Raw genomic sequence first — 57,095 nt, 5'->3', positions numbered from 1 at the left:
GAAGAAGGTCATCGGCTGGCCTTTTCAGCTGTAGGCCAACGACATAGACGAGACCCGGGCGGCTCCCTGAGGCGCCCGGGTCTCGTCGTGCATCAGAGCATGATCTGTCGGTTCACGTCCTTGTACAGCAGGTATCGGAAGTTGGACGGCCCGCCGGCGTAGCACGCCTGCGGGCAGAAGGCGCGCAGCGACAGGAAGTCGCCTTCCTGAACTTCCACCCAGTCTCCGTTGAGGTGATAGACCGCCTTGCCTTCCAGCATCAGCAGGCCGTGCTCCATGACGTGGGTCTCGGCGAACGGAATGGTCGCACCGGGTTCGAAGGTGACGACGTTGACGTGCATGTCGTACCCGAGGTCCTGCGGGTCGAGCATGCGTGTCGTGCGCCATTTGCCGTCGGTCCCCGGCATGGCTGAGGGTGCGATGTCCTGCTCGTTGCCGAACTTGACCGATACCGGGTGGCCCTCGATGGCCTCATAGCGTTTGCGGATCCAGACGAACGTCGCGTCGGCGTCGCCGTTGTTGTGGGCCGACCAGTCGGTACCTGCCGGAAGGTAGGCGAAGCCTCCCTCGGTGAGTGTCTGCGACTGACCTGCCGCGTCGACCGTGAGCGCACCGGAGGTGACGAACAGGAAGCTCTGCACCTCGGGCTGCGGCTCGGGTCGCTGCGCCCCGCCGCCCGGCTTGACCTCGACGATCGCCTCGTAATACGTCGTCGCACCACCGGCAACCGGTCGGTTGACGATCCATGCGCGTGTATCGGTCCACTCCGGGAACACCGAGGTGACGATGTCCGAGAGGACGCCGCGCGGGATCACCGTGTAGGCCTCGGTGACGATGGCGCGGTCGGTCAGCAGATCGGTCTGCGGTGGCAGGCCGCCGCGGGGCGTGTAGTACGACGCAGTGGTCACTGGTGGCTCCTGGTTGGGCGGCCGAGCGCGATGTCGCGCACGGTGGACATGGAGAGATCGGTGGCGGTCTCGATCTCATCGACGGTGAGGGCGCCGCACACGCGGCCACGATGGATCACGTTGGCGAGCGCGCGGGCGGTGGCCGGCTCGTCCATGACGGCCGAGTCGAGCCGATGGACATAGTTGCGCAGGCGTGTCGCGGCCGCCGCGAAGGCGCCACGGTAGAACGCGTAGGTCGCCAGGTAGCGGGTGACAAGTTGGGCGGGGTGCATGTCCCAGCCCTGGTAGATGCCGCGTTCCAGGTGGCGCCGGACGAGGCGCGCGTGCAGCTTCCAGGCCATGGCGACGTTGTCGGGGTCGCCGACCGGCAGGATGTTGGTCGAGCCATCGGACAGGTGAACACCGGTGCCTGCCACGGCTAGCTGCATGACGTTCTTGGCGTGGTCTGCCGCCGGATGCTCCATCGACTGATATGCGGCGGCGATACCGAGGGACGCCGAGTAGTCGTAGGTCCCATAGTGCAGCGAGCTGACGCGGCCCTGGCCGGCGTGGATGAACTGGGCAACGGGTGCCCGGCCATCGGCGCCGAGGATCGCCTGCGGTGTTTCGACCTGCACTTCGAAGCGGATGCGGCCGGCCGGCAGTCCGTTCGCACGCTCGAGCGCGCTCGCGACGACGACCATCGCCTCAACCTGGTCGACGGACGTCACCTTGGGGAGGGTGAGGGTGAGGCCGTCGGGCAGGCCGCCGGAGTCGGCGAGTCCACTGACGAACATGTCGAGCGTGCGCAGTCCGCGCGCACGGGTGCCTGCTTCGAAGCACTTGAAGCGGGTGCCGACGAACGGCGTCGAGGTGCCCGCGTCGAGCGCGATCCGCAGTGCGGCGATCGCCTGTGCGACATCGGCATCCTCGGTCGCGTCGTCGAAGGTGCCGTAGCCGTCCTCGAAGTCGATGCGGAGGTCTTCGATCGGCTCGGTGGTCAGCTTGTCCTCGACGAGGGCTGCCAGAGTCTCCGGCGCACAGTCGGTTCCGCTGCTCGCACCGACGAGTACGGCCACCGCGTCGAGCCCGCCCACGTGCTTCGCGGCTGCTAGGGCGGTCGATCCCCAGTCAGCGGGCATCGTCGCCGAGTACCGGTTACCCGGAATGTAGACGGTGTGGACCGGCTGCCGACGGCCGTCGTCGCCGGGGTATCGGTTGACCAATTGTGCGTCGGCGGCCGAGAGGCGGCGGTCGACGTCGGCCAGCACCCCATCGTCGAGGCGTCGTGTCACAGATGTGCCTCCCCTGTCTGGAAGTTCCCGTAAGAACAGAATTCCACATTGTGGAGTTTAACGCGAGTGTAATCGGTGCACGATGTGCGTTTCTTTTTCGAAACACTTATTCCATATTGCGGAAATGATCGTGCGCATGTTGGATGGAACGACAATCGTCGGCCGGGAGTGGACTGAATGGCGGAGAAGACAGGCGGCGTGCAGTCGGTGGAGCGCGCGTTCGAGTTGATGGAGTTGATCGGGCGTGCTGGAGGAGAGTGCTCGCTGACCGAGTTGTCGGCGGAGTCGCCCTTGCCGCCGCCGACCATTCACCGTTTCCTGCGCACACTGGTCGGAATCGGCTACGTGCGCCAACTGCCCAATCGCCGCTACGCACTGGGGCCGAGATTGATTCGGCTCGGTGAAGTGGCGAACCGCCAGCTGGGCGCGGTCGCCGCCCCGGTGCTGCAGTCGTTGGTCGACGAACTGTCGGAGACGGCAAGTCTCGCAGTGCTCGACGGTGACATGGTGATCTACACCGGACAGGTTCTGCCTCCGAAGCTGATGCGGACGGACAGTGAGGTCGGCAAGCGCGTCGGTCTGCACACAACCGGTGTGGGCAAGGCGGTCTTGGGCGAGTTGGATGATGCACGCATTCTGAAACTGGTCACGCAGTCTGGATTTCCGGCACCGACCGAGAACAGTGCGTCGACCCTTTCTGCGGTGTTCGCGAACGTCGAACGCGTGCGCGTCGACGGCTATGCGATCGACAACGAGGAGTTCGAGATCGGTGTTCGCTCCGTCGCGATGGCGGTGGCCGGCGCTCCGACGCCGATGGCAATCGGCATCTCCGGGCCCTCGGCTCATGTCAGTGAGCAATTCATCGCTCGAGCTGTTCCCGCACTGAAGAAGGCGACCGGCGTGATCTCGGAAGCCCTGATCGGGGCGAAGGAGCGGTAACCTTCAGCCTGAGCAGATCCATGCTTTGAACCGGAAAGCCCTGCGTAAGAAACTCATTCGCCGTATCTCCGGAATCTGCACTCGACCAATACTAGAACGTGTTCTAATTCGGTGTATGTCCAGTTCAGCGGCGGGGCATGCTGACCCCGCGTTTGCGGAAGTGAAAGCCGTCTTTGAAGCAGGTTTAGCCAACGGTGACGACCTCGGCGCCGCGGTGGCGGTATTCGTCAACGGTCGTGCGGTGGTGGATCTGTGGGGAGGCATCGCCGACAGACGGACCGGACGTCCATGGACGCGCGACACCGCTTGCCCGACCTTTTCCTGCACCAAGGGTGTGACGGCGACCGCAGCCCTCATGGTCGCCCAGCAAGGCGGCCGCAGTGTCGACGAACCGGTGAGCGCCTGGTGGCCGGAGTTCGCGCAACACGACAAGCACGAGACCACACTGAGCGACCTGATGGCTCACCGGGCCGGGTTGCCCGTCTTGGAGCGCCCGGTTTCGGTGGCCCAAGCGGCGGATCCCGCGGCGATGGCCGACCTGTTGGCGCGCCAATGCCCGCTCTGGCAGCCCGGGACCGAACATGGTTATCACGCTTTGACTTTCGGATGGCTGGTCGGCGAATTCGTGCGCCGCCACAGCGGCATGACAGTCGGCGAGTTCACCCGGCGTCACTTGGGTGATCGGCTGCTCATCGGCGCTTCCGGTGCGGCGGTGCGCGAGGCTGCCCGGATCAGTTCGCCACCGCCCGAGCAGCGTGTCTGGAGCGCCGAGAACGCGCCGCCGATACCGGACGACACAGTCGCCGAGATGGTGGCCGCGATCGCCGATCCAGAATCGCTGTTCATCCGGTCATCGTCGAATCCCATTGCATCCTATAATGATCCAGAAGTATTAGCAGCCGGCTGGCCCGGGGCTGGTCTAGTCACCACCGCTCGTGATCTGGCCAAATTCTATGGCGACCTGATCGGCGGAACCCTGGTCGCCCCGGGTCCTCTGCGGGAAGCGATCACAGAACGCGTACGCGGCCGCGACCGGGTGCTGCGGTTGGAAAGCGCATTCGGCCTCGGCTACATGCTGCCGTCGCAGAACTTCGTGGTGCCCGAACCTGCGCAACGGACTGTTTTCGGTCACCCGGGGGCCGGTGGCTCGGTGGGACTGGCAGATCTCGAACACAAGGTCGCTTTCGCCTTCGTGCCCAATCTGCGCCGCGACTGGCTGGCCGGCGATCGCCGTGCCTATCGGCTCATCGCCGCGGTGTACGACGCGCTGTGACACCGCGACGATCCACCGACCTACCCCGGCAACGAGAAACGGCGGAACCGAATGTGGCGGGTTGTCAGTACTACGCGGCGCGTCCCTTTATTAGGCGAGGTACTCGGATTCGAGCACCAGATCGGGGATGACCGTTCCGTACTCCCCGTGCGTCTTGTGCTCGACGGTCTGCCAGTCGCGGCCCTGATGCTGACGCATGTAGGCACGGTACTCCGGTGACCCGGGAATACGGACATTGTCCGCGACGACGATGGACCCGCCGTGCAGCCACCCGCGTGCCCGGATAGTCTGCAGATCGCTCAGATAGGCGTTCTTGTCGTGGTCGAGGAACAGGAAGTCGACGCAACCGGCGCCGAAGCCGTGCTCGGCGGCCAGGGCGTCGACCGTCTTCCCGCCGTCACCGATGGTGCCCACCACGCAGGTGATCTGGTCCGCCGCGCCCGCGTGCTCCCAGATCCGAAGGGCGTTGACCGCGTTCGCCTCGGCCATTTCGACCGAGTACACGTGGGCGGTCGGCGCGGCCGCGGCGATGCGCAAAGCGCCGTAACCGCAGTAGGTTCCCAACTCCAGCGCCAGTTTCGGATTCGCGCGCCGCACCGCGGCGTCGAGCAGCCTGCCCTTCTCGTCACCGACGTTGATCAGGAACGACTCGGTGTAGGCGAACCGGTCGATGGTGTCGAGCACGCTGTGGATGTCGCCCTCCCGGGCGTTGTCCAGGACGTACTGAACCACGGCGGCTTCTCGACCATCACCCACCTGCCCGACGGTCGCGATGTTGCCCTGGGACAAGGCCATCCGCCAGAACGACATTCGGAGCAGTGGAACGCGCTGCTTGAACTTCATGAGTTACCTCCTTGGAGCTTACGGACGACTTCGAGCCTGATCGGTCGGCTGGGGACGGCGGCCACGCCCCGCGGGATCGACCTGGGCAGCCTGGCCCGCCGTCGGCCCGTGGGAATCCGCAGCTCGACGTGGGTCAGGATGGTGCCGAGCGCGGTCGCCAACTCTTGGGCCGCGAACGACGCCCCGGGGCAGCGCCGGTGCCCGTATCCGAACGGTGAGTACTCTGTCGGCGATGGTCTGCGGTCCAGGAAGCGCTCGGGGTCGAACGCGCTCGGGTCCGGCCAGACCTGCGGATCGGCGTGCAGGGCGGGCAATGCCACACCGATCACGTCTCCCGGAGCCCGTTCGGTCTGCCACGTGGTCACCGGACACGTGAGCTGCCGCACGACGATCGACACCGTCGGATGCAGCCGCAGGGTCTCGGCAATCACCGCGGCCAGGTACGGCAGCTTTGGCAGCTGCTCCGGCGTCGGGTCGTCGGCAAGTTCGGCGAACAGCTTCTGCCGGACCTTCTCGTCGGCGTGGACGTGGTACAGCGCCCACGCCAGGGTGGTGGCCGACGTCTCATGACCGGAGACCAGTAGGGTCCGCAGTTGTTGGCGCACGTCGTCGTCGCTGCGCCCGGCCCCGTCGTCGTCGGACATGAGGACGCTCAGTACGTCGTCGCGGCCGTCGGCTCCGGTCCGTATGCGCTGCGAAACCTGTTCCGACAGCATGGCATCCAGCTCCACGCGACGGGCCGAGAACCGTTGCCACGGCCCGAGGCCGAACGGCGCCCGACGCAACGCGGGGAAAAACATGAACGGGGCGACGTAGTCGCGCATCATCGCTTTGACGACGGTGACGTAACGATCGCGGAGATTCCGGTCGTCGATGCCGAAGACCGCCTGAACGATGATCTGCAGCGTGATCGACTGCGCCGCGTCGCGGGTGTCGATGGTCATGCCGGGTTGCCACTTCGCGATCTCGTCCAACGCCGCCTCGACCATCACCCCGGTGTAGCGCCGAACCCGCTCATGGTGCAGCACGAGCAGGAAGCGCGCCCGCTCGTGCTTGTGCCGGACTCCGTCGAGCAGAATGATCGAGCCGTCGCCGACGACCGGCTCGACCGGGTTCGGCGTGGGGGGTGTGAACGCGGACACCGGAATCTTCAGGAATTCGCGAATGTGGGCGGGTTTCGCCGCGAAAAGCACATCGCCGAAACCCGGGATGGGCATCTCAAACGCCCTGCCGCTCTTGGCCCGTCGCCGGAAGTAGGCCTCGGCGTCATACCACGCGCCGATCTTGTGGATGAACCGGAACCGTGGACTCGACGGCCTGTCCAGCGTAGATGTCATGCTGCATCCGACGGCCGCTTCGCGGCGATCGTCGTCAGCACCGCTTGGGTGGACTGCCGATTTCCGACGGTGATTCGCGCGCTGCCGCCTGAATAGGTGCGCACTCTCGGGCCGGTGCCGTCGAACACCTCGGGCCAAAATTGCCCTTTCGCAGGCAGGTAGACGAAGTTGGCGTGGCTGTCGGTGCTGCAGACACCCATCTCCCGGAGTCGGGAGCGCAGATGGTCGCGTTCTGCGGTGATCCGTTCGATCCGGCGACGCAGCTGCCCCTCGGCCTCGAACGATGCCGTGACCGCGGCCAGGCTGGGGACAGTGGCGCCGAACGGCATCTGCATCGACCACAGTGCGCGGCCCATGTCCGGTGGGCAGATGCCGTACCCGGTCCTGATGCCGGCTAGCCCGTAGGCCTTCGAGAAAGTGCGAACCACAACGACATTTGGGAAGCGTCGCAGCAGGAACTCAGGGTGGATGCGGTGTCGTGGCGACACGAACTCGATGTAGGCCTCGTCGAGCAGCACCGTGGTGCTGGCACCGATGCGCTGCAGGAAGCGGACAAGGTCCTCGGCTCGCGCCACCGTGCCGGTGGGGTTGTGCGGTCGGCACACCACCACCACTTGTGCGTCGGCGGCGGCGTCGGCCATGGTGTCGAGGTCGTGATGTCCCTGTTCGTCCAACGGCACGGTGACGGACTGCAGTCGGGCTATCTGCGCGAAGATCGGATAGCCGTCAAACGTGGGTGCCGCCATGACGATCCGGTCGCCGGGACGGGTGAGCACCTGGAGCACGTGCATGATGACGCCGGTGGCGCCGGCACCGACGATGATCTGTTCGTCCTCGAAACCGAGGTGCCCGGCGATGAGCCGACGCAACCGTTCCGGCAGGAATTCCGGATACCGGTTGACCGAGTCCACGGCCCGGACCATGGCGGCGCGAACCGTCGGCAGCGGAGCGAACGGGCTCTCGTTCAACGACAACGCCAGCGGATCTTCGGCGTCTGGAGGCCGCAGCGGGAGACCGCAGGGTGAGTGCCCGGAGGACAAGGCGCCGGTCATCGGCCGCCCCACCTCAGCGCGGCGGCACCGGCGAAGTCACCGGCGTGGGCGAAGGCCGCCATCATCACCACGTCGCCCTTCTTTACCTGTCCATCGGTGATCGCGCGGTCCAGGTTGACCGGAATACCGGCGGCGAACAGGTTGCCGCATTCGTCGAAGGTGTCGCGATGCCTCTCCTGGGGCAGTTCCAGGGCGTCGCGCCAGTTGCGCAGGAACGCCCGGTTGGGCTGGTTGGTGACCAGCAGGTCGATGTCCTTGGGCTTCAATCCGATTCGGTCACATACCGCGTAGGCGACTTCGGGTACCTGACGGTTGCCGCGGGCCAGCACCTTGGTGATCTTGCTCTCGGTGAAGCCGATGTAGCCCTCACCCGTGCCGGGCTGCCACCACTTGCGCGGCGGGTCCACGGCGATGGTCATCTCGCCCGCGTACTCGCCGTAGGTGCGGCACTCCACGTCCAGAATCGGCGACTCGTCCGAGAGGGTCACCAGGCCGACCGCGGCGCCGTCGCCGGGCACCGCGGCCTGGGCCTTGCGGCGCACAGTGGGTTGGTCGAAGATCTGTCCCGCGGCGTTCTGCGCCACCGCGATCAACGCGGTACGGCCCTGCCCGCTCTCAATCAGAGTGGCCGCCATCTTCAGGCCCAGCACGAATGCCGCGCAGCCACCGTTGTGCAGGTCAATCACCCAGCTGGGGTTCATGCCCAGCCGGTGGGCCATCGCACCGCCGCCGCCGTAGAACGGGATGTCGGGCATCTGGGTGTGGGTGATCAGCACGTCCACGTCGGCCAGGACGTCGGGACCGTGGCGGTCCAGCAGCCCGGCGGCGGCGCGCTCGACCATGTCGACGGAGGTCTCGTCCGGGGCGACGTGATGGCGGAATCTCGGGGCGCGGAACATCAGATTGTCGCGCAGCTCATCGGATTCGGCGTACTGCGCGTAATGCTCGGCAGGCACCGGCTCCCCGGGCAGATAGGTGGAGATGTCGATCAGGCTGACAGTCATAGCGGTGCTCATTTCATCCAGTCGGGCTTGACGGGCAGCCCGTTGTGGTGGCGGTATTCGGCAATTGCCTTCAGGTTCAGCAGCTCGAGGCGGTGGCCGGCGCCGAACATGTCCCAGAAGTCACCCACCCACACCGGCCGCTCTGACGGCGCGGCTTCGGGGTACGGGTTGTGGTCATAGAACGGGTGGTGACAGTTGGTCCACAGCACCACCGAGCCGGGCTTGTCGAGGACCACCTGCGCGTCGACCACGCGCATCAGGTAGATCATCCAAAGGTGCTTGCCCTGGTCCCAGGCGCAGTGATAGTCGACGGTGCGCGCCTCGGGCTGAGCCACTGTGCGGGTGTAGATTTCGGTCTCCGAGCCCAGCCGATCGTAGGCCAACCACAGCCCGTCCTCCTCAGTGTGGGTGAACCCGCGCAGGCTGTAGGTCCACTCCTCCAGGCTGCGGGTGTCGGCGAGATACTCGTAGAGCTCGTCGGGAGGGCAGTCGACATACTCGTTGACGGTGCAGTACGGGCCGAACACCTCGTCGTGCGGATACACCGACCGCATCATCTCCATGATGGTCGGCGTCGCCTTTTCCCGTGGGGAGGTTTCGATGCGGACCACGCCCTCGATCGGGCCGGTCGTGTCGTCTCGGTCGAGCCGGTGGGCGACGATGTCCTCAAGTGCGGGCAACGACATCTTCAGTCCTCCTGGTAGTGGGGTGAAACAGCATCGTGATCGAGAAACGGTGCGAAAGGCGGGATTTCGTCGGCTGAGCACTCGATGCTGACGGCCGACGGGCCGTCGGCATCCAGCGCCCTGCGCAGCGCCGGTGCCAGCGTGTCGGGGTCTGTGACGTCGACGGCAGGCAGACCGGGGAACATCGCGGCCAGCCCCGCGCCGAGATTGCTGGGCGCAAACCGGTTGTAGCTGTATATATCGTTGTAGTACAGCTTTTCGCGCGTCACACACATGGCGTGGGCGTTGTTGTTGAAGAGCACCAGCGTGACCGGCAGCCGGTGTTGGATGGCGGTGTGCAGCTCGAGGCCGTGCATGAAGAAGGATCCGTCGCCGGCCACCACGACGGTGCGACGACGCCGCGCGAACGCGATACCGATGGCGGCGCCGAAACTGTAGCCCATGCCACCCATCCCGAGCGCCACGACGAACCGGCCCGTGCGCCGGGCGGGCAGATGGTGGATCGCCGCCGCACCGGAGTTGCCTGCGTCGACCACTATGTCTGCGTCGTCGGGTAGCAGCGCGTCGAGCACGGTGATCGCCTCGCGGTACCGGATGCCCGGTCCACGATGGGCGGGCGGACTCAACTCTGCGGGGAACGTCGCATCGACGGCGGGCAGCGCCTGTCGCGGGCGGCTCATGATCCTGCGGGTCAGCTCGGCCAGCGACGCGTGAAGATCGTTGGTGTGCACGTGAATAGACGGCACGTACGGCGGGGCGGACCCGAGCGAAAGCGTGCAGGTCTGGCGCAGCGCCTCGTCCAGACCGGCGCGGGCGGTGACCGACAAGCGGGTGCCCACCAGCAGGCACACCGCTGCACTGCGGACTTCGTCGGCCACCCCGGGATGGCCCATCACCCCGGTGACGCCCAGCGACGCTGACGCCCCCGGTGCGCGGCTGACATCCTTGGCGTCGGGCGCCGTCGCGACCCGGGCGTGCAGCGCCGAGCGAAGTCGCTCAAGCTCGTCAAGGGCGTCGTCACGGGCCACCTGCTCACCGGCGATGATCGTCACCGGCCCCGAAGCCTCATGCAGCGTCCGCAGGATCGGCTGGGGATCTTCGGCGCAGCGCTGGCGTCCGTTCACGGTCAACACGAAGTTGGTCTGGACCGTGGCCTGCTGAACATCCTTGGGCAGCAACAACACCGCCGGACCGCCGGCACGGGCCGCCGCCACCGCCTCGGGCAACGCCGTCAGAATGTCATCGGGCTCGACGATTCGCCGGCAGTACACCGACACGGCTGAGAACAGGACCTCCGCGTTGAGCGAGCCATTGCGGCCGCTGGTGTCCTGAAAGGCGCCGCGCCCATCCAGTGTGGTCGGCGACTGACCGACCAGGGCGAGCACTGGGACTCGACTGGCGTACGACTCCCCCAGCCCGGCGACCAGGTTCAGTGCGCCGCCACCCGAAGTCGCGGCGACCACGCCCAGCTCCGCAGTGGCACGACTGTATCCGTCGGCCATAGTCGCCGCCGAGAACTCATGCTTGGCCAGCACCGCCGTGATGTCGCGGCAGAAGTAGGCCGCATCGTAGAGGTCTTCGATGTTCGCGCCGTCCACACCGAAGACATGGCTCACCCCAGCGGCCGCCAAGTGGTTGACGATGTGGTCGACCACCCGGCGGCCCGCCGTGCGCGAGGGTGCCGGTACCGAGCGCGTAGCGTCGGCGGCCGTCATCAACCTGGCCCTGGTGAAGCGCTCTTCATGCTTGCTCCTCTTCCGCGTCGGCGCGGGGACGACCCAGCGCGTCACTACGGAAGGCATTCGGAAGCGCGCCCGGGTTGGATGGGTCGCAGTTGAAAGGAGTTCCGAAAACGGGACGTCGGCACAGGTCAGGGGCGGTACTCGAGTGTCAGAACTCGTTCAGGGACCGTTGTCTGTCCGGGCGGCCGGGTTGGTGCGGATGCGGGCTTGGTCACCGAAGCCGGTCCCGCCGGCACACACGGAATGCGCTTGTACCGGTCCGCTATCGCGCACACTAGGACACGCATCCGACAGAGAAGGAGGAACGGTGCCGGAACCCAGCCCTGTGGCCGAGTTCGACTTCGTCATCGTGGGTGCAGGCAGTGCGGGCTGCCTGCTCGCCAACCGGCTCAGCGCCAACCCCGATCACCGTGTGCTCTTGATTGAGGCCGGCGGCAAGGACAACTGGTTCTGGATCAAGGTGCCGGTGGGCTACCTGTACACAATCGCCAACCCCCGCACCGACTGGTGCTTCACGACCGAGGCCGACCCAGGTCTGGCCGGCCGCAGCATCCACTACGCGCGCGGCCGCGTGATCGGCGGCAGCTCGTCGATCAACGCCATGATCCATATGCGAGGACAGGCCAGCGATTACGACCTATGGGCGCAGGCCACCGGTGACGAGCGCTGGTGTTGGGGTGGCCCGAACAGCTCCGGCGAGACGCTGGCGATTTACAAGGAGTTGGAAGACTACTTCGGCGGAGCCGACGACTGGCACGGCGCCGGCGGCGAGATCCCCGTCGAGCGGCCGCGGGTGCGCTGGAAGATCTTGGACGCCTGGCAGGCCGCCGCTGCCCAGGTGGGCATTGCCCCGATCGCCGAGTTCAACCGAGGTGACAACGCCGGCAGTGCATACTTCCATGTCAACCAACGGCGCGGCCGTCGCTGGTCGATGGCCGATGCTTTCCTGCATCCCGTCGCCCACCGACCAAATCTCACCATCTACACCCAGACCCAGGCCTTACAGCTGCTGATGGACGACCAGGTCCACGAAGATCAGCGCCGCGGTGCCTGGACGACAGCCCAGCGCCGCGCCACCGGTGTGCGGCTGCTCAAGGACGGCCAGATCATCGACGTCCAGGCCCGCCGCGAGGTGATCCTGAGCGCCGGCGCGATCGGGTCCCCGCATCTCATGCAGGCATCGGGCCTCGGCCCGGCCGGGCTGCTCACCCAGCATCAGGTGCCGGTGGCCGTCGATCTGCCGGGAGTGGGTGAAAACCTCCAGGACCACCTGCAGCTCCGGACGGTCTACCGGGTGCGGGGCGCCCGAACCGTCAACACGCTGTACCGGAATTGGATCACCCGTGGCGGCATGGGACTTCAGTACCTGTTGCTGCGCTCAGGACCCATGACCATGCCGCCCTCCACGCTGGGCGCTTTCGCCAAGAGCGATCCCGCGCTGGCCAGTCCCGATTTGGAGTGGCATGTGCAGCCATTGTCTTTGGCCAAGTTCGGCGAACCGCTCCATCCTTTCGGAGCGATCACTCCCTCAGTCTGCAATCTGCGACCCAGCTCGCGGGGTCATGTGCGGATAACCAGTGCCGATCCGCTGACCTACCCGAAGATCTCCTGTAACTACCTGTCCACGGACGCCGATCGCCAAGCCGCCGTGCGGGGCCTGCGGATGACCCGGCAGATCATGGCGGCGCCGTCCCTGGCCCGCTACCGCCCAGAAGAACTGCTTCCCGGCCCGCAACTGGTGAGCGACGACGACCTGCAGCAGGCGGCCCGGGAACTCGGTACAACCATCTTTCATCCGGTGGGCACCTGCGCGATGGGAGCCTTTGACGCGCGCGGTCTGCCGCGGTCGGCCGCTACGGTGCTCGACACCGATTGTCGCGTGTACCGCGTCGCCGGCCTTCGAGTGGCTGATGCTTCGGCGATGCCCACCATTACGTCCGGGAACACCAACGCGCCGGTCATGCTGATCGCCGAACGCGCAGCGCGGGCAATCCTGGGATGAGGACGTTCAATACCGAGTGGTCCCCCGCCGACCCGGAATAAACTCCGCGCCGGTGAACTTGGCTCAAGAGTCGATCCTTCCCCGACTCAGGAGCATCCATGACCCGTCCCGTCCGCGTCGCCGTGCAGATTCAGCCCGGCGGCACCCCTGATTACCGCACATGGCGCGACACCGTCCTGGCCGCCGACGACCTCGGCGTCGACGTGATCTTCGGCTACGACCACTTCCATCGCCCGGCCATGGAGGCGATCGTCGACGGCAAGCCCGTCATGTTCGACGAGCAGCCCGACGTCGCCAACTTTGAGGGTTGGACCGCGCTCGCGTCGTGGGGCGAGATCACCTCACACGCCGAGATCGGGCTCCTCGTCACCGGCGTCGGCTACCGCAACGCGGACCTGCTCGCTGACATGGCGCGCACCGTGGACCACATCAGTGGCGGTCGGCTCATCCTGGGCCTCGGCGCTGGGTGGTACGAAAAGGACTACACCACATACGGTTACGACTTCGGGACCTTCGGCTCGCGCTTCGATCTGTTCGACGACAGCCTGATCCGCATCGAGAACCGGCTCGCTGCACTGATTCCGCCGCCCGTGCGCAAGCTACCGATCCTCATCGGCGGCACGGGGCCCAAGCGCTCGCTGCCCGCCGTTGCCCGGCACGCCGACATCTGGCACGCGTTCCAGGACCTCGACGCCTTCCGCAGGTCCAGCGACCGCGTCGACGAGCTGGCAGCGACGTTCGGCCGCAACGGCGCCGACATCGAACGCTCGACGCTCTGGGAGAACGCCGACAGCGCCGATGCCTTCCGCGAGGCAGGAGTCACCTTGTTCCAGACCGAACTCACCGCCGACAACGGTTACGACCTCACGTCTCTCAAGCAGGTGCTCATATGGCGGGACAACGGGTGACCACGAGCAAAGCTATGGCGCGCACGAGGCTCTACAGAGTGACACGGTAGGCGACTCTCCGTGTTGTGGCTGCCGAGATCGCTGACGTCAGTCGGCGAATGGATCGCGATCCGGCCGCTCGCTGGCCGGCGCCACACGTGCCGGCGAGATCATGACGGTCCGCCGAACCACGACCTCTCTGCGATCGCTTCGCCGATGCCGCACCTCAACGCGGTGCTCGCCCTCGGCGAGCAATCCCGCCGAATGCCGTGTCCCGGACCCGACCGCCTCACCATCAACCCACCACTGCGTGCGTTCGGGTTCACGGGCCGGCTCCGCCGGATGCTCCGGATCCTGTACGACGCACTCCAGCTCCACCGGCGTGCCGACGGTGAACCTCGCCCCCTCAGCCGGATGCACAACGGTGATGACAGGGCCGATCGGCTCGACCGCGATCGGATCGGTGCGCGCAACCGCCGATCGCACACCGTCGGAGTACGCGACGAAGAACTCGCATCGCCTGCCACCCGGGAGCCGATCGGCTGGAATGGATATCTTCGCGCGGGCCGGGCCTAGATACACGCCGGTGAATCGGTCCTCGGCCCAGCGGTAGATCACCTTCACGTACGCAGTCGAACTGTCCACCGCACGCGTTCGATGCAGCGCCAGCACCGCGGGCCGGCCCCCGGGAAACGTCTCACCCGGTGCCGCGCGTTTTCCACGTGTGGGTCGCGCGACGACCTCCACTTCAACATTGGGGGCTTCACCGATGCGCCGCGTCCACAGCACAACGTCGCCTCGGCGAAGACGAACCTCGGCGGCCTCATCGTCAAGAGGAATGTAAACACGTACCCGCCAGGTGAGCATCGGACTGCACACCGCCTCACTTTTGATGCGCGGCATCTCAGTGCGCAGCACCCGGCCCTCGGCATCGACAGTCTCGGCGAACACGTCGCCATGGTCGGGCTGCACGCCCTCTGGCCACCGGTGGATGCTGGTCGTCGATCCGCAGCGGCGCGGCACGAATGTGTAATCACGCATCAAACGTCCACGCACGAGCAGAAATTCGCGCTGGTCGGAGAGTTCCCGCATCCTCATCACTCAGCCTCCGATCTCGTTCCACAGCCGCTTCCAGCGTGCGGGGATCGGCCATGTGTTGTTCGGGGTGCCGAAATAGGTCATGACGTCGGCGACGCCGGGGCCCGGTGTGACGGCCAGCGCGCGCGGGAGGGAGCCGCCGGTCGGGCTGCCCAACGTCCCTGCCGTGTCGAAGGGCACGTCGGTGTGCATGGCCTTGTCCGGCCATTGGGACGGGGCGTCGCCTCCGGTGGGTGGGTCGTCGCCGGGTTGGGCGAGCCGGACGTGCTCCTGATTGAGGCAGTGCGAAATCTCATGGGCCGCATACGGTCCGTCGTTAAGAGGGGTGTAGCAGACATTGCTCGGGACGTCGTAGGCTTCGCCGCGCCTCCAGTCGCCGGGGATGAGCACCCAGATCGCTCCGTCATCGTCGGGACAGTCCGATCCGAGCCATTCCGTCAACTCCTCCCCGATGCCGCAGTTATGCAGATCGTCGAAGTCGTCGAGCATGCCGCGGCGCGCGCCAGCCACCCATATCTCGTCGTCGGTGAGCGAAAAGCGGTTCTCGATGCCGACTCCCGGCAGCGGCACGATCCCGGCTGTCGGCGTTGGGAAGAGCGGAATGGCACCCCGAATAGTGTTCTCGCACACCGCTGCCGACGGGGCGCCCGCACCGTTCCAGTTCACCCTCACATAGCGGAACTGCAGTGTGCGCCGACGCATGTAGGTGGCGCTCGGCGAGTACTTCGTCGCCGTCTGCGACACCCCGGCATACGCGCCGACCGCGCCGTATCCGCTGACCCACGCCTCGACCTGATACCGAGCGGTCCCGGCGGCCCAGTCCCCCGGGAGCATGAAGTTCAGCGCCTCGTCCGTCACATTGAACGACGGCGAGCTTGTGACCGTGATCGCGGTGCCCGGTGTCGCCTGCATGGGGCTCACTGCCGGTGCGGCGTCGATCCACTTCGACCACGCGCCACCGCGAAGCATGCGGATGCGCCCTTGCACGTTCGGGACGATGTCGCCGCCCCACCCGGCCAGTCCGTGGCGGATGAGCGCACGAACCACGGTGGGCTTGTGCTCGATGAGTGCGATGTCGTTCGCCGCTGTCTGCAGTGACTGCGTCACCTGGATCGTTTCGATTCGCAGTTGCGGATCTTTCGTGGCGTACACCCGCACCGTGCGTGTCACCCGCCCGCCGCACGCTCCCGACGCCCGCAGTGTGTAGCGCCATTCGGCAGGTTTGGAGTGGGAGACGGCGCCGAATGTGTGGCTGCCCAACAGTTGCGGCGTAGTGAGCGTGGTCGATCCCGACAGCAGCGGCGCGCCCGCGGTGTCGCGGGTGATGGTCACGTTCGGGGCGTTGCGTACCGTCCAGCGCAGCGTGAGGTGCTCGCCGTCCCCAAGCACCGTGGTCGTTTGGTTGTTCGCGGTGAACGACACGATCTCCGCGACGCCGGCGGTGATGGTGTTGATCGCCGACGATGGTGGGCACGTCCCGAAGGGCGCGACGATGTCACGTTCGCCGGGATCGCACGGCAGCGCATTGAGCTTGCGGATCAGATCGTTCATCTGTCCGGCCCACGCGTTGTATGCGTCGATGTGGGCCTTGTCGCCGAAGCCGACGGGGCCAGACGCGACGCGGTCCGGGAGGACGGCGGTGATCTTCGTATCGGACCACGACGTCGGTGCGACGACGCGACATCCGTCGAGGGTGGGCAGCAGCAGCACCGTGTTGGTGGGCTGTGTCGCGCCGAATCCCTTGCCGCGGATGGTGATGTCGTTTCCCGCACACGGCCCCGCGATCGAGACGCCGGAGATCCCAGTGCTCCACACCGCCCCTGCCTCCGGGGCGGCCGTCCGCAGTTTGTCCAGGGCACGCAGGAGGCCTCGCACCGTGGCGGTGCATCTCATGAACTTCTCGACATCGGGGTCGATGTAGTTCGGGTGGTCCCACCACCACGGATACCAGGGCCCCCAGCCGTCGGGGTCCCACTTCGGGGGCTTCTTGAACCTGTTGAGGAGGGACGCGAGCCAGTCCTCGATGACCGAGCCGGAGCCCGGGCCTTTCGGCATACCCGGGATGCCCGGCACGCCAGGAAGGCTCGGCACGCCAGGCAGCTCGGGCATCCCCGGCATCTGGCCCCCCATGAACGTCTGCACCGGCGGCGGCGCGATCCACGACCGCACCGCCGAGACCCCGATCCGGCCTAGCAGCTCGGCCGCCGCCGGGCCGCCGCCTGTGCGATGCGCGTCGACGAGCGCCGCCGCGAACGACGCACCCAGCGCGACAGACATGACGGCGTCCATCGCAGTACCGGGATCGAGATCCGATCCCAGAGCGCCGGCCACCGCGAGCCGCGCGACCCGCACCAGCAACGCAGTCGCGGCCGTCTCGTCGATCGCCGCATACGCCGAGGGATCGACATATCCATCCGAGTCCGCGGTCAGCGCATCGGCATCGGTGAGCACTCGGCCGCGCTCCATTTCCACCGATCGCGAGTCGTGACACGGCGCGCAGCACCCGCCCGAGGTTGGATCGAATCGGGAAACCTCTGGGAGGGCAGCCGCGTTCACGACGGTCCGCAGCATGAACGCCAGCCGCTGCTGTGCGTGCACATCTCCGGTATCCGCTGCGGCGGCCGCGACCGCCAGGTCATCGAGCATCACCAGCGGGCTCGTGAGGCCCCCGACGAACCGCGCGAACCGGTTCAGCTCACCGTGATCAATGGCATCGACCTCGGTGCCGGGCTCGGCGATCAGGTCGCGCAGCATGTGTCCGACGGGCGACCATCGGACGATCTTGCTGCTTGGCGGCACGACACTGGTCGTTTCGCGCGGTTGCCTCGTCGCTGCCTTCTTCGCCATGACTCCCCCATCGCGGGCTGAGATTCACGAGCAAGCGCGGGGTGAACCAAACACCCTGTTGCTGACGTGGTCCTTCGGTCCGCTCAAGTCCAGATTAGGGCGCGGTAAGCGTTTGGGGATCCATTTGGCGACCTCAAGTGCATTCCACTCTCAACCGCCACTATCGATCTCTCGGAGTTCCCAGCCCTCCTGCGCCGTGTTGTCGAGGGTTGGGCGCCAACCGGTCGCTGGCGAGAAGACATGCGCGAACTGGGGCTGCGCGTGCACCGTGTCTACCTTGAGCAGCCGCAGGCCGGGGTCCTGGCCGCGAGCCGGGTGACCGGGAGCGCCCACGAGATCCAGGCCATCGAGACGGTTTTGGGAATCCTGCGATCAGCCGGGTTCCATGAGAGGGAAGCCGTCGACGTGTATCACGCGTTCATCGGCCAGATGCTGGGGTTCGCGGCGCTCGATGCCGCCTTCGAAGCTCTGCCCGCTGAACGTCAGCAGCACGACGACGACACGTGGCGCGACACCTATGCACAGTTGCCGGCCGAGATGTACCCGAACATTGCGGCCACCAGCCGTCTGCTCGACGAGTCGATGACGCGAAGCGCGTGTGAATCGGCTCTTGACCTTCTGCTGGACGGCATTGCCGCGAGACCGAACGTCTACCGGCCTGCCGGTTGAACCTCCCTCTGCTCGACCCTGTTGCACGACAGCGCGTTTGGTTGCTCCGCTCTCCATCGCTCGACGTAACAGTTATTGCCCGCGAATAGCCCGACGAGCATGCCCCGCCCTGTCTGGCGCAACGTGCCAGTACACCTCGCCAGAATGATTGCGGCCACGAGGTCAGCGAGGATGAGTGCGATGAGGTAGACCATCAAGTGGATGTGGGTTACCGATATCCAAGTGGCGAGAGACACCGCGAAGATGGTCACTGTTGCCGCCGCGAAGCCGATCGCACCGTAGTACAGAGCTGACCGATGGTCGCCGCTACTGCGGCTGCGATCAGCGTCGCGCCCAAAACCAGATGCGCTCTTCAGTACCGAGAAAATCGGGCCTCTTCGATAACACCATGACGATGACCAGCTCCCACGACGATCTGGACTGTGAATGGTGCGGCCCAGCTAGGCATGTCCCCGGTGCGAAGGTCGATGGCGCGCGGCCAAAGTTGCGATAAGAGGCGTGACCCCATTCTCGGGTAAGGCGGCCGGCGACGATGGCAGAACTGCTGGCGGCAATGAGCATAAGCCCAATTCCGTTGACGGCAGAGGAACCGGCGTGCCCGCCGCCAACCGACCTGGGCGCCGGGTTCGGCGGCAGTCAGGGTCGTCCGGTGCTGGGCCACCCACCGACGCGGATCGCGCCGAACTGAAAGCGATTCCCCACTGCAGTCGAGACCCGAGCCGACACTCAGGGTCCGTGCATCTGCGCGCATCAGACGCTGAGATGACATTTCATATTGCGTGCATAGCTTGGCAAAAGCGGTGCTAGCGTCCCCGTTGACTCAGCCGTCAACGCGTGGGACCGCGAAATCCGCACGGTCCCCGCACAACCGAATAATTCAGTAGAGGAACCAATGACTCGAGGCGAGGGAACCCCGTTCGACACGCAGCCCGAGTGGCCGTCCGAAACTGTTGGTGCGACCGATCCACGCGATCTCACGTTGCCCTTGTACGGAGCGACGTTCGGTCAGGCAGTATCGCGGTTCTTCCGCAGCTACGCTCGCTTCTCCGGGCGCGCTTCGCGCAGTGAGTACTGGTGGGCCGTACTGGCATTCGCATTGGTTTTCCTTCTCTGGGTGGCGTTCGTCGTCGCCGCCGGAGATGAAAGCAGACTCGAGACTGCGTCCCTCGTAATCCTGCTAGTAATCCTCCTGGCGTCCGCGGTTCCAGGCTGGGCACTCTTGGTCCGCAGGCTCCACGACGCCAACCTGTCAGGGTGGATGTCCCTGCTAACCGTGTTGCCCTACGTCGGATCCGTGATCAGTATCGTCTTCGGCGCCCTGTCCTCCAACCCGCTCGGGGAACGTTTCGACCGCCGTTGAGGGTTGCAGCTCCTCCGCTGGTTGGCGCTGTGTCAATGAGGAGATAAGCGGGCGTTGAGGGTTCAGTTCAGTTGCGCTCCCCTGACTAATGCACCTGTGTCTAGCCGCGCAGTGAGCCAAGTGTTGATGTGTCGATGAGCGGCCTCGGCTATCGGGGAGGAGTCTCCTTGTTGGGTTCGGCTAACGGTGGATTCAGGAGTCCGACCGCGCGACGGCACTACCTGGCGGCCTATGACGAGTTACGGGCGTTGAGTCCGCCGCCGGACGTCGTGCACGATGTTCCCACGATGTTCGGCAGCGTTCGGGTGTATCAGCACGGGCCAGACCGTGGTGTGCCCGTCGTGCTGATACACGGATTCTTCCTGACCTCAGCCATGTGGTGGGACCAAGTCAACGGCCTGGCACAAGATTTCACCGTCTACTCGATGGACATGTTGGGTCAGCCTGGAGCAAGTGTTCAGTCGAGACCGATGTTCACCGCAGCGGACTCCGCGCGCTGCATTGATGCGGTTTTGGAGGGACTAGGGCTACGAGGTGTGCATCTGGTGGGGCATTCGTATGGTGGTTGGCTCGCCACCCATACGGCGGCGCGGGCGCCCCACCGGTTGGCGACGGTGACACTGGTTGATCCGGCCAGCACCGTGGCTCGAACCTCTGCCAGGTTCTGGCGAAATCTTGCGCACCTGTTGTGCCGCCCGCGTTCGGCGCGAGCTGGACGCGCCGCGGCGTGGATTGCGGGTCACCCCGCGCCGGGTAGTTCCATCGATATGCTCACCGGACTGTTTGTGGCCGGATTCGCTGCCTTCGCGCCACCCCTGCGAACGCCACCGTTGCGTTTCACCAGCGATCGCCTGCTGCGTTCGGTGCATCTCCCGGTCCAAGTTCTTTTGGCGAGCAACACTGTTCACGACTCAACAAAGGGGCTCCAGCGGATGCAGTCGGTGGTGCCAGACATGGCGGTATCACCTGTGGCCCACCACCTCACATGCGTTGCCGGCTGAGATCCCCGATGAGGTGAACGCTTGTATCCGTCAGTTCGCGATCGAACACCGTAAAGGTGTTTAGCGGGTGCGGCCGTCGATGGTGCCCAGCTTGCGGTGTGTCATATCGGGTCCACGCAGTCGGGACAATCCGGTACAACCAGAACACAAATCGACGCCGTGCTGCGCCGATCTGACGTCGGAACCCATCCCCCACAACCTCGGCGCGCGCCTACCGGTCAGCGGATGACGCAGGCCCGCTAGACCGGAGGTTAGCCACCATTGGTGACGGGGTTCGACGTCAGCGTGAGGAAGCCGCCGTTGACCCAGACGCCCCAGCGGCCGCCCCAGGCGGAGTTCCACACCACGGGCTGTCCGACGAAGAAATCGGCGGGTTTCCGCGGGGCCCAGTCCGGCGGCACCTCGCCCTGCGCTGGCGCTGGTGGTGGCGGAGGCGGCTCAGCCCCGGCCAGAGGAGCGCCTATGCCGAGAACGGCCGCAGTTAGCCCGCCTGCAACCGCGACGGCCGGCAGGATCTTCGTGACCAAGTTCATGAGCATGACTCCTGCGTTGAGGCTGTATCCAGAAACTTAGGAGACTTAATCATATTACAGACCGGCCCGACCTCGGGGGGATACCCGCGGACACGCCGGTTCGTCTGGAACGGGGGCATCCGCACACCCCCGCGTTGCCCGACAGCTGACGTTTCTCCCAGCCGGTCCCGCGGGACAGGCACGGCGTCGAGCCGCGTCTGTCCGTACCGTCAGGATCAGCGGAGCGGATCCCGCCCGTTCCAGGCGACGAGACGGTCGATGGCGGGCGCGTCGTCGGGGATCGGGACGGCCTCGGCGAACGGGACGCCGACCTCGTCGAGGCCCATCGCGGCCGAGATCTCCTCGTAAAGCACTCGGCGGTTCTCGGCCGGCAGGATCTTGTGTGCCGCCTGCAGCGCTGCGGCGATCACCGTGTCGTCCCAGTCGGGCCGCTGATCGGTCGCGACCGCAAGGTCCCACGTGTGGACGGTCAGCTCGGAGAAGTAGGACGCCAGGACCTCGGCGCCGCTGCCTTGGATCCACGGCAGTGCCATGGGTCGTTGGAGCAAGGTGTCATCGCCCCAGGCATCCGCGGCTCGTCTCGCTGCCTCCCGCCACGCATTGGGCCAGCGATCGTCGGGGACCGGAGTCTCGGTGACTGCGAAGGGATCCTCGCCGTTGCCGAGCGCGGCAACGCGGCCAAGCACGCCGATGAGATGAGCGAGCAGCGCTCGCACGTCCATGTCTGTGCATGGCGTCGGGTCGGCGAGTCGCTCTGGCCGGACGCCGGCAATGACGACCCCACCGGTGGCGATGGCACGGTCGAGGATTGGGCGGGGATCCTTGAGGTCGTCGCTGGCGGAACTGGCAGGTGTGATCATGGCGCCATTGTGCCGACCTAAACCGGTCACCTAGTGGCCAGTTTGATGTGAAAGTGTGGTCACATGCGAGCCGACCGGCTGGTGGCCATCCTCCTCCTGCTGCAACGCCGCGAGCAGGTCACCGCATCGGAGGTCGCCCTGGAGTTGGAGGTGTCCGAGCGCACCGCCCGCCGCGACCTCGAAGCGTTGAGCGTCGCCGGGGTGCCCGTGTACTCCATGCAGGGCCGAGGGGGCGGGTGGCGCCTCGTGGGCGGCGCTCGCACCGATCTCTCAGGGCTGACTGCGAGCGAGGCTCGCGCCCTGTTTCTGGTAGCCGGACCCGCCTCGACGGCAACCCCGGGCGTGAAGACCGCTCTGCGCAAGCTCGTACGCGCCCTGCCCGAGCCCTTCCGGGAGCAGGCCGAGGCCGCCGCGACATCAGTCGTCGTAGACCCACGACACTGGGGATCCAGCCAGGTCGAGCCCCGACCACCCCGGCTTCTCGACGAAGTTCAGGAGGCGGTGATCCGCGGCGTCCAGGTACGGCTCGGTTACATCGACCGCAAAGGCTCCGAGACCGAACGGACCGCCCACCCGCTGGGCATCGTCGCCAAGGGCCCGACGTGGTACCTGGTCTCCAATACGGAGGCCGGTCGACGGACCTTCCGGATCGATCGTGTCTTGTCGGTCGAGTTGACCGACGATCCCGTTCAACGACCCGAGGGGTTCGACCTTGCCGAGAGCTGGCGCGAGATCGCCGACGAGGTCGACCGAAAGCGCACCCCCCTCGAGGCCCAGGCCATGTGCGCTCCCGACGGACTCGGCCTGCTCCGGGCGATGTTCGGGGGCCGCCTCGAAGTTGGTGGTTCCACGCCCGACGGCCGGATCGAGATCGTGATCCGCGGCCACAACGAGTACGCCCTCGCAGGCGAACTTGCCGGACTCATCGAATGGCTCGAGGTCATCGGCCCGCAGGGCGTGCGCGACCACCTCGCCTCGATCGGCAGCGCGCTTGTAGCGCAGTACAGCTGAGCCCGGCGCCACTCGCTCGAACAAGTCGCACGGCCTCGGCCTCATGGGGCGGATGGATCGGCTTCTACTTCGGGGACGTACAACAGGGGCTGACCGCTAGGGTCTGCCGCGCTGCACCTGACCACATGCTGTGTCAACGAGAAGATAAGCGGCCGTTTAGGGTTCAGCTCATTTTCGCTCCCCCGCCAGATGCACCTGCGTCGAGGCGAGCAGTGAGCCAAGTGTTGATGTGTCGATGAGCGGCCTGCGCCATCGGAGTCGGGTGGCCCGTGAATCCATGGGGAGCTTCAGGGTAGACGCGCAAATCGATGTCGACCCCGGCTGCCGACAATCGCGTGGCCATGGCCAGGTTGTCTTCCAAGAGGATGTCGTCGGTGCCGACGACGGTGAGTATCGGGGGCAGGCTCGTGAGGTCGGCGTAGATCGGTGAGACGTCGGGGTTCGTCCGGTCTGGCGCGGTGCCCGCATAGGCGTCGAGAAAGTACTCTTCGGCGATCCGACGTCCGGCTGGTGTCTGCGCCGCGAGGTCGTAGGTTCCGAATTGCAGGACAGCGGAACCGAACGCGGTGAGTCCCCGATCGCGTAGACGCAGAAGCGTGACCATCGCCAGCGTCGCACCCGCGGAGAAACCGGTGACCGCGAACGTCGTGGTACCAAAGCGACGTTCGGCGTTGTCGACGAGCCAGAGGGCTGCGGTCTCGCAGTCGTCGGGTGCGGATGGCCATGGATGCTCAGGGGCGAGCCGGTAGTCCACGCTCACGACCGCGATCCCAAGGGAGTCTGCGAGATCCCGGTTCGATGAATCACTGCCTGCGGCTGATCCCATGTAGAACCCGCCACCATGGATCTCGAGAAGGACACCCTTCACGGCCTTGGCTTCCGGCAGGTGAATCCTCACCGGCACGCTTCTCCCATCGGCGTGCGCCAGCTCGGAAACCGTCGACAGGTCCGACTCGGTGGAAGGCACCGCGTTGGCTCGGAATTCGCGAAGCTCCTCCCAGCTGTTCGGACCTCGGCCAGCCGCACGCCTCGCGTAGAAGGCGCGTGACTCATCGGCAAGAGTCCACAAGTGGGGATCGATCAGAGAGGTCAAACCAAAACGCACGACTAGCACCCTAGGAAGTGGAGCGGCATTCCGGCCGAGACGCGCCGCTACCCGCGCTATCCATCGAATCCTTGAAACATGACGATCACCTTCGGCCATGCAGTGACAATGTTGGGCATGACGATTGCGGAGGACGCCCAGGCCGAACGGGGCGCACTCACGGAGTCGTTGATCGACGTGGGTCCGTCGGCCCGTACCGCGTGCGGCGAGTGGACTGCACTGGACCTTGCGGCCCACCTGGCGGGTGAGGAGCGCAACGGTGGTGTCACGACCTTCATCGCTCGATCCCTGGTGGCACATGGTGTTTCGGTGAGGGGCACACCGAAGATGGTCGACACCGCCCTGCGCCTGGAGCGGCGCCACGGCTTTACGGCACTGATCGACCGACTGCGTCGGCCCATGCCGCGACTGTTACTACGGCCGCGGGTGGCGCCACTGACCTTGTTCGAGTACTGGACCCATCACGACGATCTCATCGGCTTCACCAAAGGAGCCCACGCCGTGCCAGCAACACTCGCGGCGGTCGTTCCCCTCCTGCTGCGCTATCAGCTCAAGCAACTGCCCGCGAGTGTCCGGGTGGCGGTCGGTACCAGCGACGGCAACCACCGGTGGTCGGTCGGGCCCAAGTCGGGCTCAGAGGTGATAGTCGGCGGTGCTCCCCCGGACCTGGTCCGATGGCTGTCGGGGCGTCGAACACAGGGCGAAATCACCATCACCGGACCCGACACCGCCGTGCAGGCACTACGTGCATTCGTGGGTCAAGTGTGAGTGACGGGTACCTCTAAACGATGCATCAGAGCACTGCCGCAATCCTGAAGGGGTCAGTGCCACTCCCCTCGTCACACGCTGGGCCCCGCACCACTAGTCAAGCAAGGCGAGATCACCCGCCTCAGCGCCCTGCTAAGGCGGTCGGCGGCAACTTGGGTTTCAGTGAATATGCAGCAATCGAATATGCGGGGCTACGCGTAGTGGCATTCGTCGGATGAATCAGCCATCTCAACGTACATCTCACTTCAACTACCAATACAGTCGAATCGAGTACGGCGGAGTTGCCAATAAGACCTACGCACTGGGCGTGTCGGTCATCCTGGCTGCCGCTGATAGGCATGCATACGTTCGACTCACGGGCGCGACCGGTGTTCCACCCTAATAAGGTGCCCCCACTTTTTCCTGGCGAAGTCGGCGGCATCGGCGTTCTCGAATGCCCAGCGATACTCGTACCCGCAGCGTCGTGCGACTGCCCGCCCCCGCGCGAGCTGTTCTTCCGCTCGCACAATTCGCTCTTGAATGTACGGGCTGAAGATCGCGCCCCCGATGGCTGGCGACGATGCCCATTCATGTCGTGTCTTCACCTCCCACACGATGTTGGCATTCTTCGTGTCCCGGCCGTCGTACGCCATCCTGTGCGGCACTTCGATACCCGTTTGTGGTCTATCGGGATCGAGATCGGCAGGCGCCGTCACCTCGAAGTCCTTGTCCGAGCCGCTGACGAAGGTTGCGTAGGCGTTGTGGTCTGGGTCTCCGCCCCCGCGGTTGATCTCACGCTCGCGGCATGGACCCTTCCGTCGCCGCCAGCGCTCCTCTTCGAACGCCTCTTGCCGAGCCTCAAATTGGTTAAGCCCCTTGATGATCGCTCTGAACGACATGTCGAGTGCAGTATCGGCATCGGTCCGCTTTCGCGCCGCATTCAAGAACACGGCTGTGCGCGCCGATCCGTCGCGGTCGGCAATCTCTGGATGTAGGCCTATCCCGCCGCCGACCCTGGACGGCCATGGCCGGTAGCGCACACCGCTGATCTGCGCCCCGGTCGGCGGCGAAAGTCTGGCGATACTCTCGGGGAAGTAGTGCAGGTAGATTTCCAGCACGTCGTCGCCCGAACCCGCCTTCGCGATGTCGTCCTCAAGCGCATCGAGCATGTGGAATACCGTTGGGGTGTAGTAATAGCGCATCTTGCCGCCAACGCCCGTCGTCGCGATGTCGGCGTGGGTTCTTGGTCGCTTCTCGAGGAACTGGTCGGCCGCCTTCCCGCCACGATCGGTCGTCGCCTGCGGAAGTTCCAGATAGAACTGAACCGTCGCCTGGTTTGCTTCCTCCCCCAGCTGTTGCAGCGTCCGTTCGAGCCACTCCCAAGAACCAGGATCCGGCGCCCCGGCCTGCGGTTCGGTCATTTCCTCTCGAGGCGACTCGGACTGAGGCTCGACTGAAGTTCCGCCGGGAGGCCGAGTCGGAGGTGGCGCAGTCGGTCTCACCTGCGGGCGTACCGGAACCCGAATTGGAGGTCGCACCGGCACGGGCGCGGGTTCGTATCGCAATACAGTCCCTGCCGCAACACGGCCTTCCGAATCTTGTAGCACGTGGGTCAGTTCGTGGGCCAGCAGCCGATCACCTTCGCGGTTGCCTGGATTAAAACGTCCCGTGTCGAAGTAGATGTGGGACCCAATGGTGAACGCGCTGGCGCCCAGAGAGCGCGCCGCTACGGCGCTCGAGGCGTCGGTGTGGATGATGACGTTCTGAAAAATAGGTGCGTCCGGCCGCTTCGTGCCGTGATCTGGGTACGACCCAGTCACGAGCTGCGCGATTTGGTCAGCCTGTCGTTCGCTGGGGTCGTCGCGCTCACTTACAAGATTCTGACCTGCCGCGCTGTTTACTGACGAAACATGCCGCGTCGCCCCAGATGCCTCGAATTTCATCGCCATTGTGGTGCGGACGGCCGACGGCAGGGCGGCGCCGGGTGAGCGTGAAGCATCGGAGACGAGTCCAGCCATATTCTGATGTCCTATGGCTCCGCCGTTGGCGGACCTGCGGACCCGCTCAGGCTGGTCGATGCTGTCAGGACAACATGGGCAGGAACCTCCCGATGCTGCGCATCGTCGGATCACTCCGGTCCACTGCTCGGCCTGATTATCCAACCCACGTGGCAACGCACCAGCAGTTTCGCGACCGGCAACATGCAGAAGCGCCTCCTCGCGTAAGCCGGCGTGTCGCCGTTGTATCGCGGGTTCTGAAACACATTCTGCGCCGGGCATTTCGCTCGCCTTCATAGCAAACACGCTTACACCCCCGACTGGAGCGGCTGTTCCCAGACTTTACTCCGCGGTCTCAAGTCGGAAATGAGTTCCACATTCATTCCTTCGGAATTCATCGAGTGATTCTCGGCTCATCGGGTTCGTGTGGATGACCTGAATTTGAGGACAAGATCGCCCCGCATCGGATGCGAAGATGTCCCGGGTGTCGTAGTACTTGAGATGGCTGCCCCACGCTCAAGAGCCATCCGCTAAGACGAGCCCGCGAGACAACCATCATGGCAACCGCTCCAAACGCTCGATGGCCCGCTTCACCGCGGCACAGACCTCCTCGACCGACGTCGCGTACTCGTCTCGTCCGGAGACGAGCCGATTGCCGTTGATGTGGTCGCTGCCGACGATGATGCGCGCCCGTAACGCATCTCTCTCGTACCAAGCGCGAATCACCACGACGAGCGTTTCCGACGTCGAATCTTTGCTGGGCACGGATCGAGAATGGCCACGACAGATCAATCAGCTGTCACACGACAGTCAGCGGACCGTGATCACGTGCATCGTTCCTGATACCCGGCGTTGACGATGTGTTGACGAACCGCTCATCACACTGGAGATTAGGTACCACGTGGGGGCGCACGAGGGGGCGATAGTGGCGACGCGATCGAAGCATGCAACTGCGACTGTTATGGCAATGCAAGTATGTGTTCTCGGGGGGTTCGAGGTGCGACGCGAGCGCGAATTGGTCGCGCTCCCATTAAACGCACAGCGTTTGGTCGGCTTCCTCGTCGTACGCGAGCGACCACAATTGCGGCTGACGGTCGCCGCGTCGCTGTGGCAGGACACGACCCAGGCGCGGGCGGCGGCTAACCTGCGCACCGCGCTGTGGAAGATTCGGCAGGAGTGCGGCAACCTGGTCCGCGCCGACCGCAACTACCTCTCGTTGGACGAGACGACAACGGTCGACCTGGCACAACTCTTGGCACAAGCCCGCCGTCTGATCGATCCCGATGAAGTGCTCACACCTGCCGATGTCAGCACCCGCGGTTTGATCGGCGACCTACTCCCCGATTTCGACGAGGAGTGGATCCGGTTCGAACAGGAACGTCTGCGGCAGTTGCGTATTCACGCACTTGAGTCACTGTGCCGGCGCCTCTCCGCGTGGGGGCGGCACGCCGAAGCCATCGACGCGGGGCAGGCCGCCGTCGCGGCCGAGCCGCTTCGCGAGAGTGCCCAGCACGCCTTGATCGCCGCCCATCTCGCCGAGGGCAACGTCTGTGAAGCCAAGCGCCAGTTCGGTTTGTACCGCGATCTGTTGTGGGAGAGCCTTCGTCTCATCCCCTCTATCGCGCTCAACGAACTCGTCACACGCACACGTGACGCGCAAAGCAACGATGCGTTGACGCACCGCTGACTGCTGGTCGGCAAGATTCCCGACACGCACTTCTCTACCCCGGCCAGAACGCGGGCGCGGGAGGTGTTGTGTCGATCTCGTTGCGACACCCCGTCTCTCCCGAGGAGGGCATATGCCCATAGCTCCTACCTACCCCGGTGTCTACATCCAGGAACTGCCGAGCCAGTTCCGCGCGATCACCGGCGTCGCCACCTCGGTCGCGGCGTTCATCGACTGGTTTCCCAGAGGTCCGCTTAACGAGGCGATACAGGTCAACTCCTGGGCGGACGTCGAGCGCACCTTCGGAGGCCTGCACATCCGCAGCGAGGCGAGCTACGCGCTCGACCAGTTCTTCGCCAACGGCGGGTCGACGGCGTGGGTGGTGCGGGTTACCAACGCGGTGACGCCCGACATCGCCGCCACCATCGGCGTGCGCTCTGGGAACACCGGTGGCGCAAAGGTGCTTACCCTCACAGCACGCGAGCCAGGCGAGCGGGGCAACTTCATACGGGCCATCATCGAGCCCGGTTCCACCACGAAGACGTTCAACCTCGTGGTGCGGGAGGTACTCATCGCCGAAGGTCGACAGACCGTGTTGCGCGAGGAGCGCTACAACGAGCTCAGCAAGACGGCGGCTGACACAAACTACGTCGACACGGTACTCGACAACTACGGCGCAATGGTCAGCGGCGTGAGCCAGGGCACGGCGACAACCCTCCCGTCACCATCAGGAACCATGAGCAGAGTCGTGCCTGCGCTCACCGCGCTGCCAGCCAATCACGTCATGGACGTCGAGCTAGAGGTCGCGGGCGGGCCAGATGAACGTGAATTGGACTTGGGTGCAGAAGATTTCGCCAGTATCGACGATCTCGCGGCGCGACTCCAGGGCGCACTGCGCGGTGCGATCCCGAAGGGCGATTTCGATCCCGCCAGAGTCGAGTTCACCCAGGCGACCGTGCAGATCACAGTTTCTGGTGACCGCTTGCAGGTCCTGGCAGGTACCGGAGCAACGACCGATGCGCGGTTCTCGTTCTCGGGTCCGCTGGCAATGCCTGCGGCACTGAAGCTGTCCCCGTCGGAGAACGAGAACATCGCCGCCTACCAACTAGGCGAAGGGGCCTCGCGCGCCCAGATCGCGGGCATCGCCGGCGTTGACGGTGATCTCCCCCGCGTGCAGGACCTCGTCGGGCAGGAGGCCGTCAGCCCGGCCACCGGGATGTACGCGCTTAATCTGGCCGACACGATCAACCTGCTGTGCGTGCCGCGGATATCGCTGGTTGAACCCCCTCCGGCACCTAGCAGGCTAACCGAGGCGCAGTTCGATGCTGCCGTCGCGGCATTCACTCTGTACTGCCAGCGGCGCCGCGCGATGCTGCTTCTCGACGCACCCGATACCGCGACCAGCCCGACCGCCATCAAAGCGTTCATGACCAAGCACTCCGTCGTGCGGGACCCGAATGTCGCGCTGTTCTATCCCCGCCTGACCATCGGCGACCCGCTGCGCGACTATCTCGACCGCAGCATCGGCGCATCGGGCGCGATCGCCGGGATCTGCGCACGCACCGACGCCAACCGCGGCGTGTGGAAGGCCCCGGCGGGCACCGAGGCGCTGGTGCGTGGCATCACCCGGCTGGAGACCAAGCTCACCGACGCCGAGAACGGGATCCTCAACCCGGTCGGCATCAACTGCCTGCGCACGTTCGACCTCTACGGCCACGTCAACTGGGGTGGGCGCACCCTGGTGGGCGTCGACTCGGCGCCCAACCAGTGGAAGTACATCCCCGTCCGGCGGCTCGCGCTGTTCCTCGAGGAGACGTTGTACCGATCGACGCTGTGGGTGATCCACGAGCCGAACGACGAACCGCTGTGGGCCCAGATCCGGCTCTCGGTCGGTGCGTTCATGAACGACCTGTTCCAGAAGGGGGCGTTCCAAGGCCGCACGAAGCAGGAGGCCTACTTCGTGCACTGCGACAGCACCACCACGACGCCGCTCGATCAGGAACGCGGCATCGTCAACCTCACCGTCGGCTTCGCACCACTGAAGCCCGCCGAGTTCCTCATCATCTCGATCCAGCAGATCCCGCCGCAAGTGGAGGTGTGAGCCGTGGCCCAGTTCACCGTCAACCCGACCCGCTTCGACCCGTACAAGAACTTCAAGTTCAAGGTGAAGTGGGACGGCAAGTACGTCGCCGGTATCAGCAAGGTGACCGCCCTGAGGCGAACGAGCGAACTCGTCGAGCACCGCGAGGGCGGACAGCCGTCGACAAGCCGAAAATCACCCGGCCGCACCAAGTATGAGGCCATCACCCTCGAACGCGGTGTCACCCACGACCCCGAGTTCGAGGCATGGGCCAACCGGGTCTGGAACCTGAGCGGCGGCCTCGGCGCGGAGGTGTCGCTGAAGAACTTCCGCAAGGACCTGCGCATCGAACTCTTCAACGAGGCCGGTCAGGTGGTCATCGCGTACAACGTGCGCCGCGCGTGGGTCAGCGAGTACCAGGCGATGCCCGACCTCGACGCGAACGCGAACGCCGTGGCGCTCGAGCATCTCAAGCTCGAGCACGAAGGTTGGGAGCGCGATCTGGATGTGCCCGAGCCCGCCGAGTTCGGAACCTGAGTTGAGCGACGTCAGCCTGTCCGGTCGAACCCGCATCGAGGGTAGGCAGATCCGCGGCGCCGAGTTCCGGGACCTCGCCGGCAACGACGAACTCGCGGCCCGCGACGACGCGGACGGGCTCACGGTCGAGTTCGCGACCCGTCTGCTCGCCTCATGCATTCTGACCCTCCGCACCGACGGTGGCGAGTTGCCGGCCAGCAGAGACCACGTACGCGCGCTCACGGCAGGTGACCGCGAGACGGTCCTGCTCGCGCTGCGCCGGGCGGCCTACGGCGACCGCCTCGATCTGCTCGTCACCTGCCCCGACGTGACGTGCGGCGCGATCATGGATGCTGCTCTGACCGTCTCGGACCTGTTGCATGGCCCCGTCGTGTCCTCGACCGATCGAGATGTCGACGGCACTGGTGTCCGCCCGGTGACGGGTGATGACCTGCACGCGGTCGCCGCACTCGCGCTGGACGACCCAGATGAGGCCGTGCGCAGACTCGCCGCGCGGTGCACAGGACGCGACGACGACGGCGCGACCCTCACAACCGACGAGCTCGCGGCGGTCGAGACCGCACTCGAAGCGCTCGACCCGCACGCCGAGCACGAGCTCGTGCTGAGGTGCCCCGAGTGCGATCTCGCGTTCACGTCGTCGATCGACGCCGGCGAGTTGCTTCGGCAGGAGATGACCGCCTCGATCGCCGAACTCGACCTGAGCGTCCACCTGATGGCGTCCACCTATCACTGGCGTGAACGCGACATCATGGCGCTGCCCATCATCCGTCGCCGGCGGTACCTGCGGGTACTCGGCGACGCGCTCGCGACGTCGGTCAGCCACTGACATGGGCAGCGTGCTCTCATCGCTGGCCCGGCGGTCGTCGGCGTCAGCTGCCGTAGGCGGTCCCGGCCAAATCGGGCGCGCACGCACACCCGACAACCTGACGTTCACCCTGCCGGCGCGCGCGGTCGATGACGGCGAGCCGACGGGCGACGTTGCCACCGAAGCATCAATTGCACCAACCGCTCTCACGTCGAGCCCCACCCCCGCGACGCCGACGCACGGCACCTCCTCAGGACCGTCGTCACGACCGGCCGCTACACCCGCACTACGCATCTGGGGACCGGCCGACGCGACCGGTGCGCCTCACCCGGTCGCCGCGCCGGAGCCGCTACGCGGTTCGACACCAACGTCGCCAACCGTCCGCAAGGCCGCGGTCACCGGTGAGGACGGGCTCCCGGCTGACACGCTATCTGCGGGCGCGGCGCCACAAGTGGTTCCTCCCTCGGCATCTCAGATTGACCCAGCACCGGACCGAGTGTCGGAGAACCGAGCCGACGCCTCCGCCGCCGCGCCGACCAGGACCACGCGGTCGGCCGCTGCGATCGCGCACCCGACGCCTCAACCCCCACCGCCGCCCACCGTCGTGTCCGCCCCGCGGCTGGCAGTCCTGCCCTCGCCACCGGCTGCGGCGTCATCCACCCCGCGAACCATCGACGTTCGTATCGGTCGCGTCGAGATCACGCCCGAGCGCGAGACGTCGAATCCGACTCGGAGCGCGCCTGTTCGGACATCGGAGACGGCGCGCGACCCGTTCGCGCGTGACAGTGCGGCCCGCTCCTGGAGTGACCGCTCGGGAAGCTGGGGATGAGTAACGCGCTCGCCATCGCGTCGGTGACCGCAATGCTGCGGCACCGGCTCGAGAGTGCGTTCGCCGAGGCGGCGTTGGCCTTCCCGACGGGCGTCCAGGGCGCTAATGCGTTCGTGCAACGACCCGGCGGCGCGCACGCGGCGGCGACCGCAGGAGCCGACATCACGTTGTACCGGACATCCCCGCATCCGCAGTGGCGCAACTGCGACCTGCCCACCCGAGGCGGCACCGGAATGCTCACGGAGAAGCCGCTGCTCGGGCTCATGCTGCGTTACATCGTGACGACGTTCGGGGCGACGCAGGAACTCGAAGCCGAGCAACTACTCGGCATCGTCGTCACCCACCTGCACACGAATGCAACGCTCACGCGCGCCGAGATCTTGACCATCAAGGCCGCGCTCCCCCAGGCCTTCCTCGCCGACACCGATCTCGACACCCAACCCGAGCTCGTCAAGTTCACCGTCCTGGCCATGGAGGACGAGGACATGAACCGGGTGTGGTCGATGATGCCGGACGGGACCTTCGCACCGGCCGTTCTGGTCGAGGCGTCAGTGGTGTTCGTCCAACCTAAGATTCGCGTCTCGGCACCGCTCCCGGTTCTCGAACGCGGGCTCACCGTCGTACCGTCACGACAGCCGCTGATCGTGCGCATCGAAGCTGAGACCGGTGGGCCCACCGCACCGATCCTCGCCGGGCAGCCGGTCTTGATCCGCGGGCTTCGCCTCGACGCGCCAAAGCTGCGGGTCGAGATCGACGGCGTCGACGTGCCGCCCGCGTCGGTCACCGGGTTGGACGACGAACGGATTCGATTCGTCGTGCCCGCCACCACACTCGCGGGTGCGCGTGGCGTGCGGGTCCTCCATGATCTGCCGGGTGTGCCCCCCGTGCTCGGTGCCGTGTCCGGTGTCGTGCCGATGATTGTGCGCCCGAAGGTCACGGGCACCGCGAAGGTCGCCGGGAGGATCAGGGTGAACCTCACGCCAACGATCGGCGTTCACCAGGCTCTCGAGGTGCTGCTCTCGGATGCGGCAACAACAATCGCGTTGCCCGCCCTGCGGGCGACCCCGAACCGGATCGATGCGCCGTTGGCCGGTGTGGCGGCGGGTACCTACGTGGTGCGCGCCCGGATCGACGGTGTCGAGTCCGTTCCGACGTCGTCGATTCCCGGCGGCCTGATCGACACCCCGAGTCAGGTGGTGTGATGAACGCCGACAGCGCATACGTCCGGGATCGGGTGGGCGATCTGCTCTCCCGGCTCCTCGGACGGGAATCGGCGCCGGTGCCCGCCATGCCCGAGTCCGCGCTCGACCGGTTGACCAACACGTGCGCGCTGTCCGCGGCGGACAGCGACCTGCTGCTCCTGTTGGCCGGGCTGGCCATCGATGCGTCGATCGCGGCGGAACTCGGTCTCGACGGCTGCTGCCACGGTGCGGCGACACTCGCCCAACTCGCGGACCGGATACCCGACGTGCAGTGGAGCGCGCTGGCACCGACCGCGCCGCTGCGCCGGTGGCACCTCGTCGAGCTGACCTCGGAACGCATCCTCGACGGATGGGCCCGCATTGACGAGCGAACGCTGCTCGGCATCCTCGGGGTGTACACGCTCGATCCTCTGCTCGACGCGCTCGCCGACCCCGCGAACCCGGTCGATGCGACGGCGGGGTCACCGCGTCGGCTGGCCGCCGTTGAGCGGGTACTCGACGTGTGGCGTGGGTGGGACGGCGAGGGCCCGGTCCCCGTCGTGCTGGTCAGCGGTGCCGACGCCACCGGAATCGCGGTGGATGCGGCGCGTCAGGCGGGATTTCAGGCCCTGGCGTTCCGTGCGGCCAACCTCCCGACCGGGCCTCGCGAGCAGGCCGAGGTTGCCGCGCTTCTCGAACGTGAGGCCGCGCTCGGCCCGATCGCGGCGATCCTGACGATGGCCGATGGCGCGGCCGAGCCGGCGGCGTGGAACATCGGGCGACGCTGTCAGGTGCCGTTGCTCATCGCCACGCGCAGTCTCCCGGCGGTCCACGACCTGCCGGGTCGGGCGATCGTGCACGTCGAACTCCCCACCGAGACCGTCGCCGAGCGCACCGACGTGTGGCGGCGCGAACTCGGCAGTACGCTCGCCGCGCAGTGCAACGGGGCCACCGAGGTGGTGGCTCACCGATTCGTCCTCGGCGAGGCACAGATTCAGAGCGCGGCCGCCGAGGTTCGCAGCACCTGGAATGACAACGGCGCTGAGCCGACGCGGATCCTGTGGCGTGCGGCCCGTCGCCAGGCGCGGCCCGATCTCGACGAGCTCGCGACCCGCGTCTCGACAACGGCCGAGTGGGACAGCCTCATCCTGCCCACGGCGCAGAAGGTGATGCTGCGCGAGCTCATCGCGCACGTGCGTCACGCCCATCTCGTGCAGGACCAGTGGGGATTTGCGAGCAGCGGCGCCTGTGGCCCCGGCGTCACCGCGATGTTCCACGGCCCCAGCGGAGTTGGCAAGACACTGGCCGCGCGGGTCGTCGCAGGAGAGCTCGACCTTGACCTGTATCGCGTCGACCTCGCGCAGACGGTGTCGAAGTACATCGGTGAGACCGAGAAGAATCTCGCCCGCATCTTCGATGCTGCGGATGCGGGCGCTGCGATTCTCGTCTTCGACGAGGCCGATGCCATCTTCGGGAAGCGCTCAGAGGTCAAGAACGCCAACGACCGGTTCGCCAATATCGAGGTCGCATATCTACTGCAACGCCTGGAGAGTTACCGCGGACTGGCCATCCTGACGACCAATCTGCCCGACAACCTCGATCCCGCATTCACACGGCGCCTCCGCGCGTCCATCGCGTTCCCGTTCCCGGACGTCGCTGCCCGCGAACAGATGTGGTCACACGCGTTCCCCGCCGCCGCGCCGACGGCCAACCTCGACATCGAGGCACTCGCACGGCTCTCGGTGAGCGGAGGCAGCATCGCCAACATCGCCCTCGGTGCCGCGGTGTTGGCCGCCGACGCGGGTACCTCGATCACGATGCACAACCTCCTCGGTGCGGCGCAGTCGGAGTACGCCAAGCTGCATCGCACCTTCGGAGCGGCCGAACTGGACGGTTGGACCGCGCAACCAGTCTCGAACACCAAGCCGCGGAGGGCGGGATGAACGCGCCGCACGATGTTCGCGTCGTCATCGACAACCTCGCGCTGCCGAATCAAGGAGACGGCGACGCATTCGCGTCCGCGGTGGTTGCCGAACTCACACGACTGCTCTCCGCCTCCGAGGGGAACCCTCAGCTCGAATCGAGACTTGACATGCGCAGCGTGTACGTCGACTCGGCGAGCGTCTCGCCGGAGGACATCGCCGCCGTCCTGGCGGGCATCGTGCTGGGAGCCGAGTCATGACGCTGATGAAGGGCGCGTTCGTCGTCTTCCAGACTCGAATCCCGGTACCGACGGACATCATCGTGTTCCAGTTCAATACCGAGTCGCTGCAACGAAGGTTCGTGCCTCCGACGGACAACCAGACCGCAGGTGAGAAGGGCGGCGGACGGCAAACCGCCCAGAGCGGCCCGCCGACGGAGAGCCTGACGGTGTCGATCGACCTCGATGCGGCCGACCTCCTGGAGAAGGCGGATGCTGTCACCACCGCGGTCGGCCTGCACCCGGCGATCGCGAAACTGGAGTTGTTGATGTATCCGGCGTCGTCGGTCCTACTGCTCAACAAGGGTCTCGCGATGGCCGGCATCGCCATGCAGGTTTCCGTCATCACCCCGACCGTGTTGTTCGTGTGGGGAACCACCCGGCTGCTGCCTGTCCGGGTGACCTCGGTGACGGTGACCGAGCAACAGTTCGATCATCGGCTGAACCCGATCAACGCGAAGGTCGAAGTCGGGCTGACGGTCCTCAAGTCCGAGGAGATGGACGAACCGTTCGCCACTCTGGCCACCGTCACTCAGGTTGCCAAGGAAGGTCTTTCACGCATCGGGACGGTGCAGAGCGCCGCCGACATCACCGCACTGCTGCCGTTCTGAGCGGCCCGACGACCCGATAAGGAGACGATCGCATGTTCGACCAGACATCGCGGTACGCCGGTCTGCCGGTTGCCGTTATCGTCGACAGCCAGGGCCGGCAGCGCGCCTATGTGTCGGCCCGCGAGGTGCCACCGGCGGTGACGCCGCGCGCCGAGGACGTGGTGCACGTCGTCGGCGGCGACGAACGCCAGGACCGCATCGCCTGGCAGTACCTCGGCGATCCCACCCTGTACTGGCAGCTCGCCGACGCCAATGGCGTCGTGCACCCCGACGAGATCACCGCGACCGTGGGACGGCGGCTGCTCATCCCCCTCGACGGCAGGCAGGGGCAACGATGACCGGCGGCGTGTCGACGATGCTCACCCTGGGCAAGGTGCCCGCTCCCGGGGTGATGATCGATGCGCTGCAGGAGGTCGTCGTCGAAACGGCGCTCGACGTCGCAGGCGCGTTCTCGTTGACGTTCGGGCTCGCACCCACCGAGGGCGGCGACTGGAGCACATTGCTGATCGACCCGTTCAAGCCGATGATGCCGATCGGAATCCGCATCGGCACCGGCGGCGTGCCACTGCCTCTGGCGGTGCTCAACGGCTTCGCCACCGCGCAGCGGGCACGCTTCGCCGAGGGCGGAAAGAGCGTCCTGGAGATTCGCGGTATCGACATCACCGCTGTGATGAACCTCGAGGAGAAGGCGAAGGCGTGGACCGGCCTGCCCGACGGAGCGATCGCAGCGGCGTTGTTCGGCCAGTACGCGGTGGTGCCGAAGGTGACGATGACAGCACCGCGCGTCGTGGAGCCGATGGGGTCGACGGTGCAGCGCGGCACCGACATTCGCTTCCTGCGCCGTCTGGCCCGGCGCAACGGCTTCGACTGCTACGTGCAACCCGAACCGATAACCGGCCTGGACACCGGCTACTTCGGGCCGCCCACGACCGCCGGTGTCGCGTCGGCGGTGATCAACGTGAACATGGGATCACTGACCAACGTGCGCGACCTTGAGGTCCGTTACGACATGGCGCGGCCCACGCTGGCGATGGCACTCGGTCTCGACACCGCGACCAAGGCGCCGGGTGTCGGTGTCGCGCCGATGTCGAAGCTGGTGCCGATGGGCATCGAGCCCGCGACGCTGCGGGCCGTGGCGGGCGCGGGTGTCGCCGGGTCCATGCCCATGATTCGCCTCGCCGAGACCGGCGGCGCCACCGTCGCGGAGTTGCAGCCGTCGGCACAGGCAACCGTCGACCGCGCCAGCTTCGCGGTCACCGTGGAGGGCACCACCGACGAGTCGGTGGGTGTCCTGCAGCCCGGTGCGTTGATCGCGGTGCGCGGCATCGGTCGCCTGTTCAACGGGCTCTACCAGACGACCAGATGCCGAGTCTCCGTGGTCGACGGTCACTTCGAGCAGCGATTCACCGCCCGCCGAAACGCCGTGACCATGACCGGAACCGAGTTCGTCGCGATTTAGTCGCGGCACCGACCAGACGAGGAGCGTGATGACCGACCAACAAGTGCAACACCTGCTCGACCGTCAACTCGACAGGTTCTACGGCAAGTACCGCGGTCTGGTCACCGACAACCAGGACCCGACCAAGCGAGGACGGGTCCAGGCCGTGGTCCCCGAGGTGCTGGGCACCGAACACACCACATGGGCCGAGCCGTGCACGCCGTACGGCGGCACCACCTCGGGCTTCTACGCGATCCCGCCGCTGGGCGCCGGGGTGTGGATCGAGTTCGAGGCGGGGGACGTCTCCCGTCCGGTGTGGGTGGGCTGCTGGTGGGCGACCGGTGAGACACCGCCGGGACCTGGTGCCGCACTGCCGGATCCGTTCACCAAGGTGCTGCGCACCGAAACCGGTCTGCACGCCGCGCTCGACGACACCGGACAGTCGATCGTGCTCTCCGACATCGCAGGCGTGAACATCATGTCGATCAAGGTGCTGGAGGGCACAATCGAGATCAAGGCGCTCGCGCAGGTCGTCCTCGACGCGCCCCTGATCAAGCACGGCGGCGGCGCTACCCATCCCGCGGTGTTCGGCGACCAACTTATGGCCTACTTGGCGCAACTGGTCACCACGTTCAACTCTCATGTGCACCCGGGAGAGTTGGCGGCCGGCATCCTGCCCGTGACACCGGCGCCGCCGGTGCCCCCTGCCGTACCGCCCACTCCGGCCCTGATCTCGATACAGAACCTGGTGCAGTGAAATGGCCAAGCTGAAGCCGGGTGCTCTCCCCTCATCCACCGATCCCAACGCGTTCGCCGCGTCCATGGCCGCCGCAATCGAAGATGCCTACTGGAACTCGCTGGCAGCCGACGGCAAGCGCATCTTCGACCGCACCACCAACACAGAAAGCGACCGCGACCGCCGCCGTATCTTCGTCGCCATCGCCCAGGGCGTGACGGAACACCTGCGCGCCAACGCCGCTGCCCTGCGGGTGACGGCCGACGTGCCGCTGCCCCCGAACACGCACGTCGAGATCGACGTGACGTCATGACCGATCCCGGTGTCACGATCGTCACCGGCGCTCTCGCGGGTGGGGCGCGGGCCGACCTGACGGTTCCGCCCGCGGCACGCTACCTCGACGAGCCGATGCGGATCGACGGAAGCGGCAGGACCACCCTCGCCACCAGCGACGAACACGTCCGCGACCTCATTCGCGCGGTGCTCTTCACCGAGCCGTTCGAACGGCCGAATCGTCCCGACTTCGGTTGCGCCCTAAAGACCATGGTGTTTCTGCCCAACCACGAGGTGCTCGCCAGCGCCACCAAGGCACTGGTGCAGGGTGCGCTGCAGAAGTGGCTGGAGCTGGAGATCCTCGTCATCGACGTCGCCGTCGAGGCGGTCGACGCCGAACTGCGCGTCACCATCGTCTATCAACGCCGCAGCGACGGCGGCCAGCGCCGGGAGACCTTCCGCGGCCGCTACGGGCAGGTGGGCTGAATGGGCACCATCAACACCCTCATCGCCGGCGACCTCGACTGTGCGGACCTGCAGCAGCGGCGCAGCGACCTGCTGGCGCACCCCAACCCCACTCGGAACGGCATCGAGTACGTCGAAATCGATCCCAGCGACCACCGGATCGTCACCATCACGTTCCTGCGTCCAGTGCCGGTCACGGCGTACGGCCTTCCCGCAACGCCCAGTCTCGCGGCGTTCACCGGCGGCGTCCGGGTCACCGGCATCCATGTCCTCACCGCGACCCGGCTGGCGCCCGATCGCATCCGGCTCGTCACCGACAAGGCCGGCGACCACTCCCCCTACGTGCTCACGCTCACCCACCCCGATCTCGATCCCCCGCTGTCCCAGGTGCTGGTGTCATTCGTCGCGCCGTGCCCGACGGACGTCGACTGCCGCACCGAGGACGACTGTCCCCCTGAGCTTCTCGACGAACCTCTGATCGACTATCTGGCCAAGGACTTCACCAGTCTGCGTCGAATGCTGCTGGACGTGGCGGCCACCCGCCACCCCTCGTTCACCGACGGCAACGTCGCCGACCTGGCCTACACGCTGGTTGAGGCACTCGCCTACGAGGGTGACCGACTCGCGTACTTCCAGGACGCCATCGCGACCGAGGCCTATCTCGACACCGCGCGACAACGCCGCTCCATCCGTCGCCACACCCGACTCGTCGACTACCAGCTGCACGAGGGCCGCAATGCCTGGGCACCAATCGCGTTCACCGTGAGCAGCACCGGAGTCCTGCCCATGCGGACCTCGGTGCTCACCCGCGTCGGTGCGCCGCTGACCCCTGGCACGCCGCCGCCAGGCCCGCGCATCGCCGCACAGTGGACCGATCCGACCGCCGCCGACACATTCGAGCACACCCCGGCTCTGAGCGACGTCATCGTGTTCGAGACCTGCCACCCGGTCGAGTGCTCGCCACGCAACAACGAGATCCAAATCCACACCTGGGGCAACGACGAGTGCGTGCTCGCTGGTGGCACCACCGAGGCATACCTCTACAGCGTTGACAGCGTCGGCGCCGGCGGCGTCGCCCGTACTCCGGTCCTGGCCGACGGCGACTTCGTCGTGTTCGAGCACGCCCGGGGCATCGACGGGCTCGGCCTGCCCGTCGATGCCGACTCGACCAAGCGGACATTGGTGCGCATCGAGGGCTCGCCGCTACCCACGACCGACGAGCTGTACTCCAATGCGATCGCCAAGAAGGTCGACCCGGTTTCCGGTGTCGCACAATGGGAGCTGAAGCGGTGGACTACCGGACCGGTGCTGCCCCTGCTTCGTGTGCGGTGGCGACGCCAGGACGCCCTGCCGTTCCCCCTGTGCCTGAGCACGCGCACCGAGGACGGCCGCCGGCTGCGGTCGATCACCGTGGGACGCGGCAACATCGCACTCGCCGACCACGGCCGGACCGTGCGCGAGGACGTCATGCCGATCGTGCCCGATCGCATCCCGGTGACGGTCCGATTGCCCCGGGGGCCGCTGACCCAGGCGATGCCGGCGGCAGACACCGCAACCGACGCGAGCGGACTTCCCACCACCGAACGCACCGACCTGTCCGGCACTGCGCACGACGCGGTGCCCGCTGTGAACGTCGTCGTCAAGACCTCCGCCGGTACCGACGTCTACGTCGCGGTCCCCGATCTGCTCGACTCGACGCCGTTCGACCTCGCACTGGTCGCCGAGCCCAGCGGATCGGTCGCCGGGGACACCGACGCCACCCGCAGCGGCGGGCGCAGCGACGCCGGCGCGATCGTGCGCTTCGGCGACGGCACCTACGGCGCGTCGGCGACCAGCCCCGACCCCGCCAATCCGGCGAGCTACAAGGCCGTGTACCGGATCGGAAACGGACTTGGCGGACTCGTCGGCAGCGACACCCTCGTGCACTACAGCGTGCAGCCTTCCGGCGGCGTCCTGCCGACGATCACCGCCGTCCGCAACCCCCTACCAGCCACCGCCGGTGTCGATCCCGAGGCGGTGGAGCACGCCCGGCACGCTGCGCCGGTGGCTTTCGCCGTCGACCAGCGCAGGGCAGTCACCGAAACCGACTACGCGGACGCGCTGCTGCGCCTGCCCTCGGTGCAGAGCGCCGTGGCGCGCTTTCGCTGGACCGGTAGTTGGTTGACCGTCTTCGCCAGCGTCGATCCGGCGAGTTCGGAGGATCTGGTCGACCTCAGCGACGGACGCAGCGCACTCAGCCCGGCGCTCCAACTCGAGGTCCGCACGCAGCTGAACCGCTTCCGGCTCACCGATTACGACATCGAGCTGCGTGCACCAGAGTTCGTTCCACTCGACATCGCCATCGATCTGTGCGTGCTACCGGGTCAGTTCCGCGCCGACGTGGTCGCCGACGTCCGCAGGCGGATGGGAAGCGGCTGCACGGCCGACGGTCAACCGGGGTTCTTCCATCAGAGCCGGACAGTCTTCGGTGCCCCCGTACGCCTCTCGGCGATCTACGCCGCGGTCGCCTCGGCACCCGGCGTCGACACCGTCACGGTCACCCGCTTTCGGCGCCTAGGTCAGCCCGACAACGGCGAACTGGACCGCGCGGTGATCGAGCTCGGGCCATCCGAAATCGCACGCTGCGACAACAATCCCGACTTCACCGAGCACGGTGTCCTCGCGATCACCGCACACGGAGGCAAGGCATGAACGCTCCCCTGTGTTGCGACGGCACCGGCGGTCGGTGCACGTGCGGTGCGTGCGAACAGCGCTCGCACGTCAAGCGTCCCGACAACCGGCCCCGACTGCCAGCGATCGACACCCGCATCGGCACGTTCGCGTCCCTTCGCGAGCTCATGCTCGATGAGCTCGGAGCCAGAACCGAGTTGCGACACCTGTCCACCCGCGCATCCAGCGATCACGCCGTCGCGGTGCTGGAACTCACTGCGGCGCTGGCCGACGTGCTCACCTTCTACAGCGATCGCGCCGCCAACGACGCCTACCTCGGCACCGCCACCGACCGGCGTTCCGTCGAACGACTGACCCGGCTCGTCGGCTACCGACCGCGACCTGGTGTGGCGGCGATGACCTGGCTCGAGTTCACAATGGAGGCAACCAAGTCGGCCACCGCACCCGCGGGTCTACCGGTACAGGCCAGCGCCGACCCCAACGCACCGACCGTTGCACCGCCGACCTACGAGACGCTCGATGCCGCCCAGCTCGATGCCCGCTTCAACCGGATGCGCGTCGCTCTGCACGCAGCACCGCTGCCTGCGTTCGCCGCAGGCAGCGCGCACGCCATCCTGGCCCGCGGCGTCGCCGCGCTCACGACGGCCCTGCACGCCAACGACACCGTCCTGCTGTTTGGCGCCGCCGCGGGGCAGTTGGAGCGAAAGTCCGTCGCAGCCGCGACCATTGACGTCGATCGCATCCGCATCTCCTGGACTACCCCGATCGCCGGCACTGCCGGCGCCAGTCCCCGGTCGTGGCGCACCACCCGCAGCCTCGGTGCGTTCGGCGCGCACGCCCCCGTCAACTACAACGTCATGGTGACCGACTCCACCGCCCCCGGCGGGGTGCGCTGGACCACCGCGGTGACCAACTTTCTGCTGGGCGCGGGAGCCACCACGATTCCCGTCGACGCCCCCATCGACGACATCGCTGCCGGTACCCACCTTCTGGTCGAAACCTCGGGACCGCCGGTGCTCGTCAGAGTCACGGCGACCGGCCGTGCCGCCACCACCGTGGGACCGCTCACCGATTCGGCGCCGACGATCAGCGTGACGCCGCCCCTGCCGGCCTACGACCTGCGCACGGTCCGACTGCACGTCCTGGCCGGACCCGAACTCGCCTGGTGGGGCAGTGAAGCCGAGACAACCTTCGCCGGTAGCGCCTATCTGCCGGTGTTCCGCGCCGAGCTGCCCAACGGCACCGTCGGGGTCGAGTTGGGTCGACGAATCGAGCGCGATGCGTGGGTGTCCGGTGAGGCGCTGGACGTCGCCGAACTCGCCGCCGGACGGGCCGCGATCCTGTCGTGGTTCGACGCCGATGCTCCCGGCGCCCCGACCCCGCAGGTGCTGCGGCTGCAACGTCAGCCCGACCTACCGGTGTTCGACGCCAACGGTTTCGCCATGCTGCGGCTCGATCTGGTGTCGACGGCGGGCACGCCCGACACGGCCCCGGGATGGCCCGCCGCGACCGAAGCCTGGCTGGCGATGAACGTGCTGCGCGCGAGTCACGGGGCCTCGACCGTCGAGACGGTGGGCAACGGTGACGGCACGATCGCCTTCCAACGAATGGCCCTCGCCAAGCAGCCGGTCACCCATCTGCCCGCCGAGGTTCCTGGTGGTCTCGCCTCCACCCTGCGCGTGTACGTCGACGGCGTGGCGCGCACCGAAGTGGCGGGGCTCTACGGGCACAACGCCCACGATCCGGTGTTGACCACGGCGACGCGGCCCGACGGCGCCACCGAGATCTGCTTCGGTGACGGCGCCGACGTGGCCGCGCGCGCGTCGACGGGCGTCGGCAACGTCCAGGCGACCTATCGAGTCGGATCCGGCCTCGCCGGACGCGTCGGCGCGGGAAGGCTGAACGCCCTCCTCGCCAAACCGGCTGGGGTCCGCTCGGTCACCAACCCGTTACCGTCCGAGGGCGGCGCCGACCCCGAGCCCGCCGACCAGGCCCGCAGGAACGCGCCAGCCAGTGTGCGTGCACTCGGACGTGGAGTGTCGCTGCGCGACCTCGCCGATCTGCTGGTCGGCACTGGCCTGGTCACCGAGGCGCAGGCGATCTGGCTGTGGAACGGACTCGACCGGATGATTCACATCACCGTGACCGCTCCCCTCGGTGACCCGCTCGGCGCCGACGTGCTGACCACTCTGGCCCGCTCACTGGACTCCGCACGCGACACCAGCCACGTGCTGCGCATCGCCGACTCCATCAAGGTTCCGGTCACCGTCAGCGCGTCGGTCGTGATCGATGCGCGGGTCGAGAAGCCCGCCGCCGTATTGACCGCCGTGGACGGCGTTGTGCGGAACCGGCTGGACCCCAACCGATCCGGGCTAGGGCGGGCTGTCGCCGCCAGTGACCTCATCGCGGGCTGCGCGGCCGTGCCCGGGGTGATCGGCGTCGATCTCGACGATCTGATGTTCGCGCCGTCGGCGGCATTCGATCCCGCCGAGATGAGCCGCCGGGGTGTGCAGATCGCGCCCGACGGCACGCCGGTTCGCGTGCAGCCCCGGCTGCGACTGTTTCGTGCACGTCCCGACGTGACCCGCGGCGTCGTGCTGCCGGCCGAGCTGGCTGTCATCGCGCAACCCGGCGACGTGCGCATCGTCGACGGAGGAAGGGCATGACGACCGACCCGCGTCTGGACCGGCTGTGGAATCTCCTTCCCGCGCATCTTCGTTCGGGCGATCTCGAGGCCCAGCATGTGTTGCAACCGCTACTGCAGATCGCCTCACGCGTACTCAACGACGTCGAGGACGATCTCTGGCAGCGCTTCGACGACCTCTTCATCGAGACGGCGGCCGACTGGGCCGTGCCCTACATCGGTGAACTGGTCGGCAACGACGCACTCTTCGACGGCGCCCGCGCTGACGCGGCCCGCACCGCCACCGGGTTGTTCGCCGATCTCGCACCCCATGACCTGCGCTCCCCGATCGCCGCCCGGGTGCGCGCCGACGTCGCCCGAACCATCTACTACCGCCGGCGCAAGGGCACCCCGGCGATGCTGGAGGAACTTGCACGCAACGTCACGGGCTGGCCGGTGCACATCGTGGAGTGCTTTGAGTTGCTCGACTGGCCGCTGTTCGTCGAACACCTGCGCTCACAGGCCGCCCTGCTCGACGTGCGCAGTCCCGAGCGTTGCGAGCGCGCCATCGGTCCGTTCAGCGATGCGGTGCGGTGTGTGGACGTCCGTGAGCCCACGTTGGGCGGAAGCCGCGGCGCCGTGGTCGCCGAGGGCGCACTGGTGCCGGTGACCAGCACCGACTCCGAGGCAGTGGTCGACCGGCGGGCACTCGACCCCGTCGCCCCGCCCTACGCGCCGAAGAACGTCGCGTTCTTCGCCTGGCGGATTCAGGCCAGCCCGCTAGTCTTCGTCCCCGCCAAACGGTCCGCGGTCTGCCCGTTCGGATGGAGCTTCAGCCCGCTCGGCAATCCGGCACCATTGTTCAGCCGCTGGCAGCGCGAGGGCGACGCCAACGGTCTGGTGACCGAGTTGCAGGTGCCGCAGCCGATCCGGCGCGGCCGATTCGCCCTCGACATGGACTCCTACGTGGCGCGCCCACCCGTGCGCGCCCTGGCGACCGACTTCTACGGGAACTTCCGCGATCTACCGGGCGTCGGCCTGCCGCCCGCCCCGCAGACCTCGATCACGGTCTACCTCGACGGCGTCGCGGTCCGCCCATGTGCGAACCCGGCCGGTGTCGGCGCCGCATGTGCCCCACGTATCCGCTGCGTTCGGGTCGACGACTTCGCCACCGCGCAGCAGCCTGCAGGCAGGGTCGTCGCGCTCGACGTCGTGAACGGTCGTCTCCTACTTGGCACAGGCCTGTTGCCCAACCCTGCCGCGCCCCCTACGGTCACCGTGTCGTCGTTCGTCGGGCAGGCAGCAGGTTTCGGCGGCGGTGGGTATGACCGGCGCGCCTGGATCGTCCCGGATGCTCCCCCGACGGGCGCACCGGTTCAGCGCATCCACGTCGGCACCCGGCCGCGGCCCACGAGTGTCAAGCCACTCCCGCCACAGGTTTCGGCACTCACGACCGCGATCGCGCAATGGGTCGCCGGCGGCCGACACCCCACCGTGATCGTGATCGACGACAGTGGCAGCTACGCGCTGCCCGGCACAATAACCATGAAGAACGACAGCTGGCTGGTCATCGAGGCCGCCGACGGTGAACGCCCGCTATTGCGCACTCCGAACACCGGGACGCGCATCGACGCCACGGTGCCCGCGGCCACCCGGGACTACCTGTCGACACTGACACTGAGCGGCGTTCTCGTCGAGGGGCACCTCGACGTGATCGGACCGATCAACCGCCTGCGATTGTGGCACTCGACGCTGATCCCGGGCCGGCGGCTGCGCGAGAACGGCGAGCCGGACACCACCCGTCCCTCGATCGTCGCCTCGGGTGGGGCGGACCTCACTCAGCTGCGCGTCGAGGTCGCCTTCTCTATCCTCGGGCCGATCAGCCTGCCGTCGTCCATCGACCACGTCACGATCCTCGATTCGATCGTCGACGGCCTCGACGTCGGTGGAGCGTTGGCGGGGCCAGCGGTCGTCGGGACGGGCGGGGCCGCAACCGATCTCGGGCCCCCGCTCCGGGCCGAGCGCTCGACGGTGATCGGCGCAGTGCACGTCGTCAGCCTTGACGCGTCGGAGTGCATACTCACCGGTCACGTCGAGGTGCAGCAGACCCAGCATGGCTGCGTGCGGTTCAGCTATCTCCCGCTCGATTCGGTCAGCCCGCGACGGTTCCGCTGCCAGCCCGAACTCACCGCGCGCCAAGCGGCCGACGCGACCGTGGCCAACGCACTCGCCGTCAACCCGCTGCTCACCCTCGCCCAGCAGCAGGCGATCGCCGCGAACGCGCGCGCCGCCGTCGTCGCGGTGCTCGCCCCGTCGCTGACCACCCGCCGGTATGGGCGGCCCGAGTACGGCCAGCTCGCATCGTCGTGCCCGGCCGAGATCACCGAAGGCGCCGAGGACGGCAGCGAGATGGGGGCTCTCTGCCACGTCAAACAGGCCCAGCGGGAATCGAACCTACGCATCCGCCTCGCCGAGTACCTGCCGTTCGGGCTGGATCCGGCGCTGACCTACGTGACCTGACAGGGGGGCCCAGCATGGCCGGTGACCACAGCAGTTACAGTTTCCGGCCGACGAACGACTTCGTCGGCGTGTTCGAGCAGCAGGGCCGCGTCCGCCTCGACGCGAACCTCAACGAGTTCGTCGACCTGCTTGATCGCCGACTGCGCGCCACCGCGCTCGACACCCTCGGTCGAGCTGTCGTCCCCGCCGAGACCCCCGACGCGTTCCTGCTCGAAATCGCAGGGGGTGTGCTGTCTTTCGGGTCCGGCCGCGCGTACGTCGACGGCATCCAGGTCGATAACCACGGCGTCGGCATCCCGGCGCCGACGCTGCACTTCAACCCGCACCTCGAGGAGCTGAGGGGCACCGACCCCCTGCCGTACAGCCCGCAGCCCTACCTGCCCGTACCGCCTGCGCTGCCCACCACCGGCACCCATCTGGTGTACCTCGATGTGTGGCATCGCGAGCGTACGTGGGCCGAGGATCCGACACTGCTCGACCCCGCCCTCTACGGCATCGACACCGCTGTGCGGCGGCAGGTCGTCTGGCAGGTGAAGGTGCACGAAGCCGATACGCCCGGCCTGCAATGCGACACCCCCGACCTTGCGATCCCGGGCTGGGACAACATCATCCGGCCGAGTGCATCGCGGCTCACCACTGCAGCGGTCGGGGTCCCGGCGGCCTTGGACCCGTGCGATGTGCCGCCGATAGGAGGCTTTCGCGGCCGCAGCAACCGCCTGTACTGCGTGGAGATTCACGAGCCGGGACCGGTCGGCGTGGCGACGTTCAAGTGGAGCCGCGACAACGCCTCGCTGGCGTCACCGGTGACGGCGATTGCCGGCGCCGACGTCAGCGTCGTGCGTCCGGGGCGTGATGCGGTGCTGCGGTTCACCATTGGCGATTTCGTCGAGGTCACCGATGACGTCCATGAACTCGACGGTCTGCCGGGCGAGATGGCAGTCGTCGCCAACGTCGATGACGCGCGCGGGGTGGTCACCTTGGCGGCGCCGCTGGGCGGGGCGTTCGACGTGACCCACGGTGCCCGCATCCGGCGATGGGATCAGTCCGGCGCGTTAGTCACGGCCGATCACGTCATGCCGGTCGCCGCTGGGCCGATAGTGCTCGAAGACGGCGTGCAGATCGAGTTCAGCCTTGACCCCGATATTGCCGGCGGACTGTTCCGCGCCAACGAGCGCTGGGCGTTTCGAGCGCGTGTCGCCGACGCGTCGGTCGAGGTGCTCGATCACGTGCCGCCGCGCGCACCCCACCACCACATCGCGCGTCTCGGCTTCGTCGACTTCGCGAACAACACCCTGCTGAGCGACTGCCGGGTGCCGTGGCCAGGTTCGGGCGACTGCGACTGCGACGACTGTGCCTGCGATGTCTGCGTCACGGCCATCAGCCACAACAGCGGTGCGCTGACCATCCAGGCCGCCGTCGACAAGGTGCGTGACCGGGGCGGTGTGGTCTGTCTGCAACCCGGTGTCTACGTGCTGCGCGAGACCGTTGACATGTCGCGGACGAACGCGGTGCGGGTACGTGGCAAGGGGTGGACGACCATCGTGCTCACACCGGGGCCCATGCCGGCGTTCTTCGTCGATCGTGCCAGGGAGGTCACGATCGAGGAGTTGACGGTGCTCGGCAACGACGGCCGGTTCATCGATCGGCAGGAGCCCGGTAAGCCGGCGGAGCCCGGTGGGCCAGCGGTGCCCGGTAGGCCGGCGGGGCCCGCGGTTGCTGCGCCGGTCGCTGCCGCACCCATCCTCGCCGCACCCGTCGCTACGGGCGGGCTGCTCGCTGGGCTCGGCGGCAACGTTGCGATCGCAGTGCGCAACACGATTGGCTTCGCTGTGCAGCGCTGCTCTTTGATTGTGCAGCCAACGCGCGCGCGGCTGCCCGCACTGACGTTGCTCGGCATCATCGCGGGGCTACGCGTACGTGACTGCCAGATCCTGGGCGCAACGGCAATCGGCAATGCCCCCCTCGCTGCCATCGCACCACGCGACGAACGCGCATTCGTCGCCGACGATCGCACACCGGGACGTCTGCTACTCGCGCACTCCAGGATTGAGGACAACGTTCTCGTTGGCCTCCGCGCGGGCGTCGCCTTCGTCGGCACGGCAATTCACGTCGGGGACAACGTAGTTGCCGACAACATCGTCGCGGCGGTGATCGCCGGGATTACTCACTTGGGCACCTCGCCTGCCGGTGCGACGGTCGTCAGATCGAACATCGTCGCCGCCGGTTTCTACGGCATCATCGACGGCCTGAACCCCGTCCGGATCGCCGACAACGAGATATTCGGCCTCAACACCCAGCTCAATCGGCTCGGCATTCCCGACCCCCGTGTTCCCGACGAACCTGACGACCCTCTCCGCCCGAACCCGTGCGCACCGGCGAGCGTCGTGTACAAGGCAGGGCCCTTCGGAATCGTGACCGATGTCGGCGTTATGCGCGGTGGCCTCGGCCTGCCTGCCGCGATCCTCGTAACCGACGGCCTCGGCTTCGGCGGACGCATCGAGTCGGTGCGCATCGGGGGAAACGAGGTGGAGGAGTTCCTCGGATACGGAATCATGGTGCTGGCCGCCGTCGGGACCGCCATGATCCACGGCAACCGCGTCGGCCGAGTCTCCCTCGACGGCATCGCCGTCGCAGCCGTACGTGGCGGGGCGGTATCGGTGAACGACAACGTCATTCGCGGCGTCGGCTACGAGGCCCGCGAACAGCGGCACGCCCCAGCCGCGGAACGGCGAGTGCTCGCCGCCATCGCCATCGGGCCGGCGCAGGAAGCCGACGTCCGCGCCAACCAGGTGTTTGGGGTGCGGTCGATATTCGCGCAGATAGTGGCAGGCGTGTGGATCGAAGGTGCCCGCAACTCCCAGGTCGCCCTCAACACCATCAACGACGTCGGTGCTCCCGAAGGGTTGTCGTTCGGTATCGCGGTGCGAGCGCCGTTCGACCGGACCGACGTCAGCGAGAATCGGGTTCGCCAGCAGTCGCCGCGGGGCCGCTACACCGGCGTGTCGATTGGGGGGCTGGTGACATTGCGGCACACGGAGCGCGTAGAGGACTACCACCTGGTGGACCTCAAGTTCGGGCGACTGATCATCGTCACGGGCGTCGGCACCTGGTGGTACGGCGACGACAGAATCGTGCACCTGCAGTTGGGTCGCGAGTTCGGGGCGGTGCACGGCAACACGGTCGACGGTGCCGGACTCCGCCCCATGGTGCGGGTCATCGTGGGCGGGAATGCGCTGGTAAACGACAATCGAATCGTGTTCGTCCCCCACGAGCGCGTAGACGCGGTACGCATCGGTGCCGACTCCGCCGTGGTGTCCGCGAACTACATCGAGACTCGACCGGAGGCGTCTGCGGTTGCGATCGACGCCGACCCGGCCAAGGTCGCGATCTCGACGAATGTCACGAACGGCGAGCTTCGCATCAACGGCGCACCGCTAGCGCCCCCCTGGGACGCCATGAACGTCGCGACACCCTGATCGCCATCACACACCGAGGAGGAACCACCGTGTCGGCAAAACCGCCCAAGGACCCAGAGGACCCGCGCATCGGGTACCAGTCGCACGCGTTATTGCGCCAGGCGCTGGAATCGACCCGTGGGCACGTCGCTGCGGCAGCCGATGCCGCGAAAGCCGCAATGGCAGAGAGCAATCCGGAGGTTACGCGAGCCCGCCGAGCCGCGCGTGGGGACGGCCCGGAAGAACTGCAGGCCATAGTCGACGCGCAACGGGGTCACGTGAAGACGATCGCAACGACTGCCACCGATCACGGCAAGGCGATCGACGATCTGATCCTTGACCTGGCGGAGCTTTTCAACACCTGACTAGCCGTCCGACAGTAGAGAAAGCTCAGGGAGACGCTATGTTTGCCCCGAAGGTCGAGAAACCACAAATCACCGCAGCCAAAGGTCCGACGAGCACACCGGCGCAACAACGTTTGACCCGTGGGGCGCGACCATCTGGAGGCAGCACGGTCGACCGGGAGCGCGTGCTCCAACGGTCCGTCATCGATCAGGCAACCCAGCTGTCAGCCGCGCGAACTCTGACCCCAAACGGGAACTACTCCGACGGCGAATATGAGCGAGAGGCTAACCCGCAGAGCCTGACAGCCCGGAAGACTCCAGTCGCGCCGTGGACTTTCAACAAGGTTCCAATTATTCGATTCCCGCCCAGACCGGCCGAATGGCTCCGAGAGCCAGCCCAGTTCGCCGTTCCGCCGCTGACAAGGGCGATGCAACCGAAGGCTCTGTTCAACGAGGTCCACGCCCCGCGTGACCATGAAGCAGATGCCTACGCTGCGGAATCAGTTCCGGCGGCAGGCAGCTGGCGGCCGTCTCAGATGCCGGCCATTCCACCCGACGCACTCGGGCACGATGCGCGGTGGAGCCGCCTCTTCGCGACGGATCTGTCGGCGGTCAGGCTGCACCCCGAGAGTTCCCGTGCGGGCGGACGTGTTCATGCCCTGACCGAGGGAGACCACGTGTACCTCGCTCCTGGACGCTTCGCGCCGGGGACTGAAAAGGGGGATCGTCTAATCGCGCATGAACTCGCGCACGTGACCCAGCAGCGGAGGTCCGGCGCGCCGAGTCCGCAGCTTGCAGCCGAGCTGGATGCCGACGAGGCGGCGGAGGCGGCGGTTCGCGGGCAAGTAGCTCGCACGCGAGCGTCCCTTGCACCCGGCAAGGGGCACACCTATGAGGCCTGGGAGCATCGCCGGCTCGGGGACGCGTTAGGTGGTGAGAACCGACGGATACGGCTTCCGAACGGAGTCGAGGTCACCTACGGGCAGATCGTTGCGCTGAGCGGGGACTTCTACCGCTCGCCCGAGGCACTACTCAGGGCGCCGCGCTCCGAGCTTGAGGCCATCCTCAGCACCATGGATCGTGAGAGCTACCTGGCGAAGGCAGGCGGGATTGGCAGGCCGAAGGACGCGGACGCGAATTTGATCAACTCGGCATACGAGCTTGCCACCACGGGTCACGACCGGACCGGGACTCCGATACCGACGCTCGCTGGCGACACGGACGTCGCGTCCGGCCCGCACGGCGAAGTTCGTGAGGGCGAACACGTGGAAAGCGGCGCCCCGGAAGCCCAGGCGAGCTTCTTCGATCTCGCCGCCGCCAACGCCGCGCACTTCTCGCCGGAGAACATCGCCCTCAATTGGATCCCGAAACATCAACTCGCACTGGACCTCGCACGCCAGGCCTGGCAGAGCCGCAATCCCCGCGCTACCCCAACCGCGAGCGCCCCGGGCATTCACCCGAGCGCGCGAACTGGCACCGCCCCCGCCGAGGCGGCGACAGCGCCCGGACTGGCCCCCACGGCTGCGGGCGCCACCTCCGTGGTACCCGGCCGTGCCGATCCCGCCGCGACACCCACTCTGGCAGGACTGTCGAGCGCCGCGTCGGCGGCGTCGACGGCCGATCAATACGAAGCCCAGGCGTGGCTTTCTTCGGCGTTCGCCGACCACTTCCTAACCGACGCCTTCGCGGCCGGGCATCTCATCTCGGGAAGCACTGGCCGGACCATCTGCCAGGACTTCTTCAGCCGAAACGAATCCCGCATCACGGCGGCATGTTGGGCCTGTGCCCTCGCCGATGGAGCGAGTCCAGAGGCTGCATCGGTGATCGTCCCGGCGATCCGTGCAATTCTTGCGGGCAAGGCGTCGAGCCTTCTGCTCAAGACCGTCCACGACTACTACAACCGCAACGGCCTCGAGGTACGGAATGCGCTTGGCCAGGTGTGGCGGACCGTCGGCGACGCACGCCTCGGCGGCAGTCCAGAGACTATCGCGATGGGCGAGTTAGCGAGCAAGGCGTCCCGTGACGCGGTGCAGGACGTGCTCTCGACAGGAGGGACGACGCGCGCGGAGGTGGCGCTCGACTACATCCCCGACATGGCCCGGCTAGTGGGCGGGACTTTCAAACCGATCACGACCTTCTCGACTAACCCGCTGGTGTGGAATCCAGTGCTCGCTCAATCTCTTTCGCCCAGCCCGGCGACGAACGACCTGTATCAATTGATCAAGGGCAATATCGGCCCGATGGCGAGCCTGAAAGGCAAGCAGACAGCACGATCGGTGGAATCAGTCCCCGGTGCAGCACGTCGTTGGGTCGGGGAGAGACTTGAGGACGTCAAGCGAATTCCCGGACAGCTGACGCGCGAGATCGAGGATCTGTACGGCGCCCCGCGTTGACCGCCGATCGCTTCCCCGCAGCCAACATGAACCGTCACAAGAACAAGGACATGCGACACAGGCAGTTCCGCGCAGCTGGGCCATCAACATTCGGCCGCAAGCGCGGCCAAATGGCTGGTGAAGCTACCTGCGTTACTGGCGGCATTCACGTGGTCGAAATAGTTGTACCAGCCGCTGGCCTTGATACCTGCCAGCAGCGCCTCCCTGGCTTGTTGGTCAGGAAAGCGCCAGATGCTCAGGAAGCGGTGCGCGCTGGCTTGATCGATGCTGGTGTCCACATCGCTCATTGCGAGAACTTCTACGCCCACGCTGGATAGCGCGCCCATCGCCGCCTGGATACCGCTCAGGAACTGCTGGCGTTGTTCGGCAGGCAGCGCTTTCCAGGCGTCATTGGGAGAGTACAGCTCGACCAGATAGTGCGACATGTTGGTTTTCTCCTTCATTTCAGATTGCGCAAGGCGCGTTGGCAGATGCGGCGCGTCGCGTCAGTTGGTTCGTCTTGAAGCCATTGCGCACAAAGGCCGCGTACCCAGTCAGCCTGATCTTTGGCAGCGTCGTTGAGCCAGTTGGCCACCGAGTCCTGGACATAGACGGACGGGTCGGCGCGCAGCGGCAAGAGGATGGGCAACGCCTGTTCCGGTTGTCGTTTGAGTGCGGCGATGTGTGCGCACCACACGCCGCGCGGGCGCAGTGCTTCGCTGGCGAAGCGGCGCAGGCGTTCTGACGGCGATGCCGTCCAGGCCGTGAGATGGCCGATGGACACATCGAGTTCCTGTGCCAGATGTGGGCGCACCGCCATCCAGGCCCATTCGCGCACGCCGAAATGCGCGTCGTCGGCCAGTGGTCGGATGGCGGCCAATCGGGCCGGCAGATCCAGTCCGGGTTGCGCACCGATCATGAAGCAGGCCCAGCCGCGCACGGTGTCCGCTCCGTGCTCCCGGCATCGGTCTATCCCGGCGGCGCCGAGGTCATCCAACAGCACGGCACCGATGCCCGCCATCCGCTTGAGGATGCCGAGTTGGCAGGCGGTTTCGGCTGCCTCCAACGCCCGCGGCGACAGGGCGGGAAAGACCCTGCGCAGCAGCCGCGCCTGGTCGAGCGCCAGTCCCTCAGCCAGCGTGGCGCTTTGCAGTTCGCCAAATGACAGGGCTTCCAGTACGTCGGGCGGGATGTCGGCGGCGCGGGTTGCGCCCTTGCGCGTGCCTGGGAGACTCATACGGCTTTCGCCTGGTTGGTGCTCAGGTTTGCTGCCACCTTGTCCAGCAGCGCGGCAAGTTGTGTGCGTTCGGGCGCGGAGAGGTTGCCGAACAGACCCGCGATCCAGCGGCCGTGCTGGTCAAAGACCTCCTTCGCCACCCGCTTGCCCCTGCGGGTCAGCCGGATGCTCAGTGCGCGGCGATCGCTGGCATCGGCTTGGCGCTCAATCAGGGCTTCACGTTCCAGACCGTCGAGCAGACCCGTCACCGTGGCGCGGGTGACGCCCGCCTGTTCGGCCAGCACGTTTGGGGCCAGTCCCTCGCTGGCGGCATCGAGCAGGAACAGCAGTACGAAGCGTCCTTCGGATAGGCCATGCGGCGCCAGCAGCGCCGCGCAATCACGGTCAATGGCCGAGGCTAGCGAAAGTGTCTGAAAGCACAGCCGGATGCCTTCCACGTCGGGCAGCTGCCGACGCTGCGCTTCTTGTAGCAGGGCTTGATACTTCTGTTTCAGTGTCATTCTGAAGCCACCATATAGTATGGCGACTAATTATATTCTAGGCCCCGCCCGCCTCACGCGAGCCCGCCGAGCCGTGCGTGGGGTTCATCCGTGATCTGGCAGAACTCTTCGGCTCCTGACTCGCTGCGTGGCCACAATCTGTCAGGAAGCGACGGCTCCTCGACGCAGTGCGATCAATTCGTGCCCGGATTCTTCTTCCGTCCGGTGCCCGATCTCCTCGAATCCCATCCGGGCGTAGAAACGGCGGGCGCGCTGGTTGCGCCGGTACACCTCCAGTGTCACCGTGCCGTGGAGCGCACCGGCATGCTCGACAAGCGCCCGACCGACCCCACGCCGCTGCGCCTCGGGCGCGATGAACAAACCACCGATCTCACTGCCCAGCATGCCGAGCAGGCCGACGATAGTGCCGCTAGCGACAGACTCGACGACCCAATTCTGAGCTTCCACGAGGTAAACGTCGCGCATCTTTTGCTCGCGTTCACCCTCACCCTCCCCGACCACGAACGGGTGAGCCTCCCGAGCAGCGCGTGCCCACACACTGACCACCGCATCTACATCAGTCGGTCGGTAGGGGCGCACGATCAGGTCATTGTCCACCTCGCCAACGGTAAACCAATCAACCAGCGGATTGCCCTTCCCAGGAACCTCGGGCGCGCGCACGATGGAAGACGGAAGCGCGGGAAGGGATTGGGCGATGAAGGCCAAGGTAGGCGACTGGTTGGTGATCAAGGGCACGACAGTGGAACGACCGGATCAGCGCGGTGAGATCACCGAGGTGCGTTCGGCGGACGGCTCGCCGCCATACGTGGTGCGATGGTTCGCCACCGGCCATGTGGCGACAGTCGTACCCGGCCCGGACGCGGTCGTCGTCACGTCCGGGGAACAGGAAGAGGCGGATAAGTGGGCGCGGTCCAGGTCCGCATCGGTGGAGACGGCGATCGCGCACCACACCAAGAGCGAGTAAGCGCCGCGACTGATCGTGCCCGGTTTCGGGGCGTCGAGTTCACCTGGCCGATGCCGCCGATTCCGTCATGGGGTGACGTAATCTCCCTCCGTGTACGTCGACGTGATGACCATGCCGCAGCGGTTGAGCCAGATCGGCGGCTTCGCCCGGCGCATTCAGGCTTCGGGGTTCTCCGGTCTCCTGCTCACCGAGACGGGCCGAACCGCCTATCTCAACGCGGCGGTGGCCTCGCAGTCCGCCCCCGGCCTCGAGTTCTCGACCGGTGTTGCCGTCGCCTTTCCGCGCAGCCCGTTCGTCACGGCGGCGTCGGCCTGGGAGTTGCAGGAGGCAACCGGCGGCAGGTTTCGGCTCGGCCTCGGCACCCAGGTCCGCACTCATGTCGTCCGGCGCTACGGGATGCCCTTCGAACATCCT

General features: G+C 66.7%; 52 protein-coding genes (2 of these 52 cut by a window edge). 33 read left to right on the top strand and 19 right to left on the bottom strand.

What is annotated here, in order from left to right; all coding sequences use genetic code 11:
* Positions 1-34, top strand: partial view of an aspartate/glutamate racemase family protein gene (locus ACZY0X_RS13840; RefSeq protein ID WP_463771174.1) — the end only. It extends 689 nt beyond the left edge of the window; only the last 34 of its 723 coding nucleotides appear in the window; its start codon lies beyond the left edge, outside the window; it ends in the stop codon at positions 32-34.
* A 58-nt stretch (positions 35-92) separates the two neighbouring features.
* Here the strand turns inward: ACZY0X_RS13840 and ACZY0X_RS13835 are convergent, their stop codons facing one another.
* Together ACZY0X_RS13835 and ACZY0X_RS13830 are read right to left on the bottom strand one after the other, a co-directional pair.
* Positions 93-908, bottom strand: a complete 816-nt coding sequence (locus ACZY0X_RS13835; protein WP_463771173.1) for a bifunctional allantoicase/(S)-ureidoglycine aminohydrolase — start codon at positions 906-908, stop codon at positions 93-95.
* Entirely contained in the window at positions 905-2,182 is a 1,278-nt protein-coding gene (locus ACZY0X_RS13830) for a DUF6986 family protein (protein ID WP_463771171.1), read from the bottom strand. Before ACZY0X_RS13830 ends, ACZY0X_RS13835 begins: the two co-directional genes overlap by 4 nt.
* A 177-nt stretch (positions 2,183-2,359) precedes the next feature.
* Here ACZY0X_RS13830 and ACZY0X_RS13825 point away from each other — a divergent pair, with 177 nt between their 5' ends.
* Both ACZY0X_RS13825 and ACZY0X_RS13820 read left to right on the top strand, forming a co-directional pair.
* Positions 2,360-3,121 carry an IclR family transcriptional regulator gene (locus ACZY0X_RS13825; RefSeq protein ID WP_463771170.1) on the top strand — a complete coding sequence of 254 codons (762 nt, stop codon included), beginning with the start codon at positions 2,360-2,362 and terminating at the stop codon, positions 3,119-3,121.
* A gap of 115 nt (positions 3,122-3,236) precedes the next feature.
* A complete protein-coding gene (locus tag ACZY0X_RS13820) occupies positions 3,237-4,394 on the top strand; it encodes a serine hydrolase domain-containing protein (RefSeq protein WP_463771169.1) in 1,158 nt (385 codons plus the stop codon).
* Between the two features lie 90 nt (positions 4,395-4,484).
* On the opposite strand, the gene ACZY0X_RS13815 is transcribed toward ACZY0X_RS13820, so the two are convergent.
* Genes ACZY0X_RS13815 through ACZY0X_RS13790 form a run of 6 tightly spaced genes read right to left on the bottom strand, consistent with a single transcriptional unit; the run spans position 4,485 to position 11,031 of the window.
* Positions 4,485-5,237, bottom strand: a complete 753-nt coding sequence (locus ACZY0X_RS13815) for an O-methyltransferase (protein ID WP_463771167.1) — start codon at positions 5,235-5,237, stop codon at positions 4,485-4,487.
* Positions 5,234-6,574, bottom strand: coding sequence for a cytochrome P450 (locus ACZY0X_RS13810; RefSeq protein WP_463771166.1), 1,341 nt, complete (start codon positions 6,572-6,574; stop codon positions 5,234-5,236). The genes ACZY0X_RS13815 and ACZY0X_RS13810 overlap by 4 nt, the downstream gene beginning before the upstream one ends.
* Positions 6,571-7,626, bottom strand: coding sequence for a pyridoxal phosphate-dependent aminotransferase (locus ACZY0X_RS13805; RefSeq protein ID WP_463771165.1), 1,056 nt, complete (start codon positions 7,624-7,626; stop codon positions 6,571-6,573). Before ACZY0X_RS13805 ends, ACZY0X_RS13810 begins: the two co-directional genes overlap by 4 nt.
* Complete coding sequence (locus ACZY0X_RS13800; RefSeq protein ID WP_463771163.1) at positions 7,623-8,630, bottom strand: 3-oxoacyl-ACP synthase III family protein; 1,008 nt, start codon at positions 8,628-8,630, stop codon at positions 7,623-7,625. The genes ACZY0X_RS13805 and ACZY0X_RS13800 overlap by 4 nt, the downstream gene beginning before the upstream one ends.
* A gap of 8 nt (positions 8,631-8,638) precedes the next feature.
* Positions 8,639-9,316: an SRPBCC family protein gene (locus tag ACZY0X_RS13795; protein WP_463771162.1), complete on the bottom strand. Its 678-nt coding sequence runs from the start codon at positions 9,314-9,316 to the stop codon at positions 8,639-8,641.
* Between the two features lie 2 nt (positions 9,317-9,318).
* A complete protein-coding gene (locus tag ACZY0X_RS13790) occupies positions 9,319-11,031 on the bottom strand; it encodes a thiamine pyrophosphate-binding protein (RefSeq protein ID WP_463771160.1) in 1,713 nt (570 codons plus the stop codon).
* Positions 11,032-11,383: 352 nt separating this feature from the next.
* Between ACZY0X_RS13790 and ACZY0X_RS13785 the strand changes: the two genes are divergently transcribed.
* Both ACZY0X_RS13785 and ACZY0X_RS13780 read left to right on the top strand, forming a co-directional pair.
* The gene (locus tag ACZY0X_RS13785; RefSeq protein WP_463771159.1) at positions 11,384-13,060 is read left to right on the top strand and encodes a GMC family oxidoreductase; all 1,677 of its coding nucleotides are present in this window, start codon (positions 11,384-11,386) and stop codon (positions 13,058-13,060) included.
* 98 nt (positions 13,061-13,158) lie between these two features.
* Complete coding sequence (locus ACZY0X_RS13780) at positions 13,159-13,968, top strand: LLM class F420-dependent oxidoreductase (RefSeq protein WP_463771157.1); 810 nt, start codon at positions 13,159-13,161, stop codon at positions 13,966-13,968.
* Between the two features lie 87 nt (positions 13,969-14,055).
* Here the strand turns inward: ACZY0X_RS13780 and ACZY0X_RS13775 are convergent, their stop codons facing one another.
* Entirely contained in the window at positions 14,056-14,988 is a 933-nt protein-coding gene (locus ACZY0X_RS13775; RefSeq protein WP_463771155.1) for a hypothetical protein, read from the bottom strand.
* A 60-nt stretch (positions 14,989-15,048) separates the two neighbouring features.
* On the bottom strand, positions 15,049-17,892 hold the full coding sequence (locus tag ACZY0X_RS13770; RefSeq protein ID WP_463771154.1) for a hypothetical protein: 2,844 nt from the start codon (positions 17,890-17,892) through the stop codon (positions 15,049-15,051).
* A 141-nt stretch (positions 17,893-18,033) separates the two neighbouring features.
* Here ACZY0X_RS13770 and ACZY0X_RS13765 point away from each other — a divergent pair, with 141 nt between their 5' ends.
* The 3 genes from ACZY0X_RS13765 to ACZY0X_RS13755 all read left to right on the top strand — a co-directional run bounded on the left by ACZY0X_RS13765 (position 18,034) and on the right by ACZY0X_RS13755 (position 20,922).
* Positions 18,034-18,561: a TetR/AcrR family transcriptional regulator C-terminal domain-containing protein gene (locus ACZY0X_RS13765; protein WP_463771583.1), complete on the top strand. Its 528-nt coding sequence runs from the start codon at positions 18,034-18,036 to the stop codon at positions 18,559-18,561.
* Between the two features lie 892 nt (positions 18,562-19,453).
* Complete coding sequence (locus ACZY0X_RS13760) at positions 19,454-19,921, top strand: DUF805 domain-containing protein (protein ID WP_463771153.1); 468 nt, start codon at positions 19,454-19,456, stop codon at positions 19,919-19,921.
* Between the two features lie 134 nt (positions 19,922-20,055).
* The gene (locus tag ACZY0X_RS13755) at positions 20,056-20,922 is read left to right on the top strand and encodes an alpha/beta fold hydrolase (protein ID WP_463771151.1); all 867 of its coding nucleotides are present in this window, start codon (positions 20,056-20,058) and stop codon (positions 20,920-20,922) included.
* Positions 20,923-21,173: 251 nt separating this feature from the next.
* On the opposite strand, the gene ACZY0X_RS13750 is transcribed toward ACZY0X_RS13755, so the two are convergent.
* Together ACZY0X_RS13750 and ACZY0X_RS13745 are read right to left on the bottom strand one after the other, a co-directional pair.
* Positions 21,174-21,455 carry a hypothetical protein gene (locus ACZY0X_RS13750; protein ID WP_463771150.1) on the bottom strand — a complete coding sequence of 94 codons (282 nt, stop codon included), beginning with the start codon at positions 21,453-21,455 and terminating at the stop codon, positions 21,174-21,176.
* Positions 21,456-21,670: 215 nt separating this feature from the next.
* A complete protein-coding gene (locus tag ACZY0X_RS13745; protein WP_463771148.1) occupies positions 21,671-22,315 on the bottom strand; it encodes a TIGR03086 family metal-binding protein in 645 nt (214 codons plus the stop codon).
* Positions 22,316-22,378: 63 nt separating this feature from the next.
* Between ACZY0X_RS13745 and ACZY0X_RS13740 the strand changes: the two genes are divergently transcribed.
* A complete protein-coding gene (locus ACZY0X_RS13740) occupies positions 22,379-23,326 on the top strand; it encodes a helix-turn-helix transcriptional regulator (protein WP_463771146.1) in 948 nt (315 codons plus the stop codon).
* 163 nt (positions 23,327-23,489) lie between these two features.
* Here ACZY0X_RS13740 and ACZY0X_RS13735 read toward each other — a convergent pair whose 3' ends face one another.
* On the bottom strand, positions 23,490-24,431 hold the full coding sequence (locus ACZY0X_RS13735; protein WP_463771144.1) for an alpha/beta hydrolase: 942 nt from the start codon (positions 24,429-24,431) through the stop codon (positions 23,490-23,492).
* Positions 24,432-24,509: 78 nt separating this feature from the next.
* Between ACZY0X_RS13735 and ACZY0X_RS13730 the strand changes: the two genes are divergently transcribed.
* Entirely contained in the window at positions 24,510-25,199 is a 690-nt protein-coding gene (locus ACZY0X_RS13730) for a maleylpyruvate isomerase family mycothiol-dependent enzyme (RefSeq protein ID WP_463771143.1), read from the top strand.
* A gap of 353 nt (positions 25,200-25,552) precedes the next feature.
* On the opposite strand, the gene ACZY0X_RS13725 is transcribed toward ACZY0X_RS13730, so the two are convergent.
* Positions 25,553-26,893, bottom strand: a complete 1,341-nt coding sequence (locus ACZY0X_RS13725; RefSeq protein WP_463771581.1) for an eCIS core domain-containing protein — start codon at positions 26,891-26,893, stop codon at positions 25,553-25,555.
* Between ACZY0X_RS13725 and ACZY0X_RS13720 the strand changes: the two genes are divergently transcribed.
* A complete protein-coding gene (locus tag ACZY0X_RS13720; protein WP_463771622.1) occupies positions 26,786-27,082 on the top strand; it encodes a hypothetical protein in 297 nt (98 codons plus the stop codon). The genes ACZY0X_RS13725 and ACZY0X_RS13720 overlap by 108 nt on opposite strands.
* Before the next feature lie 648 nt (positions 27,083-27,730).
* Here ACZY0X_RS13720 and ACZY0X_RS13715 read toward each other — a convergent pair.
* Complete coding sequence (locus ACZY0X_RS13715; protein ID WP_463771142.1) at positions 27,731-27,940, bottom strand: hypothetical protein; 210 nt, start codon at positions 27,938-27,940, stop codon at positions 27,731-27,733.
* A 202-nt stretch (positions 27,941-28,142) separates the two neighbouring features.
* On the opposite strand from ACZY0X_RS13715, the gene ACZY0X_RS13710 reads away from it, so the two are divergent.
* The 20 genes from ACZY0X_RS13710 to ACZY0X_RS13615 all read left to right on the top strand — a co-directional run bounded on the left by ACZY0X_RS13710 (position 28,143) and on the right by ACZY0X_RS13615 (position 54,001).
* Positions 28,143-28,862, top strand: coding sequence for an AfsR/SARP family transcriptional regulator (locus tag ACZY0X_RS13710; RefSeq protein ID WP_463771140.1), 720 nt, complete (start codon positions 28,143-28,145; stop codon positions 28,860-28,862).
* 112 nt (positions 28,863-28,974) lie between these two features.
* Complete coding sequence (locus ACZY0X_RS13705; protein ID WP_463771139.1) at positions 28,975-30,942, top strand: phage tail sheath C-terminal domain-containing protein; 1,968 nt, start codon at positions 28,975-28,977, stop codon at positions 30,940-30,942.
* Between the two features lie 3 nt (positions 30,943-30,945).
* Positions 30,946-31,458: a phage tail protein gene (locus ACZY0X_RS13700; RefSeq protein WP_241405347.1), complete on the top strand. Its 513-nt coding sequence runs from the start codon at positions 30,946-30,948 to the stop codon at positions 31,456-31,458.
* A gap of 1 nt (position 31,459) precedes the next feature.
* Positions 31,460-32,284, top strand: coding sequence for a hypothetical protein (locus ACZY0X_RS13695; protein WP_463771138.1), 825 nt, complete (start codon positions 31,460-31,462; stop codon positions 32,282-32,284).
* Between the two features lie 10 nt (positions 32,285-32,294).
* The gene (locus tag ACZY0X_RS13690) at positions 32,295-33,092 is read left to right on the top strand and encodes a hypothetical protein (RefSeq protein ID WP_463771136.1); all 798 of its coding nucleotides are present in this window, start codon (positions 32,295-32,297) and stop codon (positions 33,090-33,092) included.
* Complete coding sequence (locus ACZY0X_RS13685) at positions 33,089-34,294, top strand: Pvc16 family protein (protein ID WP_463771135.1); 1,206 nt, start codon at positions 33,089-33,091, stop codon at positions 34,292-34,294. Before ACZY0X_RS13690 ends, ACZY0X_RS13685 begins: the two co-directional genes overlap by 4 nt.
* Complete coding sequence (locus ACZY0X_RS13680; protein WP_463771134.1) at positions 34,294-36,216, top strand: ATP-binding protein; 1,923 nt, start codon at positions 34,294-34,296, stop codon at positions 36,214-36,216. Before ACZY0X_RS13685 ends, ACZY0X_RS13680 begins: the two co-directional genes overlap by 1 nt.
* Positions 36,213-36,455, top strand: coding sequence for a hypothetical protein (locus tag ACZY0X_RS13675; RefSeq protein WP_463771132.1), 243 nt, complete (start codon positions 36,213-36,215; stop codon positions 36,453-36,455). Before ACZY0X_RS13680 ends, ACZY0X_RS13675 begins: the two co-directional genes overlap by 4 nt.
* On the top strand, positions 36,452-37,084 hold the full coding sequence (locus ACZY0X_RS13670) for a hypothetical protein (RefSeq protein ID WP_463771131.1): 633 nt from the start codon (positions 36,452-36,454) through the stop codon (positions 37,082-37,084). The genes ACZY0X_RS13675 and ACZY0X_RS13670 overlap by 4 nt, the downstream gene beginning before the upstream one ends.
* Before the next feature lie 32 nt (positions 37,085-37,116).
* On the top strand, positions 37,117-37,422 hold the full coding sequence (locus ACZY0X_RS13665) for a LysM peptidoglycan-binding domain-containing protein (protein ID WP_463771130.1): 306 nt from the start codon (positions 37,117-37,119) through the stop codon (positions 37,420-37,422).
* Entirely contained in the window at positions 37,419-38,543 is a 1,125-nt protein-coding gene (locus ACZY0X_RS13660) for a phage late control D family protein (RefSeq protein ID WP_463771129.1), read from the top strand. The genes ACZY0X_RS13665 and ACZY0X_RS13660 overlap by 4 nt, the downstream gene beginning before the upstream one ends.
* A 28-nt stretch (positions 38,544-38,571) precedes the next feature.
* Positions 38,572-39,279 carry a phage baseplate assembly protein V gene (locus ACZY0X_RS13655; RefSeq protein ID WP_463771127.1) on the top strand — a complete coding sequence of 236 codons (708 nt, stop codon included), beginning with the start codon at positions 38,572-38,574 and terminating at the stop codon, positions 39,277-39,279.
* Between the two features lies 1 nt (position 39,280).
* Positions 39,281-39,571, top strand: coding sequence for a hypothetical protein (locus ACZY0X_RS13650; protein WP_463771126.1), 291 nt, complete (start codon positions 39,281-39,283; stop codon positions 39,569-39,571).
* On the top strand, positions 39,568-40,017 hold the full coding sequence (locus ACZY0X_RS13645) for a GPW/gp25 family protein (protein ID WP_463771125.1): 450 nt from the start codon (positions 39,568-39,570) through the stop codon (positions 40,015-40,017). The genes ACZY0X_RS13650 and ACZY0X_RS13645 overlap by 4 nt, the downstream gene beginning before the upstream one ends.
* Positions 40,018-42,687 (top strand): baseplate J/gp47 family protein, encoded by a 2,670-nt coding sequence (locus tag ACZY0X_RS13640; RefSeq protein WP_463771123.1) that lies wholly within the window; start codon positions 40,018-40,020, stop codon positions 42,685-42,687.
* Positions 42,684-45,332 carry a baseplate J/gp47 family protein gene (locus ACZY0X_RS13635; RefSeq protein ID WP_463771122.1) on the top strand — a complete coding sequence of 883 codons (2,649 nt, stop codon included), beginning with the start codon at positions 42,684-42,686 and terminating at the stop codon, positions 45,330-45,332. The genes ACZY0X_RS13640 and ACZY0X_RS13635 overlap by 4 nt, the downstream gene beginning before the upstream one ends.
* Positions 45,329-47,809 (top strand): hypothetical protein, encoded by a 2,481-nt coding sequence (locus tag ACZY0X_RS13630; RefSeq protein ID WP_463771121.1) that lies wholly within the window; start codon positions 45,329-45,331, stop codon positions 47,807-47,809. Before ACZY0X_RS13635 ends, ACZY0X_RS13630 begins: the two co-directional genes overlap by 4 nt.
* A 14-nt stretch (positions 47,810-47,823) precedes the next feature.
* Entirely contained in the window at positions 47,824-51,285 is a 3,462-nt protein-coding gene (locus ACZY0X_RS13625) for a DUF6519 domain-containing protein (protein WP_463771119.1), read from the top strand.
* 29 nt (positions 51,286-51,314) lie between these two features.
* A complete protein-coding gene (locus tag ACZY0X_RS13620; protein WP_463771117.1) occupies positions 51,315-51,629 on the top strand; it encodes a hypothetical protein in 315 nt (104 codons plus the stop codon).
* A 515-nt stretch (positions 51,630-52,144) separates the two neighbouring features.
* Positions 52,145-54,001 (top strand): eCIS core domain-containing protein, encoded by a 1,857-nt coding sequence (locus tag ACZY0X_RS13615; protein WP_463771116.1) that lies wholly within the window; start codon positions 52,145-52,147, stop codon positions 53,999-54,001.
* A gap of 83 nt (positions 54,002-54,084) precedes the next feature.
* Here ACZY0X_RS13615 and ACZY0X_RS13610 read toward each other — a convergent pair whose 3' ends face one another.
* From ACZY0X_RS13610 to ACZY0X_RS13595, 4 genes are all read right to left on the bottom strand, one after another.
* Positions 54,085-54,426, bottom strand: coding sequence for a DUF6616 family protein (locus ACZY0X_RS13610; protein ID WP_463771114.1), 342 nt, complete (start codon positions 54,424-54,426; stop codon positions 54,085-54,087).
* A gap of 14 nt (positions 54,427-54,440) precedes the next feature.
* Positions 54,441-55,217, bottom strand: coding sequence for a hypothetical protein (locus ACZY0X_RS13605; protein WP_463771113.1), 777 nt, complete (start codon positions 55,215-55,217; stop codon positions 54,441-54,443).
* Complete coding sequence (locus ACZY0X_RS13600) at positions 55,214-55,717, bottom strand: MarR family winged helix-turn-helix transcriptional regulator (protein ID WP_463771111.1); 504 nt, start codon at positions 55,715-55,717, stop codon at positions 55,214-55,216. The genes ACZY0X_RS13605 and ACZY0X_RS13600 overlap by 4 nt, the downstream gene beginning before the upstream one ends.
* A 141-nt stretch (positions 55,718-55,858) precedes the next feature.
* Complete coding sequence (locus tag ACZY0X_RS13595; protein WP_463771109.1) at positions 55,859-56,377, bottom strand: GNAT family N-acetyltransferase; 519 nt, start codon at positions 56,375-56,377, stop codon at positions 55,859-55,861.
* 34 nt (positions 56,378-56,411) lie between these two features.
* Here ACZY0X_RS13595 and ACZY0X_RS13590 point away from each other — a divergent pair, with 34 nt between their 5' ends.
* Both ACZY0X_RS13590 and ACZY0X_RS13585 read left to right on the top strand, forming a co-directional pair.
* Positions 56,412-56,681, top strand: a complete 270-nt coding sequence (locus tag ACZY0X_RS13590) for a DUF1918 domain-containing protein (protein ID WP_463771107.1) — start codon at positions 56,412-56,414, stop codon at positions 56,679-56,681.
* A 90-nt stretch (positions 56,682-56,771) separates the two neighbouring features.
* A protein-coding gene (locus ACZY0X_RS13585; RefSeq protein WP_463771105.1) for a TIGR03617 family F420-dependent LLM class oxidoreductase crosses the window boundary here: on the top strand, positions 56,772-57,095 show its beginning. Its footprint extends 708 nt past the window's final position; only the first 324 of its 1,032 coding nucleotides appear in the window; its start codon is at positions 56,772-56,774; the stop codon falls past the right edge of the window.

It is taken from the genome of Mycobacterium sp. IDUB_39 (assembly GCF_055419205.1).
This window is presented reverse-complemented; position numbering and strand designations above follow the sequence as displayed.

What these genes read in the sequence shown, in the direction of transcription:
- ACZY0X_RS13825 (WP_463771170.1), top strand. Translation starts at nt 2,360, where the DNA reads ATGGCGGAGAAGACAGGCGGCGTGCAGTCGGTGGAGCGCGCGTTCGAG.
- ACZY0X_RS13820 (WP_463771169.1), top strand. Translation starts at nt 3,237, where the DNA reads ATGTCCAGTTCAGCGGCGGGGCATGCTGACCCCGCGTTTGCGGAAGTG.
- ACZY0X_RS13815 (WP_463771167.1), bottom strand. Translation starts at nt 5,237, where the DNA reads ATGAAGTTCAAGCAGCGCGTTCCACTGCTCCGAATGTCGTTCTGGCGG.
- ACZY0X_RS13810 (WP_463771166.1), bottom strand. Translation starts at nt 6,574, where the DNA reads ATGACATCTACGCTGGACAGGCCGTCGAGTCCACGGTTCCGGTTCATC.
- ACZY0X_RS13805 (WP_463771165.1), bottom strand. Translation starts at nt 7,626, where the DNA reads ATGACCGGCGCCTTGTCCTCCGGGCACTCACCCTGCGGTCTCCCGCTG.
- ACZY0X_RS13800 (WP_463771163.1), bottom strand. Translation starts at nt 8,630, where the DNA reads ATGACTGTCAGCCTGATCGACATCTCCACCTATCTGCCCGGGGAGCCG.
- ACZY0X_RS13795 (WP_463771162.1), bottom strand. Translation starts at nt 9,316, where the DNA reads ATGTCGTTGCCCGCACTTGAGGACATCGTCGCCCACCGGCTCGACCGA.
- ACZY0X_RS13790 (WP_463771160.1), bottom strand. Translation starts at nt 11,031, where the DNA reads ATGACGGCCGCCGACGCTACGCGCTCGGTACCGGCACCCTCGCGCACG.
- ACZY0X_RS13780 (WP_463771157.1), top strand. Translation starts at nt 13,159, where the DNA reads ATGACCCGTCCCGTCCGCGTCGCCGTGCAGATTCAGCCCGGCGGCACC.
- ACZY0X_RS13775 (WP_463771155.1), bottom strand. Translation starts at nt 14,988, where the DNA reads ATGCGTGATTACACATTCGTGCCGCGCCGCTGCGGATCGACGACCAGC.
- ACZY0X_RS13770 (WP_463771154.1), bottom strand. Translation starts at nt 17,892, where the DNA reads ATGGCGAAGAAGGCAGCGACGAGGCAACCGCGCGAAACGACCAGTGTC.
- ACZY0X_RS13760 (WP_463771153.1), top strand. Translation starts at nt 19,454, where the DNA reads ATGACTCGAGGCGAGGGAACCCCGTTCGACACGCAGCCCGAGTGGCCG.
- ACZY0X_RS13755 (WP_463771151.1), top strand. Translation starts at nt 20,056, where the DNA reads ATGAGCGGCCTCGGCTATCGGGGAGGAGTCTCCTTGTTGGGTTCGGCT.
- ACZY0X_RS13750 (WP_463771150.1), bottom strand. Translation starts at nt 21,455, where the DNA reads ATGAACTTGGTCACGAAGATCCTGCCGGCCGTCGCGGTTGCAGGCGGG.
- ACZY0X_RS13745 (WP_463771148.1), bottom strand. Translation starts at nt 22,315, where the DNA reads ATGATCACACCTGCCAGTTCCGCCAGCGACGACCTCAAGGATCCCCGC.
- ACZY0X_RS13740 (WP_463771146.1), top strand. Translation starts at nt 22,379, where the DNA reads ATGCGAGCCGACCGGCTGGTGGCCATCCTCCTCCTGCTGCAACGCCGC.
- ACZY0X_RS13730 (WP_463771143.1), top strand. Translation starts at nt 24,510, where the DNA reads ATGACGATCACCTTCGGCCATGCAGTGACAATGTTGGGCATGACGATT.
- ACZY0X_RS13710 (WP_463771140.1), top strand. Translation starts at nt 28,143, where the DNA reads ATGCAAGTATGTGTTCTCGGGGGGTTCGAGGTGCGACGCGAGCGCGAA.
- ACZY0X_RS13705 (WP_463771139.1), top strand. Translation starts at nt 28,975, where the DNA reads ATGCCCATAGCTCCTACCTACCCCGGTGTCTACATCCAGGAACTGCCG.
- ACZY0X_RS13685 (WP_463771135.1), top strand. Translation starts at nt 33,089, where the DNA reads ATGAGTAACGCGCTCGCCATCGCGTCGGTGACCGCAATGCTGCGGCAC.
- ACZY0X_RS13680 (WP_463771134.1), top strand. Translation starts at nt 34,294, where the DNA reads ATGAACGCCGACAGCGCATACGTCCGGGATCGGGTGGGCGATCTGCTC.
- ACZY0X_RS13675 (WP_463771132.1), top strand. Translation starts at nt 36,213, where the DNA reads ATGAACGCGCCGCACGATGTTCGCGTCGTCATCGACAACCTCGCGCTG.
- ACZY0X_RS13670 (WP_463771131.1), top strand. Translation starts at nt 36,452, where the DNA reads ATGACGCTGATGAAGGGCGCGTTCGTCGTCTTCCAGACTCGAATCCCG.
- ACZY0X_RS13665 (WP_463771130.1), top strand. Translation starts at nt 37,117, where the DNA reads ATGTTCGACCAGACATCGCGGTACGCCGGTCTGCCGGTTGCCGTTATC.
- ACZY0X_RS13660 (WP_463771129.1), top strand. Translation starts at nt 37,419, where the DNA reads ATGACCGGCGGCGTGTCGACGATGCTCACCCTGGGCAAGGTGCCCGCT.
- ACZY0X_RS13655 (WP_463771127.1), top strand. Translation starts at nt 38,572, where the DNA reads ATGACCGACCAACAAGTGCAACACCTGCTCGACCGTCAACTCGACAGG.
- ACZY0X_RS13650 (WP_463771126.1), top strand. Translation starts at nt 39,281, where the DNA reads ATGGCCAAGCTGAAGCCGGGTGCTCTCCCCTCATCCACCGATCCCAAC.
- ACZY0X_RS13645 (WP_463771125.1), top strand. Translation starts at nt 39,568, where the DNA reads ATGACCGATCCCGGTGTCACGATCGTCACCGGCGCTCTCGCGGGTGGG.
- ACZY0X_RS13640 (WP_463771123.1), top strand. Translation starts at nt 40,018, where the DNA reads ATGGGCACCATCAACACCCTCATCGCCGGCGACCTCGACTGTGCGGAC.
- ACZY0X_RS13635 (WP_463771122.1), top strand. Translation starts at nt 42,684, where the DNA reads ATGAACGCTCCCCTGTGTTGCGACGGCACCGGCGGTCGGTGCACGTGC.
- ACZY0X_RS13630 (WP_463771121.1), top strand. Translation starts at nt 45,329, where the DNA reads ATGACGACCGACCCGCGTCTGGACCGGCTGTGGAATCTCCTTCCCGCG.
- ACZY0X_RS13625 (WP_463771119.1), top strand. Translation starts at nt 47,824, where the DNA reads ATGGCCGGTGACCACAGCAGTTACAGTTTCCGGCCGACGAACGACTTC.
- ACZY0X_RS13615 (WP_463771116.1), top strand. Translation starts at nt 52,145, where the DNA reads ATGCCGGCCATTCCACCCGACGCACTCGGGCACGATGCGCGGTGGAGC.
- ACZY0X_RS13610 (WP_463771114.1), bottom strand. Translation starts at nt 54,426, where the DNA reads ATGTCGCACTATCTGGTCGAGCTGTACTCTCCCAATGACGCCTGGAAA.
- ACZY0X_RS13605 (WP_463771113.1), bottom strand. Translation starts at nt 55,217, where the DNA reads ATGAGTCTCCCAGGCACGCGCAAGGGCGCAACCCGCGCCGCCGACATC.
- ACZY0X_RS13600 (WP_463771111.1), bottom strand. Translation starts at nt 55,717, where the DNA reads ATGACACTGAAACAGAAGTATCAAGCCCTGCTACAAGAAGCGCAGCGT.
- ACZY0X_RS13590 (WP_463771107.1), top strand. Translation starts at nt 56,412, where the DNA reads ATGAAGGCCAAGGTAGGCGACTGGTTGGTGATCAAGGGCACGACAGTG.